The sequence below is a fragment of the Streptomyces sp. NPDC047108 genome, assembly GCF_040643575.1.
GTDB lineage: Bacteria > Actinomycetota > Actinomycetes > Streptomycetales > Streptomycetaceae > Streptomyces.
The window spans coordinates 57,672-112,130 of record NZ_JBEYUP010000015.1; the positions used below are offsets into that span (position 1 = coordinate 57,672).

Below are 54,459 nucleotides of genomic sequence, written 5' to 3' on the forward strand. Positions count from 1 at the left end.
ACGTGGCGTCGCGGCGGACTGGACCGCGGCCCCCGAGGTAGTCGTGACGCAGCACCAGCTCCTCGCCCTCGTCCGGGGCGGGGGTGGGGCCGAGGGCGTTGAGCATCGGGTGGAACTCTACGACGTAGAGGCGCCCGCCGGGACGCAGGAGGCGGGCGATCAGCGCGGCCCACGCGTCCAGGTCGGGGAGGTAGCACAGCGCGCCCTTGCCGGTGTAGACGAGGTCGAAGCGGCGGCCGCCGAGGGCCTCGGGCGCGTCGTACACATTGGCCCGGACGTACTCGACGGCGGCTCCGGCCGTCGCGGCGATCTCCCGGGCGGCCTCGACCGAGGCCCCGGAGATGTCGAGGCCGACCGTACGGGCGCCGCGTCCGGCGAACGCCAGTGTCTCGGTGCCCAGATGACACTGGAGGTGGAGCACGTCGAGCCCTGTGGGGTCGCCGATGTCCTCCCATTCGAAGCCCGCGAACCAGCGGGAGGGATCGGGCACCTCTCCCCCGGTCAGGCCGTAGAAGCCGCTGGCGAGGTGGATGGGGGTCCGCGCGTCCCAGTTGGCCTCGTTGGTCCGCATCCTCCGGCGGTCGGCGGGATCGAGTGGCCCCTGCTGCCCGGTCGTCTCGGTCATCGCTCCATCCAACCGGATCGCCCGCCGGACGTCAGGACAACGGCGGTCCGGCCCCGCCCGGGGGGCGGTTCTGGAACGGGCGGAGGAGCAGGAGGCGAAGGGGGCGGGCCGGACCGGAGACCTACGACCTGCCCGGCCCTCCCGGCCGTCCGGCCTACGCCCCGGCTGGTCCCGTCGGCCGATCCGCCGTACGCGGCACCGGAGTTAGCGTCGCCGCATGCGTATCGGACTACTGGGCACAGGACATGTGGCCCGCGCTCTCGGAGCTGCGTGGGCCACCGCCGGACACGACATCCTGCTGGGATCGCGATCACCGGAAGACCGTGCGGACCTCGGCCTTCCCGTCGCGAGCCCGGCGGAGGCAGCGGCACATGCCGAGGTGCTCGTCAACGCCACGCCGGGGACGGAGTCCCTGAACGTGCTCACCGGCATCGGGGCGGCGGCGCTGGACGAAACGGTGCTGATCGACGCCGCCATCGGCTTCACCCCCGAGGGGACGCTCTCCCACCCCGTGGAGAGCCTGGGCGAGGTGCTTCAGCGGACCTTCCCCGGGACGCGGGTCGTCAAGACGCTGTGCACCATGACCGCGTCCGTGATGGCGGACCCCGGCGGGCTGACGGAGCCCGGGACCGTGTTCCTGTCCGGCGACGACGCCGCGGCCAAGGACACCACCGAGCGGCTGCTCGGCGACCTCGGCTGGCCCGAGGCGTCCCGGCTGGACATCGGCGGCATCGAAACCGCCCGCGGGCAGGAGCACTTCGCCCTGCTCTTCCTCGGCATCGCGGGTGGCCTCGGCACCCACACGTTCAACGTCCGGGTCGTCCAGGGCGCGTAGCGCGCGGGAGGGGCGACGCGGCGGGGCACTCCGGGGAGCCATGGTGCGTACGGATCTCCAGCGGGGCATCCGTACGCACCTGCGGGCTGCCGTCCGCAGCGACGGAGATCTCCAGGGGCGCCCCCGCCACGTCCAGGCCTGTGACGTTCAACGGACTGTAGGCCGAGGCCAGTTGGGGACCGACCGTGAGCGTCCCGGCGGGGACGTCCGCACCGAGGCCGAGGACGGACTGCAGGACCAGCACCGACGAGGCCGCCGCCCAGGCCTGCGGTCGGCAGGCGGCGGGATACGGCGCGGGGCGGGCGTCGGCCGACGCAGCGTATCCGGCGAAGAGTTCTTCGTGCGTCGTTCCGGGGCTCGTGGAACGAGTTCACGCACTTCCTCGTGGCCACCCGGTCCGGCCAGCTCCGGTCTCACTCCGGTGCGAGGGCCGCCTGGCTGCGGCGCAGGAAGGCGCGTTCGGCCTCGTTCCTGGTGCGGTTGAGGGCCGCTTCGTAGGCGACCGCGGCTTCGGCATTCCGGCCGAGGCGGCGCAGGAGGTCGGCGCGCACGGCGTGGAGCAGGTGGTAGCCGTCGAGGTCGAGGGCGTCGACGAGAGCCAGGGCCGCCTCCGGCCCCTCCACCTCGGCGACGACGACGGCCCGGTGCAGCGACACCACCGGGCTCGGCGCCACCGCATGGAGCTGGTCGTAGAGCATGAGCAGCTGGAACCAGTCCGTGGCGGCCGCGGAGGGTGCGTCGCTGTGCACGGCCTGGATGGCCGCCTGGATCTGGTACGGGCCGGGGCGGTCGCGACGCAGGCAGCGCCGTACGAGGTCCTGGCCCTCGTCGATCAGGGCGCGGTCCCAGCGGCCGCGGTCCTGGTCGGCGAGGAGGACGAGATCGCCGTCCGGGGTGGTCCGGGCGGCGCGACGCGACTCGGTGAGCAGCATGAGGGCGAGGAGCCCCACGGCCTCGGGCTCGTCGGGCATCAGATCGGCGAGGAGACGACCGAGGCGGACGGCCTCGGCGCACAGGTCCTCGCGGACGAGCGCCGGGCCCGAACTCGCCGTGTATCCCTCGTTGAAGATGAGGTAGACGACGGCCAGCACGCCCCGCAGCCGCCCGGGGAGGTCGGCGTCCCGCGGCACCTGGTACGGAATGCCGGCGTCGCGGATCTTGCCCTTGGCCCTCACCAGCCGCTGGGCCATGGCCGGTTCGGACACCAGGAAGGCACGGGCGATCTCCGCGGTGGTGAGTCCGCCGAGGAGCCGCAGGGTCAGCGCGACCCGGGCGGCCGGGGCGAGCGCCGGGTGGCAGCAGGTGAAGACGAGGCGGAGCCGGTCGTCGCGCACGGGTCCCTCCTCGGCCGGTTCGTCGTGGGCGTACAGGACGGCGGCCTGGGCGTGCCGGTCCTCGCGCGTCGCCTCCCTGCGGAGCCGGTCGATCGCGCGGTTGCGGGCGGTGGTGATGATCCAGCCGGCGGGGCTCGCCGGGAGCCCGGCGTCGGGCCACCGCCGGACCGCCTCCGTGAAGGCGTCCTGGACCGCCTCCTCGGCGCTGTCGATGTCGCCGAAGACGCGGACCAGGACGGCGACGGCGCGCCCGTACTCCTCCCGGAAGACTCGCTCGATCACCGGGGCGGTCACCTCAGGCATGCCGGTCGTCCTTCATCGGAGGCCGTCCTTCACCGGACATCGCGCCGGGTCAGCAGGACCCGTGCTCCAGGGGCCGCACCTCGATGGGGAGGGTGATGGCCCGGGCGAGCTTGCGGCCCCACTCCAGGGCGGCGTCGAGGTCGGGTGCCTGGATGACCGTGAACCCGCCGATGTGTTCCTTGCCTTCGAGGTAGGGGCCGTCGGTGGTGAGGAGTTCCTCGTCCTTCAGCCGCACCACGGTCGCCGTGCTCGGCGGGTGCAGGCCGCCGGAGAAGACCCACGCCCCCGTCTCGCGCATCTCGGCGCTCACGGCCTCGACCTCCCGCATGATCGGATCCAGGACCTCGGGCGGCGGGGGATCTCCGTCGGGCTGGTAGATGCTCAGCAGATACTGCTTCATGACGGCCACTCCTTGACTTCACGGTACGGCGCCGGCGCCGTGCCGGCCTCTCACCCTCTACACGAACGGGGACCGGCCGGATCGACACCGGACCGGCGCACGAGACGACCGTGTCGGAATTGATCGGGGGAAATGCGGGAATGGGGCGCCGTTCGCAACCGGCCGGTCACGGACGGCACACGCGGTCGCGGCGCGTGCGCACCGGCACCCGGCCCGCCCGGTCAGTCGTCCTTCTCGTAGACCGTGACGGCGACCCCGCGGCGTATCAGCCGGTCCTCGATCAGCGGGCGGACGAGCTCCCAGCGCCCGCCGGCCAGCCCGCAGCCGATCTTCGGCATATGGACGGACGCCCCCAGCTCACGTGCCTTGGCGGCGACCGCGCCCAGGGCTGTGCCGATCGCCTCGTACCGCACGGGCACGCCCTTGCTGCCCGTGCGGGTGCCGCGCTGGCCGATCATGTTGGCCACCCACACGTACCGCTCGACCTGCACGAACTGGACGGCGCCCAGCGCGAAGTCGTTCCCCGCCCGCTCGCGGTGCCAGCGCCGGTACGCGGCTTCAGGCTCCGGCCAGCGGCGCGACACGGCGAGGACGAAGCCCTTCCCCCAGCCGCCCAGGTCGTTGCAGACATGCGCGATGATCTTGACGCCCTTGCCCTGCGGCGAGGTCGCGTCTCCTCGTACGATCTCCAGCTCCCCCATGCCTGCGACCGTAGCGCGGGGCACTGACAACGTCGCCCGGATTTCGTCCGGCGGGGCCGGAGCCGGGGTCGGGCCGGACCGCGCCTGGGAGGCGGCGCCCGGTCCGCTTCCGGTCAACGTCCGCTCACTCGCCCGCCGTTCAGCCGCTCTGCGCTCCCCGCGCGAGCAGCAGCAGGGCATCCACCAGTTCCTCGGCCGGTGCGCCCGTGGCCAGCCGGCGGAGCTGCTGGCCGAAGACGACGGCTACGGCGGTGCTCGCGAGGCGTTCGGGGTCGGGCACGTCGAGGCAGGTCAGGATCTGGGTGGCCAGCAGGTCGTACGCCGCGAAGCACTCCTTCGCGGCCGCCCGCAGCCGTACGTCCCGGCCCGCCTGGACGTACAGCTCGAACGGCGCGATGTGCGTGGTGTCGAACGGCGTGCCGCCCGCGACCTGGGCGACCAGGTCCGCGGCCCCGTCGATGTCGATTCCCTCGGCCTCGCAGTGGTCGGCGAGTTCGGTGAAGCGGCGCGTCTCCTCGGCGACGAAGTACAGCAGGCTCTCGCGCAGCAGCTCGTGCTGGGACTCGAAGTGGTACGTGACCGAGCCGAGGGAGACGCCCGCCTCCTTGGCGATCCGCCGGTTGGTGACCGCGGCGACGCCGTCCTGCCCGATGATGTGCAGGACGGCGTCGATGATCTTCTGACGGGTATCGGCGGGCTTGGACATGGGGATCATTGTTCCACCGGTGCGCCTCCGGCCGGAGCGGCGTCCTGCACGAGCCCCGGTGCGGCGTCCGTGAACCCGGCGAGGTCGGGTGTGCGCTCGTACCAGCGCTGGTCGTCCTCCAGTTGGGCGGCGAGCGAGATCAGCAGCTCCTCCGTGCCCGCGTTGCCGAGGAGCTGGGCGCCGACCGGCAGTCCGTCGCGGGTGAAGCCCGCGGGGACGTTCACTCCGGGCCAGCCGAGGACGTTCCAGGGCCAGGCGAACGGGCAGGCCGCGGCCATCGTCGTGTCGGTCTGCCAGGCCGTCATGCCGTCGAAGGCACCGATACGCGGCGGCGGGGCGGCGGCGGTCGGGGCGAGCACCACGTCGAAGCGGTCGAAGATCGCGCCGACCCTGGCGTGCTGACGGGCCTCCCGCGCGCGGGCGATGCGCAGCGCGCGGCCGTTGAGGCGTCCGCCCGTACGCATGGCGCTGCGGGTGCGGGGGTCGAGCAGCGACGGTTCGGGGTGGAACCCGGCGATCTCGGCGACGCCCGAGGTGGCGCGCGGCACGAAGCTCAGCCCGATGAGGCCGTAGCGAGGGCGCGCCTCCTCGACGTGGTGGCCGAGGCGGGCCAGCGCCTCGGCGATGCGGCTGACCGAGCGGCGCACATCGGGGTGGACGGTGGCGCGGGTGGTGGTGAACGGCGGGCGCCAGGCGAGCGCGATACGCAGGCGGCCCGGTTCGCGGCGGGCGGCTTCGACGGCCTGGATGGGCTGCGGCTGGTTGAGGTCCTCCGGGTGGGGACCGGCCGCCACGTCGAGCAGCAGCGCCGCGTCGGCGACCGTACGGGCCAGGGGGCCGTTGACGGCGAGCCCCTGGAAGGCGTCGATGTGCGGGTAGAGGGAGACGCGGCCGCGCTGCGGCTTGATGCCCACCAGATGCGTCCAGCCCGCCGGTATGCGGATGGAGCCCGCGCCGTCGGAGCCAAGGGCGGCCGGGACGAGCCCTCCGGCGACCGCCGCGGCCGAGCCGCCGGAGGAACCGCCCGGCGTGTGGCCGGTGTTCCACGGGTTGCGGGTCGCGCCGAAGGCCGGGCCCTCGGTGAAGGGCCACTGGCCCAGCTCGCACGCGTTGGTCTTTCCGACGATCACGGCGCCGGCCTCGCGCAGCTTCCGTACGGACTCGCCGTCCACCGTCTTGGGCGGTGCCTCTCCGCGGCAGCCGAAGAGCGTCGGCAGCCCGGCGACGTCGGTGTCGTCCTTGACGGCCACCGGGACGCCGAGCAGGGGAAGCCTCTCCCCCGCGGCGAGCCTCCGGTCGGCCTCCTCCGCCTCCAGCGTCGCCTCTTCGGCGCGGGTGAAGCGGAAGGCGTTGAGCGTGGACTGGGTCTGCGCGATGCGCTCGAGCGACTCGCGCACCAGTGCCACGGATGTCGTTCGCCCCTCCGCCAGCAATCGGACCTGCTCGGTAAGTCCTGTGAACTCGGCTGTGGACACGGCCGCCCCTCCTCCATATTGTTCGTTCGAACGAACAGCAATAACTGGGGAGGCTACTGGCATGCGCATCACAGGATCAACCGTTCTGCTCACCGGTGTGACCGGCGGCATCGGCAACGCCATCGCTCAGGAACTCGCACGAAAAGGGGCAAAGTTGGTCTTCACGGGCCGACGTCCCGATGCGCTGCAGAAGGTCTCGGACGAGTTCGGCGCCCGCGCCGTCGTCGCCGACCTCGCCGATCCCGACCAGGTCTCCCGCCTCGCCGAGGAGTGCGCGGACGTCGACATCGTGGTCGCCAACGCGGCCCTGCCCTCCAGCGGCGACCTCCTCGACTACACCCCCGAGCAGGTCCAGCGGGCGCTGTCCGTCAATCTGCACTCCCCCATCGCGCTGGCCCGCCTGATGGCGCCGACGATGATCGAGGCGGGGCGCGGGCACATCGCCTTCGTCGGCTCGATCTCCGGCAAGGCCGCCACGCGGTCCTCCTCGCTCTACAACGCGACCAAGTTCGGGCTGCGCGGCTTCACGCTCGGCCTCCGCCAGGACCTGCACGGCACAGGGGTCGGCGTCTCGCTCGTCCAGCCCGGATTCGTGCGCGACGCGGGCATGTTCGCCTCCACGGGCGCCAACCCGCCCGGCGGCGTCCGGACCGTGTCGCCCCGTCAGGTCGCGGCCGGCGTGATCCGGGCCGTCGAGCGCGATCTGTGCGAAGTCAACGTCGCGCCGATGGAGTTGAAGGTGCTGAGCGCCATCGCCGGGCAGTTCCCCGGACTGGCCGAGCGGGTGCAGCGCCGCATGGGCACCGAGCCGACGATCGCGAAGATCGTGGACGCCCAGCGCAACCTCCGCTGACCGGGCCGCGCCGCACGGCGCCGCACCGTTCGTCACACGCGACCAATCCGCCCCGTAAGCGGCTCCGAATGGGAGACAACGCCGCCCGCCCGGGCGGTCGTCGGTCCTCCCCGGGATCCCGACGGCCCCACGGGCGCCGGCCGATCCGACACGGAACCGCTCTGCGGCCCTGCCCTCCAGGGCCGTACGGAAGGGGATGCTCGACGTGATACCCAGCAAGGCCACCCGGCTCGCGGCCCTCGCCGCCCTGCCCGCCGTCCTCCTGCTCACGGCGGGATCCCCGTCCTTCGCCGACGACCACGGCTCCGGCTCTCGCCCCGGCGACGGCGGATCGGGGGGTACGAGTCCGGCGCGGACGGTGCGAACGGCGCCGACGGCGCTGCGGGCGAGGAGGGCGCCGGAGACGGCAAGGCGTTCCAGATCGAGCTGAAGCCGCTCAACGACTCCGGCGGCACGGGCATGGCGATGCTCCATCTCGAGGGCGACAAGCTCACGGTCAAGATCGAGTCCGAAGGGCTCACCCCGGGCCAGCCGCACGCCCAGCACATCCACGGCGCCACCGACGGCCACGACTTCCACTGCCCCGAGGGGAGCGACGACAAGGACGGCGACGGCATCGTCTCCACCGCCGAGGGCATCCCCGACTACGGCGACATCAACATCTCGCTGACGACCTCCGGCGACACCTCGAAGGACAGCGGGCTCGCCGTCGACCGCATGCCGGCCGCGGACGCGCGGGGCCACCTCACCTACGAACGCACCCTCACCGTCTCCCAGGACGTGGCCGAGCACCTCCAGGACCTGCACATCGTCCAGCACGGCATCGACCCCAACGGCAACAAGAAGTACGACTTCGGCAAGGGCAAGAGCGAACTCGACGCCAAGCTCCCCCAGGAGGCCACCGCACCGGCCGTCTGCGGCATCGTCGAAGGCGCGGCCATCGGCTCCGTCCCGGTGGGCGGCGTCGAGACCGGGACCGGCGCCGGTGACCCCGCGACGGGAACCCCGTCGGTCGTCGCCATGGCCGGCGGCATCGCGCTGCTGGGCGCTGCCGGTGTACTGACGGCCGCGCGTCACCGTGCCGTCAGGGTCCGCGTGTCCACGCGGCGGGACTCCGCATGAGCGGCCGCGGACGCCGTACGAGGACCGGTTCGCGCGCACCTCTCCTCCTCGCCGTCCTCACCGTCGTCGCCGTGACCGCCGCCGCGTTGCTGGTCCTCGGCCTGTCGCGGAAGGGCGACGCACCGGCCCGCGCCGTGCCCCCCGCGCCCGCCGCGGCCGACGGCACCGGTGCCGGAGGCGGCGACACGGCGCAGGGCGAGGCCGGGGAGGCGCAGGAGGCCGGAGGCGGGGAGCAGCAGGTGCGGAGCCTGCGGTCCTCCCCGCCGGAGCGGATCACCATCCCCTCTCTCAAGGTCTCCTCGACCCTGGAGCGGCTGGGCCGGGGCGCGGGTGGGGCGATGGAGACGCCGCGCGACCCGGCCAAGGCGGGCTGGTACACGCCGGGTCCGACGCCCGGCGCCACCGGGCCGTCCGTCATCGCCGGACACGTGACCTGGAACGGCGAGCCGTCGGTCTTCTTCCGCCTGTCCACCCTCAAGGCCGGCGACACCGTCGAAGTGGCCCGCCGCGACGGCCGGACCGCGGAGTTCACCGTCGACCGGATCGAGCAGTACAGCAAGGACCGCTTCCCCACCCTGTCCGTGTACAAGAACGTCGATCACGCGGCGCTGCGCCTCATCACCTGCGGCGGGAAGTTCTCCGCGGACGACCACCGGTACGCCGACAACATCGTCGTCTACGCCTCCATGACGGGCAGTCACACCTGACCGAACGGGCCCGGCTCCTCACTCGCGGAGGTGGGTGAGGAGCCGGGATCCGGGCGGTGGCGGAGAGACGCGCGGGGCCGTACGGGCAGGCCGTTCCGGGCGGTACGGCCAGCGGGTGCGGCCCTCCGGGCGCGGTGTCATGGTGGTGGCATGGACGTGACCACGCTCGATCACGAGCAGGAGATCGCGATGCGGACGCGGCGCCGGGACGGGTCCTGGTCGAGCCGTCCGGTCTGGGTGGTCGTCGTCGACCACGACGCGTACGTCCGCTCCTACCGCGGCACGCGCGGTGACTGGTACCGGAGCGCCCACGCGGACGGACGCGCGGAGATCCAGGTCGGGGACGACGTCGTGCCCGTGGGTCTCGAGGACGTGCACGACGACGCCCTCAACCGGCGGGTGTCGGAGGCGTACCGCGACAAGTACGCGGAGAGCGCTCCGGGGCCGACCGAGAGCATGGTCGGCATCGACGCGCGGGAGACCACGATGGTGCTGCGGCTGCCGTGATCAGTTACGGGCCGGAGTAGGAGGGCGCAGGCCGCGGGCGCTCAGCGTTCCGTCAACCGCTGTGCCAGCCAGCGCAGTTGAAGCTCCTCGTGGTGCGGGCCGCCGCCCTCGTGTTCGTTGAAGGGGTAGACCTCGATGTGCTTGTCCTCGCCCGCGTAGTGGTTGAACGCGGCGAACACCGTGGAGGGCGGGCAGGTCTGGTCCTCCAGGCCCGTGGAGAAGAGGGCGGGAGCCCGGCTCCGGGCGGCGAAGTGCACGCCGTCGAAGTAGGCGAGCGTACGGAAGACATCGGCGACCCTGCCCCTGTGCGTCTTCAGGTAGCCGGCGATCTCCTTGTACGGGAACGAGTCCGTGAGCGTCACGGCCCGCTCGACGTGGCACAGGAACGGCACGTCGGGCGCGATCGCCGCCAGATCCGGTACCAGTCCGCCCACGGCGAGCGTGATCGCGCCGCCCTGACTGGATCCGCGGACCGCGGTCCGCGCGGCGTCCGCGAGCGGATGCGTGCGGGCCGCCTCGACGGCGCGGACGGCGTCGGTGAACACCCGGCGGTAGTAGTAGTCGTGCGGGTCACCGACACCGCGGGTCAGGAACCCCGGGAAGGCCGGGCCGCCGCCGACCGGATCCGGGGTGTCCCCCGGGCTCCACCCGCTCCCCTGGCCGCGGGTGTCCATCACGAAGTGGGCGAACCCGGCTGAGGGCCAGAGGAGATGGGTGTGGGGTAGCCCGCGTCCGCCGCCGTACGAGACGAACTCGACGACGAGGGGCAGCGGCCGGCGCGCACCGGCCGGGTGCAGGAACCAGCCCTTGACGGGGTGGCCGCCGAATCCGGCGAAGGTGACGTCGTGGACCTCGACCGTGGTCAGCGGGGTGCGGACGGATTCGAACCGGACGGCCGGCGCACGGCTGCGGGTCTCGGCGAGTGTCTTCTCCCAGAAGAGATCGAAGTCCTCGGGTTCGTCCGGCTCGGGCCGGAAGTCGCGGAGCGCGTCGAGCGGCAGGTCGAACTGGGCCATGCGCACCCTTTCCCTCGCCGTGCGGGACGACGGTGTCGGTCCCCGAGGGTCTCACGGCGGACGGCCGCGGCTGAAGATCGCACATCCGTACGCGGGCGCACCGGCTCGTGCGCGGGGACACAGCCCGTACGCGCCCCCACCGGCCCGTACGCGTCCGCACGCCTGCGCGTCCAGTTCGGCCGGTCCTGTCGCCTACGGCTGCGGCGGAGCCCCCGGCGAGGGGGCCGGGGGCTCCGCAGGCGGCCGAACCACATCAAGCCAGAGCGGCCCGGGAGCCGGATCCGGGGCAGGCTGTGGCGCACACACCCGCGGCCGGCTGGGGCCGGGCGTGATCGTGTGCCTGCGGACCCGGGGGCTCCCGTCGTGCGGTCGGCAACGCCATCACCGGCGGCATGAGCGCTGAGGGACCCAGGGCGGACGGGTCGAAGGGCTGCTCCGGTTCGTCACGCGGCGGCGCGTTCCGGAACTGCGCGTCCGTGCCGGTGTCCCGCATCAGCTTCCGCACCTGTCGGCTGATACCGGAGACCTGGAAGCGCGCACCGACCGCGTCGGCGGCCTTTCGCGCCCCGATGAGCACGTTCAGTCCCGCGCAGTCACAGAAGACGACGCCGCCGAAGTCGACCGTGAGACTGCTGAGCGGCGGCTTCATGCATTGGGCCAGAGCCAGGCGGAGCTGGGGCGCGGTGGCGATGTCGAGTTCACCGTTCACCTTCACCACGGCGTTCTGACCAGCCGATTCCGTGCATACGTCGAACGAGTAGGGAAGCTTCATCGCCTCCTCCTCCGAAAGACCGCGTCGGGGACTGCTGACGTTGGGTGACCGATCCGTCATCACCTGCGCACTTCGGACACTGCACCCTTATCGGTGCGAGCATGACCGATCGTCCGTCCGTCGCATTTCTCATGTCAACCTCGAAAGCGACATCACTTCACAGACGCATCAGAGAAGCCGCCTCGGCACCCGGACATCGGCCTCGGCGAGGAGCGGCGTCGGCGTGTCGCGCGGCCCGCCTCGGCCGGGGCCTCCAGCCCGGCCGGCCGCTTCTTGGCGGCGGCCCGGGCCGGGACTCCGCCTAGTCGGCCCGGCTCGCGACGACGCGGCCACCCATCCACCGCTGGTCGTCCCGCCCGACGGCGGGGCGCAGGACGACCTCGCTTCCGGGGGATTCGTCCGTGGGCGTGATGGCGAAATCCAGGTCGATCCGCGGGCGGATGGCACCGGACCGGTCGATGAGGAAGATCAGGTTCTCGCCCTCGTCGCCCTCGACGTCCGAGCAGTCCCAGATGCCGACGCCGCGGTCGGTGTCACCGCGGGAGTCCAGACAGAAGTCCGAGTCGGCGTACGACCGGAACAGGCCGGTGTTCTCCGGACGCCACATCTGCGTCAGCGCGCCCGTGCAGGGTGCCGTGATGGCGTCCGTGCCGTCCTCCATGATCCCGTCCTCGATGTCCAGGCACTGGCCCGAACTCGCGTTGACCACCTGGAGATAGCCCTCCGGCGGCCTCGGGGCGGGCGAGGTCGGCGCGGTCTCGGACGGGGACGGCGTACGCGTGGGGCTCGGGCGCGCACTCGTCTTCGTCGGCGTCGGCTCGGGCGCCGGCTTCTTCGGCGGCCGTGTGGTGCTGCTCGCCGTGGGAGGCGGCGTGAGCGGACTCATGCTCGGCTTCCCGGGAGGCTTCGGCGCGGCATGGGACCCGCTGCCCGCCGGGGTGCCGTCGTCGTTGTCCGGCACCAGGAGCGCGGTCCCGAGCGCCGCGCAGACCACGACCGCCGCGGCGACCAGGACCAGCGGCCGGGAGTTCCACCACGGGCCGCGGCGGTCCGCCGTGCCGTCGCCGCCCGGCCCGTCGGGCGTCCCGGTGGCGGCTGGCGCGCCGGGCTCCGCTGCCGGAGGCTGCTCGCCCGCTGCCGCCGGCGCGAGCAGTCCCGTGACCGGCCCCGCGGCGATGTACTCCGCGCCGCCCCAGCCGAGCAGCCCCTCTGCGAGGACGGTCCGCGGGTGCTCGGTCATCCGGATCAGCTCGTCGAGGATGAGGGTGCAGCCGGGACACCCCTCCAGGTGCCGGGTCAGATCCTCGCTGTAGCGCCGGTCACCCGGCCGGGCCGCGGCCTCGATGATGCGCCGGTACCCCTGGCATTTCGGGTCGCCGCTCCGCTTCAGATACGCCTGCAGATAGGCCTGGCGCATGGCCTCCAGCGCCTTGCCCTTCTGCTCGGCCACGACCGGCGCGGGGACACCGAGACACCGCGCGGTCTCGGTGTCGCTCTCGTCCTCCACCACCCCGTACCAGAGGACTCCCCTGGTGCGCTCCGGCAGACCGTAGAAGGCGGCGAGCATGGCGGAGGAGTCCTCCAGGCGCAGACGCTGCCGCTCGCTCCGCTCCTGCCCGACTCCCGTGCGCTGTGCGGCCGTTCGGCCCTGTGCGGGATCTCCGTCCCGTGGATCGGCCGTCTCGTGCAGCCAGTCGGCGAAGCCGGAGTCCAGCCGTACGCGGCGGGCGCCCGACGCCCACGTGACCGCCACCCGCTGGACCAGCATCAGGAGATGGTGCCGCCAGGTCCCCTTGGGCTCGATGCCGCGGCATGCCTCCTGCGCGGCCAACCCGAAGGCCTGCGCGGCGAGTTGGTTGCCGGCGACCTGGTTCTCGCCGCAGAGGCGTGCATAGGCGAGGACCGCGGGCAGATGGCGGCCGCGGAGTTCCTGCGTGGCGGGGTAGGCGGTCGGGGCGCCGGCGCGGATGCGCTCGGTCAACTCCGCGTCCGGCACCCTGCCGTAACTGCGGATGTCGGCCTCGGAGCTGTGGTTGGCGCTGTGCAGCTCAGGCACCCTCTCGGTGACTCGTTCCTGTGCTCCGCACGGACGCCGTATCGGGCGCCGACGGTGTATCCGTACGTGACGGACGTGCCCATAGTGATGCGAGTTACACCGCCGAGGAAAGGGGTTTCCCCGGGTAAGTGGGGTTAATACAAGGGAACATGCCCCGATGGCCGTCCGGTCGGACCGCCGGCATCTGTGAGGCATGAGAGCGGCAGACGGTACGCCAGGTCGTCAGCCACGGGCTCCCGCGCCGCCGCCGGCCTCCGCCGACGGGCCTCTCCCGTACGACCTGCTCCGCCTGCCTGTCCACCCGCACGCCTTGCGCAGATACGCCTCACCCCGCCCGTTGGGGGGCGTGGCGAAACGCAGCTGGGAGGAGGAGGTGAACGCGACGAAGTCGCGGCCCGTCTGCTCGCGGGTTCGGCATGTACGCGGTTTCGCGGTCGCCCATCCCGGGCCGGCGTCGGCGCGGGACCGGCGTCCACGGTGGTTCGCAGCGCGACCGGCTCGAGGCGGCTGGGTCCTGAGCACGGCGGGACCGGCGCAGGGCGCGCGGCGAGAGGGCGCTGATGAAAGAGGCCCCAGCCAGGACGGGGGGACCTGGCCGGGGCCGACCGGGAGGTGCGGGTGCCGGGGCGGGACCGTATCCACCACCGACTGTCCGGCCTAGTTGAACGCTACACGACTTTGCGCCACACTGCGCCGATCCGGTGACCTTCGGCCATGCCCTGCGCCAGGAGCGATCGGCGCGGCGCGAGGATCGTCCGATGAACCCTCCATCCGGCCAGCCGGCACCCCACCTCGACCCCAGCGAGGCGAACAAGGGCCAGGGCAAGGAATCGGAACGCGCCGCGACCGAACGGCGCAGCCAGCGCCGGGCCGCCCGCAGGGTGGTCGCCGGTCACGCCAAGGACCCCGAGGATCTCGCCTTCCTGCTCGAAGCCCTCGAACTGCAGCCGGAGACGGACGGGCGGACACCCCGGCCGGGACGCGGGGACGGCACGCGCGGAGCCGACGGCACGCACGGCACGCATGGCACGCACGGCACCGACAGCGCGCACAGGGAGGGCATGCGCGGCGACGGCGTACACGAAGAGCGCGCGCCCGGGTGCGACGGCAGCGGGAGTTCGGGCGGCACAGGCACTACGGGCGACATGGGCGGCACGGACTCGACGCGATCCGGAACGTGAAACGAGACACATTGCCCGGTTTATCCGGACGAATGGGATCTGCATCACTTCCCGTCCCCTCGGGGCGAATTTACGATCGCGGGCAATTCATCACCTTTGCCGATCCGCCGACCCCTGCGCGGAAGCCGAAAGGACGCCCCCGTGACACACATGCCCGAGATGTCCAATTCATCCGAGAACCCTCATATATGCACCTGCGGTGAACTGGTGCCCGGCGACGTGCTCGTGGCCGACGGCGCCCGCCGCTTCGCCGTGCTCGACGCCTCGCCCGCGGACGAGGAGCACGTCCGGCTGACGCTGCGGGCCGTCCGCGGCGGCCCCGACTTCCACGCGGTTCACCCCCGCACCGGCCCGGTCGAAGTGGCGGGCGAGCGCGTCGATCCGGAGTCCGTCCCCCTCATCGTCCCGACCGGGCCAGGCGCGGACTTCCGTGACGGGGACCGCATGTCGGTCCTGGACGCGGCCCGGCCCGAGGGCACGGAACGCCACTTCGTCCGTCGCGACGGCGCTTGGCACGTCCGGCCCGGGGACTCCGACCGCCCGGACGCCGCCACCGAGAGACCGTTCGGCGGCACCGACACACCCCTCACCGACGAAGAGATGCGGGCCCTCATGGCCCGCGACCCGCACGCCGTCGTGTGCCGGCACGACCCGGTCTCGCGCCCTCCGCGCGGCGGCCGGCGCGTCGTCGTCACCGGCGTCGGCGCGATCACCCCGCTCGGCGGTGACGCCGCGGCCACCTGGCAGGGCCTGCTGGACGGCCGGAGCGGCATACGGCGCCTGGACGGCGAGGAGTTCGAGGACCTGGGCGTCCGGATCGCCGCGCCCGCCGCCGTGGACCCGGCCGAGCGCCTGCCCCGCGCCCGGGCCCGAACCATGAGCCGGAGCGCCCAGTTCGCGGTGCTGGCCGCCCGCGAGGCGTGGGGCGACGCCGGTTTCGCACAGGACGAGGTGGCCGAAGGCCTGCTCGACGCCCGACGCGTCGGGGTCTCCATCGGCACCATCATCGGCGGCGCGCCCGTGATGGTCGACGCCGACCGCACCCTGGCCGAACGCGGACAGCGCCATGTCTCCCCGCACACCACGCCGATGATCGTGCCCAGCGGTGCCGCGGCACAGGTGGCCATCGACACGGGGGCACGAGCCGAGGCTCGTACGGTCTCGAGCGCCTGCGCCTCGGGGACGGAAGCCATCGGCATCGCCATCGACCGCATACGGGACGGGCACGCCGACGTCATGGTCGCGGGCGGCACGGAGGCTGTGATCGTTCCGGCCATCATGGCGGGCTTCGCCTCCATGCGGGCCCTCTCCCCCGGGACCCACGGACCTGAGAAGGCGTCACGGCCCTTCGACACCGCACGGGACGGATTCGTGGTCGGCGAAGGTGCGGGCCTGCTGATCCTGGAGTCGGAGGACCACGCCCGCGCGCGGGGCGCGCGTATCTACTGCGAAGCGGCGGGCTGGGGTGTCTCGGCCGACGCGTTCCACATGGCCGCGCCGCGTCCCGACGGCGAAGGAGTGGTCGACGCGCTGCACAAGGCACTCGACGACGCCGGGGCCAAGCCGGACGACGTCCTGCACGTCAACGCGCACGCCACCGCCACGGGCACCGGCGACGCGGCCGAAGCGCTCGCGCTCCGCGCGGTGTTCGGCGAACGGCCCGCGATGCCCGTCACGGCGCCGAAGGGCGCGATGGGGCACCTGCAGGGAGCGGCGGGCGCGGTGGAGGCGGTGGCCGCGGTCCTGACGCTGTATCACGGCCTCGTACCGCCGACCGCAGGATGTGACGAACCGGACGAGACGCTGGGCCTCGATGTCGTCACGGGTGCTCCCCGCCCGTTGCCGGAGCCGGGTGACATCGCACTGAGCAACTCCTTCGGGTTCGGCGGACACAACGCCGTACTCGCGCTGCGCCGCATCCGGACGGCCTGACGGCTCTCCGCCCGGTGGAGGGAAGGCCGCCGGGACACCGAAGAGACGACGGACACGGCAGAGCACGGACGGGCCCGGGACGGACCGGGCGTCGCGTCCTCGAAGGTCACGTCCCCGCACGCGAACACCGCGTCCCCGCACGCGAAAACCTGCCGCGCAACCGCTCCCCGTCCCGGAGCGTCGTTCCAGGCACTGCCTTCCGTCCCAGGTCAGGGCCCTGGAACCGTCCCGGCGTCCCGGATCGTGCCGGCAGCGTTGCCCGGCGCCCCGCCCCGCGCCGATGCTGGTGTCGCTGCGCCGCAACAGGGGAGCGGCGCAGCGCCATCAGCCATCGCAACGGGGGGATCCGTCATGCCCATTCGCACACATAGCGGCCGTGCCCGCGCCGCGGCTCTCGCCACCCTCGCCGTCGCCGCGGGCGTCCTCGCGGCCGCACCGGCCGCCGCGTCGGCGGCCACCGGGCCGGCCGCGCTATCCGCACCGCCCGCCCGCGCCGTCGCCGCGTCAGGACCGGCCTTCCTCGCGCCCGGCCAACTCCCGCCGCACCCCTCCTCGCCCTGGTACGCGGGTCCGGTCACGAACGGAACTCCGGACCCGCTGCCGTTCTGCGTGGGCCAGGCCCTGCCGGGTGCCACCTCGCAGTACCGGGAGTTCTGGACGGAGTTGGACACCGGCGCCACGCAAGTGACCGTCGTGGAACGCGACACGGCGCGGGCCAGGAGCCTGGCCGCGCTCTGGAACAAGGCCATACGGGAGTGCGCCGACCGGACCGAGCAGGAGGACCCGGACGTCACGGCCGAGTGGCGTGGCTACGGGAAGCTCGCCGTCGAGGAGGGTGCCCGGGTGCAGGGCGTCCACCTCGAGCGGACCGGGGGCGCCTCCGACGTCCATCTGTTCGCGGTCGGGCGCGACGGCCGGACCGTCACGGTCGTCCGCTGGGGACAGATGGGCACGTTCGACGACGCCCCCGTGCGGGCGTTCAAGAACACGACGCGCACGGCGGTGAACAAGCTCTGGTGACCGGCTCTCCCGCAGCACGCGGGAGGGACGTCAGATGCTGATGCCCCTGGCGCGCAGGTAGGCCAGCGGGTTGATGTCCGATCCGTAGCCGGGACCGGTCCGCACCTCGAAGTGCAGGTGCGGGCCGGTGACATTGCCGGTCGAGCCCGACCTGCCGATGCGCTGCCCGCCGTTCACGGGCTGGCCCGCGCGGACGGAGAGCGCCGAAAGGTGCGCGTACTGGCTGTACTTGCCGTCCGCGTGCCGGATGACGACCTGGTAGCCGTAGGAGCCGCCCCAGCCGGCTTCGACCACCTTCCCGCCCGCGACGGCTCGTACGGACGTGCCGGTGGGGACGGGGAAGTCGACGCCGGTGTGGTAGCCGCTGGACCAGGCGGAGCCGGACTGGTGGTACGGGGTGCCGATGGCGGTGCTGGCGACGGGGCTCACGACCCCGGAGGCCCGGGACCCGCCCGACGTCTTCTGCCGTTCGGCCCGCTCCTTCCGCTCTTCGCGTTCCCTGCGCTCCTGGCGTTCCTTACGCTCCTGGCGCTCCTGGCGCTCCTGGCGTTCCTTCCGCTCCGCCTGCCTCCGGGATTCCTCCCGGTCCGCACCGGAGCGCTTCTTCGCCTGCTGTCCCTGCCGCTCCGCGCTCCCGGGCTTCGCGGACGTCTCCGTCCGGCCGGGCTGGTCGGTCCGTTGCGCGGGGCCGGCCTTCCGGCCGATGACGAGCTTCTGCCCGGGGATGATGAGGTCCGGATCGTCGCCGATGACACGGCGGTTGTCCTCGTAGATCCGCTCCCAGCCGCCGTCCACGTCGCGCACTCGCGCGATGGCGAAGAGAGTGTCGCCGCTGGCCACGGTGTACGACTCGGGTCTGATGCGGTCCGGGCGGGGGTCGGTGGGCGCCTTCCGCGAGACCTGCGGTTCGGTGTGCGCGGTGGTGCGCGGTGCCTCGCTCCCGCGCGTCAGTCCGGCCTTGCCCGAGCACGTGGGCCAGGCTCCGGGCCCCTGTCCGGAGAGGACCTTCTCGGCTATCGCGATCTGCTGGTCCTTCGTGGCGAGGTCGGCGCGCGGCGCATACGCCGTACCGCCGTACTCCTCCCACGTGGACTGGGTGAACTGCAGCCCGCCGTAGAAGCCGTTGCCGGTGTTGATGCTCCAGTCGCCGGTGGCCTCGCACTCCGCGACCTTGTCCCAGGTGTCGACGGGCGCGGCGTCGGCACCTGAGACGCCGACTAACGGCAGGGCTATCCCCGCCCCGCCCGCGGTGACCGTGAGAGATGCCTGGGAGATCCTGTTCGGCTGATACCTGCGGTGGCGGCCGTGTGCGGGCATGGGTGTTTTTCCTCTCCTGCTGCGGGGCGCGCCAAGATTAAGGCCGGTTTTCGCGGTCCACAAGAGAGCCTCGTTTACTGGAAGATCGGAATCCGGAACGCTGGCCGGAAGGCCGGGGAATCACTGTCATGCCACGGCCATGAATAATCACTTCCGTTTCTCCGACACCACACGCGACAACACCGCGGAGGCCCTCATGCCGAATCCCGTCCCGTCGGTCGCCGAACTCGCCGCGCTCTACGGCCTGGAGCCGCTGCCCCTCGAAGGCGGTCTCTTCCGGCAGACCTGGGCCGGACCCGCAGGACCCGGCGGGCACCCCTCGGGCACGGCGATCCTGTTCCTGATGGCGGCCGCAGGTGACCTGTTCTCCGCGATGCACCGGCTGCCCCGCGACGAGGTCTGGCACTTCTATCTGGGCGACCCGGTGGAGTTGCTGCTCCTGGAGCCGGGCGGCACGTCGCGGGTGGAGGTGCTGGGCCAGGACGTGACGGCCGGGCAGCACGTGCAGTTCACCGTCCCGGGCGGTACGTGGATGGGGGCCCGGGTGCGCGACGGCGGCAGCCACGCCCTCATCGGATGCACGCTGGCGCCCGGATTCCTCCCCTCGGACTACGAGGGCGGCGACGCGGACGAACTGGCCGCGCGCTACCCGGAACACGGCGAGATGATCAGGGCCCTGTGCCGGGGCGCATGACGCCACGCTGCCGTCAGGCTGCGCGTCGGCGACCCCTGGCCCGCACCCCGGACGAAGCGAAGCGCCGGTTCCCCGTCGTCACGGGGAACCGGCGCCTCATCGAGTCAGGAGGGAAGACTCCGTAGCCGTTCGAGTCGTACGAGCGTCAGATCGTGACGCCGTGGTCGCGCAGGTAGGCGATCGGGTCGATGTCCGAGCCGTAGTCCGGGCCGGTGCGGACCTCGAAGTGGAGGTGCGGACCGGAGGAGTTGCCGGTGGAGCCGGACAGGCCGATCTGCTGGCCGCCGGTGACCGACTGACCCGCCGAGACGGACAGCGAGGACAGGTGGGCGTACTGGCTGTACTTGCCGTCCGCGTGGCGGATGACGACCTGGTTGCCGTAGCTGCCGCCCCAACCGGCAGAAACGACCTCACCCGCACCGATGGACTTGACCGCCGTACCCGTGGAGGCCGAGAAGTCCGCGCCGGTGTGGTAACCGCTGGACCATGCGCCGCCCGCCTGGTGGTACGGGGTGCTGAGGGTGGGGTTGTCGAGGGGAGCGGTGAAGCCGTCGGCGCTCTTGCCGGCTGCGGGCTTGGCGGCCGGCTTGGCCTCCTGCTTCGGAGCCTGGGCCTTGGGCGCGGCGTGCTTCGAGCCCTGCTTCTTCCAGCCGTCGTGGCCGGCCTCGCCCTTGCCTCCGCCGAGGCTGAGCTTCTGACCCGGGTGGATCAGGTTCGGGTTCTCACCGACGACCTGACGGTTGTCCTGGTACACGCGCTTCCAGCCGCCGTCGACGTCCTTGTCGGTGGCGATCTTGGAGAGCGAGTCGCCCTTGACGACGGTGTAGGACTCGCCCTTGCCGTGGCGCTTGTCGCCGCCACGGTCGGCACGGTCCTTGGCCGGAGCCGGAAGGGTCTCGGCCTTCTCGCCGGCGGCGGGGGCCTCAGGGGCCGGGCCGCCCTTGGCCAGGCCGGCCTTGGGGCCGCAGACCGGCCAGGCGCCCGGGCCCTGGCCCGCGAGCACCTTCTCGGCGACGGCTATCTGCTCGGCCTTGCTGGCGTGGTCGGCACGGTCGGCGTACTTGCTGCCGCCGAAGGCGTCCCAGGTGCTCTGCGTGAACTGCAGGCCACCGAAGAAACCGTTGCCGGTGTTGATGCTCCAGTTGCCGTTGCTCTCGCACTCCGCGACCTTGTCCCAGGTGCTGGTCGAGGCGGCGTTCGCGCTGCCGGCGCCCATGAAGGACAGACCGATACCGGCACCGCCCGCGGCGGCGACGAACGTGGCACGGGTAAGACGGTTGGGCTTGAAGCGGCGATGACGTCCGCGTACAGACATAGGGGCTTCCTCTCCTACGCCTGCGAGGTGAGCTGTCGGGTTCGGGCTGGAGTTGCCCGGCCGCGCCGTCCGGCAGCCATGAGGCTGCTTGCGGCACGTCTTCACCCCTAGCCGGACCACGCCGATCGCGCGGTACGGCACTTACCTTGGGTCCCCCGCTCCTGCCGTGGGTGCGTTGTCGTTTCTCCCCCCACCGGCGGCAGGACTCGGCGCTCCGGTAGATGGGCGCCCGCCCTTTCGATGGGCAGGCAGCGGAAAAATAAACACATCCATTTCTTCGCCACAAGTGCCCTGCAATTGTCTGAATCGCCGGACGGCAGATCGACTTCCTTTTGCGTCACGCTGCGCTGCCGATCTTTGCCCCACAGCAATAGCGATTACTACTGAACGGCTCTCACGAGGGGCAGCCGGTAACCAAGTTGAAGGAATTCGCCCCCTTCGAGTGTGCGAGGTCACATTCCCGGGAGCACCTATGTGAGATGGCTCACCGTGAATCCAATTGTCCGTTTTGGTGCTTGAATTCGATTTTGATGCATTGAGGGAGTGAAACACCCCTTTGATGGCGGACGGCTATCCGGCGAAACGGATGATTCTGGACCAACCACCCGAGGCGTTTCCCGGCACCTGCCCCATTCGCCCATATCGTGAGCAGCCCTCGGTCGCGGAACGTGCGGAGTCGCAGTGCAGAGAACGGACGAGCTGACGAGCACCCCCTCACCGGTGCCGCATCCAGCCGGTACGAGCGCCGCCCCCAGGGCCCCGGGCAGACGCCGGGACCTGCCCCGGTGGCCGGTACTCGCCGCCGCGGCGCTGACGCTCGCCGTCGCGGCGGCCGTCCTCACCGGAGCGGTCGACCGGCCGGATCCCGCGGCCGTGAGTGCCTGGCGTACGGTCTGCGTCGCCATCGTGGTGCAGGCGCTGCCGTTCCTGCTCCTGGGCACCGTCATCTCCGGGGCCATCAACGCCTTCGTGCCCGCCCGGGTCTTCGCCCGGGCCCTGCCCAAGCGGCCCGCGCTCGCCGTCCCGGTGGCCAGCGCCGCCGGAGTCGTCCTGCCGGGCTGCGAGTGCGCGTCCGTCCCCGTGGCGGGGAGCCTGATCCGCCGCGGGGTCGCGCCCGCGGCCGCGTTCGCGTTCCTGCTCTCGGCACCGGCGGTGAACCCGATCGTGCTGGCCTCAACCGCCGTCGCCTTCCCCGGCGCCCCCGAGATGGTGGCCGCCCGGCTGGTCGCGTCGCTCGTCACCTCGGCCGCGATGGGCTGGCTGTGGATCCGCCTCGGCCGGGACGAATGGCTGCGGCTGCCGGCGCACCGTACGGGACACACGCCCGGGCACAGCCGCTGGGAGGAGTTCCGGCTCGGCTTCCAGCACGACTTCCTGCACGCCGGGGGATTCCTGGTGGTCGGGGCGATGGCGGCGGCCACGTTCAACGTCGCGGTCCCGCGCTCCGTCCTGGACACCTTCGCCGGGTCGCCCTGGCTCTCGGTGCTCTTCCTCGCCGCGCTGGCGATCGTGCTCGCCGTCTGCTCGGAGGCGGACGCGTTCGTCGCCGCCTCCCTCACCGGCTTCTCCCCCACCGCGCGGCTGGCGTTCATGGTGGTCGGCCCGATGGTGGACGTGAAGCTCGTCGCCCTGCAGTCGGGCACCTTCGGGCGCGCCTTCGCCGTCCGGTTCTCCGCGGCGACCGCCGTGGTGGCCGTCGTCTCCAGCGCACTGATCGGGTGGTGGCTGCTATGAGGCGCAATGTCCAGATTCTTCTTCTCCTGCTGTCGGGCGCGGGCCTGTTGCACATCGCGCTCTTCAGCGAGGTCTATCTGCGCTTCGTGAAGGAGGGACTGCGGCCCCTGCTGATCGTCTCGGGCGTGCTGCTGGTCGCCCTGGGCACGGTGAGCGCTGCCCGCGACGGCTTCCCCTTCGCCAAGCCGTCCACCCGGCCCGCGAGGACGGATGAGGGGCATGCCGACGAGCACGGACACCCGGAAGGGCACGGGCAGACAGAGAGGCACGGGCACGCGGAGGGGCATGGGCACGACCACAGCCGCGGCCCGAGGGTGGCCTGGCTCCTGTTCTTCCCCGCGCTCAGCCTGCTCTTCTTCACACCGCCCGCCCTCGGCTCGTACACCGCGGCGCGCGACGGCGATCCGGCGGCGGACGCGAAGAACACGCGCTTCGCCCCGCTGCCCAGCGCCTCGCCCCTCGTCATGCCGCTGTCGGACTTCAGCTCGCGCGCACGGCGGGACGGCGCGCGGAGCCTTGAAGGCCGTACGGTCTCGATGACCGGCTTCGTCACCCCGGGCCAGGGCGGCGGCTGGTATCTGACCCGGCTGTCCCTGAGCTGCTGCGCCGCCGACTCGCAGGCGATCAAGGTCCGTGTGCACGGCGCCCCTCCCCCGGCCACCGACACCTGGGTCACCGTCACCGGCACCTGGCGCCCGGTGGGCACGGTCGGAACGCCCTCCGCCGCCGCGGCTCTCGACGCGAACGGAGTGCAACGCACCGCGCGGCCCGCGAACCCGTACGCCGACGCCCCGCCGCCCCGGGCCTGACGTCCTCACGCAGCCGCCCGCCGCCCGCCTTTCCGGGCGCGGGCGGCGGGCGGCGTTCGTGCCGGCGTACGGGCGCGGGGTCAGCGGATGGGCATCCCCGAGAGGGTGCGGGCGATGACCAGGCGCTGGATCTCGCTCGTCCCCTCGAAGATCGTGTAGATCGCGGCGTCCCGGTGCATCCGCTCCACCGGGTACTCGCGCGTGAAGCCGTTGCCGCCCAGGATCTGCACGGCCTGCGCCGTGACCTTCTTCGCGGTCTCGCTCGCGAACAGCTTCGACATCGAGCCCTCGGCCGCCGTGAAGGGCTGGCCGGTGGTCGCCATCCAGGAGGCGCGCCAGACGAGCAGGCGCGCGGCGTCCACCTGGGTGCGCATGTCGGCGAGCTGGAAGGCGACGCCCTGGTTGTCGATGATCGGGCGTCCGAACTGGGTGCGCGTCTTGGCGTATTCGAGTGCTTCCTCGTACGCGGCGCGGGCGGTGCCCACCGCCATCGCGCCCACCGCGGGGCGGGACGCCTCGAAGGTGGCCATGGCCGCGTTCTTGACACTCCCCCTGCCTCCGGCCGGGGGGACCCCCATCTCGCTTCGCTCGCCACCGGTCTTCGCCCGCTCGCGGGTCCGCGCGAGGCGCTCGTCCAGCTTCTCCTTACCACCGAGCAGGCAGTTCCCCGGGACGCGGACGTCTTCGAGGACCACCTCGGCCGTGTGCGAGGCGCGGATGCCGTGCTTCTTGAACTTCTGCCCCTGCGAGAGACCGGGGGTGTTCGGCGGGACGATGAACGAGGCGTGCCCCTTGGACCCGAGGTCCGGGTCGACGACCGCCACGACGACGTGGACGTTCGCGATGCCGCCATTGGTCGCCCACGTCTTGGTGCCGTTGAGGACCCATTCGTCCTTGGCCTCGTCGTAGACGGCGCGGGTGCGCATGGAGGCCACGTCGGATCCGGCGTCGGGCTCGGAGGAGCAGAAGGCCGCGACCTTGACGTCGTCCGGGTCTCCGTACATCTGCGGGATCCAGGTGCCGATCTGCTCCTCGGTGCCGTTGGCCATGACGCCGACGGCGGCGAGTCCGGTGCCCACGATGGACAGGCCGATGCCCGCGTCACCCCAGAACAGCTCCTCCATGGCCATGGGGATGCCGAGTCCGGTGGGGTCGAAGTACTGCTGCGCGTAGAAGTCGAGGGAGTACAGGCCGATCTTGGCGGCTTCCTGGATCACGGGCCACGGCGTCTCTTCGCGTTCGTCCCACTCGGCCGCGGCCGGGCGCATAACATCCGTGGCAAAGCCATGGATCCAGTCCTTGACCGCCTTCTGTTCATCGTCGAGTTCGAACCTGAACTCAGCCATTGCCCCTCCACCTGCCAGTTACTTGCGGTAACCACAGTCTGTTACCGGCCAGTAAGCACTGTCAACTCCCTGCTCCCCACCAGTTCGGGCACCTGGCCAGGTGTTACGTTGCGGGCACGAGCAAGCGCACGGGCGGGGAGTGACACCTCATGGAGACCAGTCAGCGGGAAGACCAGCAGCGCGCGGCAGCGCGGCGCCGCAAGGAACTGCTGGAGGCCGCGGACCGTGTGGTGCTGCGTGACGGTCCCGGCGCGTCCATGAACGCCATCGCCGCCGAGGCCGGAATCACCAAGCCGATCCTCTACCGCCACTTCGGGGACAAGGGCGGGCTCTACCGCGCCCTCGCCGTACGGCACACCGACGCCCTGCTCGCCGGACTCCGCGCCGCCCTCGACGCCCCGTCCGACCGCCGGGACCGGGTCGAGCGAACGCTGGACACCTACCTCTCCGCCATCGAGGCCCGTCCGCAGGTCTACCGCTTCCTGATGCACCCCTCGGACGACATCCAGACCGGCGACCAGGGCTTCGACGTCGGCCGCCACTCCGCGCCGCTGCTGCGCCGGATGGGAGAGGAACTGGCGCAGGTCATCGCCGAGCGGGTCGACCTCGGCCCCGGCAGCGACGAGCTGGCGCGGGTCTGGGGCCACGGCATCGTCGGCATGATGCACGCGGCGGGCGACTGGTGGCTGCGCGAACGCCCCTGCTCCCGCGCCCAGTTGGTGCGCCACCTGGCCGACCTGCTGTGGGGCCGGCTGGCCGCGGCGGGCGACCGCGTCGGCGGCCCCGGCTTCTGAGACGGGCGGTCCGGCTCCCGGGACGGCCCGCACGAAGCGAACCGCTCCGCGCCATGGGCTGCCGCCTCAGGCGAACCCTTGCGTGACGACGACGGAACGCCCCCGTCCCGTCCTACGACGCCCCCGTCCTACGGCAGGCCTCTGCCTACGACGGATCCCGGTCCTGCGACACCGGCGCCGGACCCGCCCACCGCGCGCGCCGTGCCGCCCGCAGCGCGCGGACGCGCCGCAGCCCGGTCAGCCGGTCGGTGTAGACCGTCCCGTCCAGGTGGTCCGTCTCGTGCTGCAGACAGCGTGCGAAGAAGCCGGTCCCCTCGACCCTGACCGGCTCACCCGTACGGTCGAAGCCCTCGACCACCGCGCGGTCGAAGCGACGCGTCCCCGCCTCGAGGCCGGGGAGGGACAGGCATCCCTCAGGGCCCCTGACGCTCACACCGCCGGTCTCGACGAGCCGGGGGTTCACCACGTGCCCGAGGTGGCGGCGGTCCTCGTCGTCGGGGCAGTCGTAGACGAACACGCGCAGCGGAAGCCCGACCTGGTTCGCCGCGAGCCCGACCCCCTGGGCGGCGTACATCGTCGCGAAGAGATCCTCGACGAGCTGGGCGAGCGCCCCGTCGAAGGCGGTGATCTCCTCGCAGGGGGCGTGCAGCACCGGATCCCCGAGCAGCCGCATGGGCCGCACGAGTCCGGAACTGCCGGGAATGGCACTGTGTCGCACGGGCCAAGCGTACGGTCCGGGCCGGGACCGGCTGGTAAGCCGGGGGTTGCGGTTCGGGCCGGAGGCCGGATCTCGATAGGCTGATCCCCGAACGGAGCCTCCCGGTCGGCGAGTCGGCGTGGCGGGGCGTTCCACCGACGGACCGGGGGCGGGCGCGGCACCGGATGCAAGGAGGAACCAGGACGATGACGGACAATTCGGAGCCGCTGTCCCCGCGGGCCAAGCTGGCCGTGACGGCGGGCAGAGCCGCGGCGGCGGTCTCGCGTGCGGCGGGACGCGGCAGCGGATCGGTGATCGGCGGAAAGGTGGCGCTCAGGCTCGACCCCGATCTGCTGGCCCGGCTGGCCCGGCACCTCGACGTCGTCCTGGTCTCGGCGACCAACGGCAAGACCACCACCACCCGGCTGATCGCCGAGGCGCTGCGGGCGAGCGGCCCGGTCGTCTCCAACGCGCTGGGCGCCAACATGCCCGCGGGCATCACCTCCGCCCTCGCCGGCGGCTCCGACGCCCGGTACGGCGTGATCGAGGTCGACGAGAAGTACCTGGCCGGGGTCGCATCGGACGTCACGCCGAAGGCCATCGCCCTGCTCAACCTCTCCCGCGACCAGCTCGACCGCGCGGCCGAGACCCGCATGCTCGCCGAGAAGTGGCGCGAGGGGCTGTCCGGCAACAAGGCCACGGTGATCGCCAACTGCGACGACCCGCTCGTGGTCTGGGCCGCCTCCTCCTCGCCCAACGTGGTCTGGGTCGCCGCCGGCCAGGAGTGGAAGGACGACGCCTGGTCCTGCCCTTCCTGCGGCGGCGTGCTGCAGCGCCCCGGCGAGGACTGGATGTGCGGCGACTGCGGCTTCCGCCGCCCGGTCCCCACCTGGGCCCTCAACGGTGACCACGTACTGGACCCGCACGGTTCGGCATGGCCGATCCATCTCCAGCTCCCGGGCCGGGCCAACAAGGCCAACGCCACGACCTCCGCCGCCGTGGCCGCCCACTTCGGGGTGCCGCCCCAGGTCGCGCTGGAGCGCATGTACCAGGTGCAGGCGGTGGCCGGGCGCTACGACGTCGTCACCTTCGACGGCCGCGAGCTGCGGCTGCTGCTGGCGAAGAACCCGGCCGGCTGGCTCGAGACGTTCTCGCTGATCGACCCGCCGCCCACGCCCGTGATCCTCTCGGTGAACGCGCGCGGCGCGGACGGGACCGACACCTCCTGGCTGTGGGACGTGGACTACACCCGGCTCGCCGGGCACCCGATCTGCGTCATCGGCGACCGCAGGCTGGACCTCGCGGTCCGGCTGGAGGTCGCTGGCCTGGACTTCCGCGTCTGCGACACCCTCGACGAGGCCGTACGGCTCTGCCCGCCCGGCCGGATCGAGACGATCGCGAACTACACCGCGTTCCAGGACCTGCGCCGCCGCGTCGGCAACTGACCGGACCCGAACGAGACTTGGACAAGGACGAGCGAGCATGAGCGAGACCAGTCTGCGCCTGGTGTGGGTCTACCCGGACCTGCTGAGCACCTACGGCGACCAGGGCAACGCCCTGGTCGTGGAACGGCGGGCCCAGCAGCGGGGCCTGTCGGTGTCCCGTGTCGACGTACGGTCCGACCAGCCGCTGCCCACCTCGGGCGACATCTACCTGATCGGCGGGGGCGAGGACCGGCCGCAGCGGCTCGCGGCCGAGCGGCTGCGCCGCGACGGCGGGCTGAACCGCGCGGTGGCCAACGGCGCGATCGTCTTCTCCGTCTGCGCGGGCTACCAGATCCTGGGCCACGAGTTCATCAACGACCTCGGCGAGCGCGAGCCCGGCCTCGGCCTGCTGGACGTGGTGAGCACCCGCGGCGAGGGCGCCCGCTGCGTCGGTGACGTACTGGCGGACATCGACCCGCAGCTCAATCTGGCACCGCTGACCGGCTTCGAGAACCACCAGGGCATCACGCACCTGGGCCCGACCGCGCGGCCCTTCGCCAAGGTCCGGTTCGGCAACGGCAACGGCACCGGGGACGGCTACGAGGGCGCCTTCCACGACACCGTCTTCGGCACGTACATGCACGGCCCCGTGCTGGCCCGCAATCCGCAGATCGCGGACCTGCTGCTGAAGCTGGCCCTCGACGTGAACGCCCTGCCGCCGGTCGACGACCACTGGTACGAGGCGCTGCGCGAGGAGCGGATCGCCGCCGCCACCCAGCCCGCCTGACGGCACGGCATCGAGCAGTCCGGCGCGCCAGGATTCTCCGCCTGGCGCGCCGGAGTCGTTTCCTCTGGCGTGCGGCTCTTCTGGCGTGCGGCTTCGTCGGGCGGGGCTCCCCAGGGCGCGTACGAGCACCCGTCGGCGCACAGGCCGCCTACGCGCCGCCCGTCGCGCGGACGGTCTGTCCCGCGCCGTCCCATCTGGTGGTCTTCCGTCCCGCCTGGTGGACAGAGCGGGCATGCGTCGCCGTGCGTCGATAGGGTGGCCGCCGCTTGTAGAGTTGAGCGAGTCCAGCCGGACGAGGGGGTCCGGCCGCCGGCCCAGACGTTCCCAGAGGTATTTCGAGCAATGCGCATTGGTGTGCTCACATCCGGCGGCGACTGCCCCGGTCTGAATGCCGTCATCCGCTCCGTGGTGCACCGCGCCGTGGCGGACCACGGTGACGACGTCATCGGCTTCCAGGACGGCTGGAAGGGCCTCCTGGAGTGCGACTACCGAAAGCTCGACCTCGACGCCGTGGGCGGAATCCTGGCGCGGGGCGGCACCATCCTCGGCTCGTCCCGGGTCCAGCCCGCGCATCTGCGGGACGGTGTGGAGCGGGCCAAGGGGCACGTCGCCGAGCTGGGGCTCGACGCGATCATCCCGATCGGCGGCGAGGGCACCCTCAAGGCGGCGCGGATGCTCTCCGACGCCGGCCTGCCGATCGTCGGCGTTCCGAAGACGATCGACAACGACATCGCCTCGACCGACGTGACCTTCGGCTTCGACACCGCCGTGGGCGTCGCGACGGAGGCCCTGGACCGGCTGAAGACCACCGCCGAGTCCCACCAGCGCGTCCTGATCGTCGAGGTCATGGGCCGCCACACCGGCTGGATCGCGCTGCACTCGGGCATGGCGGCCGGCGCGCACGCCATCGTCGTCCCCGAGCGGCCCTTCGACATCGACGAGTTGACCGAGCTCGTCGGCAAACGCTTCTCCGCGGGCAAGAAGTTCGCGATCGTCGTGGTCGCCGAGGGCGCCAAGCCGCGCGAGGGCTCGATGCGGTTCGACGAGGGCGGCAAGGACATCTACGGTCACGAGCGCTTCGCCGGCGTGGCCCAGCAGCTCTCCATCGAACTCGAGGAGCGCCTGGGCAAGGAGGCCCGCGCCGTCATCCTCGGCCATGTCCAGCGCGGTGGAACCCCCACCGCGTACGACAGGGTGCTCGCCACGCGCTTCGGCTGGCACGCCGTGGAGGCTGCGCACCGGGGCGACTTCGGGATGATGACGGCCCTGCGCGGCACCGAGATCACGCTCGTGCCGCTGGCCGAGGCCGTGGAGACCCTCAAGACCGTCCCGGCCGAGCGCTACATCGAGGCCGAGTGCGTGCTGTGACAACGGCGCTCACGACCTGACGCCGCGCCGCGCACCGGGTCGTACGACGCAAGCCGCCCCCGGCCGGAGTCCCGGCCGGGGGCGGTTCTAGTCTGGGGCGGACGCATCGGTGCGAAACAGGAGCGAGTGGATGGATCACGGCGGGCACGGCGGGCACGGCATGACGATGGACCTGCCGCCGTTCACGCTCGGGAGGGGCCTCGCGTTCACCGGAGAGCCGTTCTTCCTGGTCGGCTGTCTGCTCGCGCTCGGGCTCTACGCATGGGCGGTCGTCAGGCTGCGGCGGCGCGGAGACGCCTGGCCGGTGGGCCGTACGGTCTCGTTCGTCGTCGGTGTGCTCACCATCGCGCTCGTGATGTGCACCGCGCTGAACGACTACGGCATGGTCATGTTCAGCGTGCACATGGTGCAGCACATGGTGATCAGCATGCTGTCCCCGATCCTGCTGCTGCTCGGCGCACCGATCACGCTGGCGCTCCGCGCGCTGCCGTCGGCCCCGCGCGGGCGGAAGGGGCCGCGCGAGCTGCTGGTGGCCCTGCTGCACAGCCGGTACGTCCGGATCGTCTCCCATCCGGCCTTCACCATCCCGCTGTTCATCGCCAGCCTGTACGCGCTCTACTTCACCCCGCTCTTCGACACCCTCATGGGCAGCAAACCCGGGCACATCGCGATGATGGTGCACTTCCTCGCCGTGGGGCTCGTGTTCTTCTGGCCGATCATGGGCGTGGACCCCGGCCCGCACCGCCCGGGCTATGTGATGCGGATGCTGGAGCTCTTCTCCGGGATGCCCTTCCACGCCTTCTTCGGGATCGCGCTGATGATGGCGACCTCGCCGATGGTCGGCACGTACGAGAACCCGCCGGCCTCGCTGGGCATCGACGCGCTGGAGGACCAGCAGTGGGCGGGCGGTATCGCGTGGGCCTTCAGCGAGATCCCGTCCGTGGTCGTGCTCGTGGCGCTGGTCTACCAGTGGTACCGGTCCGAGCAGCGGCAGGCGCGGCGGACGGACCGGGCCGCGGACCGGGACGGGGACAAGGAGCTCGAGGCGTACAACGCCTATCTCGCGTCCTTGCAGGCCCGCGGGCGCTGACCCCGCGCCACGGCAGCACTGCGGCCGGAGACGCCCTCCGGCTGCTGTCGGAGGGCGTCTCCGGCCGCTGTCGGAGGGCGTCTCCGGCCGCTGATCGCCCATGCTTGCCGACCGGACAGTAGCGGTACGGGCCCTGGTGGGGGGACCATGGTCTTCTGGCCGCGCCCGGAGCATCCGGTGCTCGGGGCTGCCGGGAGGAGGATGCGGGATGCCCGGATCTGCGAAGACCATGACAGTTCTGACGCTGGCGGCCCTGGTCCTGGTGACCGCCTACACCGTGGCCCTCGGAAGCAGCGGCTGGCTCTGGTTCGGCTGGGTCGTGCTGGGCCTGATCACCATCGGTGTGGTGGCGACGGAGCACACGCACACGACGTAGCGCGCGGCGAGCGCTCCCCCTGCCCGCTGAGCCGGGCCGGTGACGCAGCCCTCAGGGCTGCCCGGCGTGACGGGCCAAGGCCAAGGCCCACGAAGCGGCGGCCTGATCGAGTGGCGCGACCGGCAGGGGCCGGCCCCGCCGGTCGCCTACGGCGCGCGGGAACGGCCGAGCCGCGTCAGCCACGCGGGAGAGCGGCGCCGTTGCACCAAGGCCGCCGCCCCGACCGCGACGCCCAGCAGCAGATGCCCGTACGGGATACGCACCAGCAGCAGGCCGAACCCCGTGAGGAACACCATCAACACGCCCAGTACCACCAGGAATCCGGGCCATGGAGACCGGGCCGCTCCCTGCTCCGGCGGGAATGGAGACCGGGCCGCACTCTGCTCCGGCGGGATCGGTCCGCGCGGCTCGGGCGGGGGCGGGAGGCCCAGCAGGCTCCGTCCGCGCCGGCTGAACTCACCCGTCAGTACGACGACCGTCAGCGCTCCAGGTGGAGCATCGGCACCAGATCGGGGGTGGCCGTGGCCAGGAACGGACACAGGGCCGAGACCGCCGCATACCACGGAGGCGGGCGCTGGGTGGCGGTCGGCTGACTGCGCCGCCGCTCGAACTCCTCGACGGCGAAAGCTGCTTGCTCGGATTCGGGGTCACAGGACACAGGCACCTCCGGTCAGTCGGCGATGCCGCGGATCGCCAGGACCTTCTCGATGGACACCCGTACGAGCAGGATCTCGGCGGTGCTGTTGCGGGCCCCGTACGCCGGTGCCTGCGCCTCGCCCACGTAACGGGCGGCGATCCGCGTGGCCCAGTGACTCACCTCCGGCCGGTCCTCGCTCACCTTCGCGACGCCGTGGACGACGACGAAGGAGAACGGGGGCCGGTCGTCGTCCACGCAGAGCGCGAGCCGTCCGTCGCGGAGGAGGCTCCGCCCCTTCACGGACGTCCTGCTGGTGTTGAAGACGAGATCACCGCCGTCCAGCAGGAACCAGACGGGTGCGACATGCGGGCTGCCGTCGGCGCGGGTGGTGGCGACCTTCGCGGTGCGGGTGCCCTCGCCGAGAAAGGCGCGCCATTCTTCGTCGGTCATGGGTGCGGCCATGATGCGGTGCTTCCTCACGGGCGGTACGGGTGCCGGGCGTGCGACGGCACGTGTGCACACAGGACGGTTCAGAACAGGCCGTTGTCGTGCGGGAGTTCGGCGGGGATCGGCGGGATCGCGTCCCAGTGCTCGACGATCTTTCCGTCGGCGAGGCGGAAGAGGTCGTAGTAGGCGACCGGGACGCCGAACTCGCCCTCGCCGACGACGAGCACGAAGTCGCCCTCCGCGAGAACCTTGTGGATCGCCGAGTAGACGACCTTCTTGCCCCGTTCGGCCCACCGCGCCGCCGCGGCGCCGAATCCCTCCAGACCGTCACCTGCCTCGGGGTTGTGCTGCAGATAGGTCTCGCTGGAGGTGAAGTGGGTGGACAGCGTGTAGTCGGCGCCCTTCAGCACCTTCTCGGCGTACTCGGTGACCAGCGCGCGGTTCGCCTCCGTGGCCTCCGGGTCGCCGACGCGGTCCGGGCCGTCGGTCTGGGAGCGGCCGCTGACGGTGTGCTCGACGTAGGGCACCAGCGCGTCCCAGTGCTCGGCGAGCCTGCCGTCCTCCACACGGAAGATGTCGAAGGCGACGAGCGGCTCCGGGCCGAAGCCGTGGTAGACGCCGTGCAGCACGACCAGGTCGCCGTCGGCGACGACCCGGGCCCGCTCGTAGCGGAAGTCGTCGCCGAGCGAGGCGACGAGATCGCGCAGCGCCTCGGGGCCGTCGCCGGCGAGGGCACTGTGCTGGCGGTACGTCGGTGCGACCCAACGATCCACCGCTGAGGGGTCCTTGTCGCCGAACAGCTCGCCCACGGCTTTGAGGACCAGGTCCTTGTTGTTCATGACGGGCGCTTCCCAGGAGTGCGGAGGGCGGACCGGTTGTCCGCCCGATGGCTCCTCAAGCCTCATCCGCCCTGTGCGTCCCGACGAGGTGCATTCCCGAGCGACGATGGTCAGAATCGGACAGCTCGCCCGCGGCAAGCGCGAGCTCAGCGCCATGCGGCCACGCCTGGCGGTCGACGCCCCACCGGCCCGGCAGTCGACGCCTCACCGGTCGCCGGACACCCGTCACACGGCGGCCGTAGGCCGGCGCTGGTTGCGGAACTGGCGCATCAGCTCGGCCCACACCAGCAGGCTGGTCGCGGGAGCGGCGGCCGCGAAGAGCATGTGCACTCCGTCCTCGCCCTCGCTGTGCGAGGCCCAGAGGCTCCAGGCGAGAGCCGCGGCCACCCCCGCCGTCGTCAGGAACCAGCTCGGCAGTTCGCGGCGCGCATCGACGATGGCGGCCGCCGTACCCAGTCCGCCGCCGATGACCAGTCCCATGACCAGGACCGCACGAGCCCAGTCCGGGGCCCCGATGACGCCCTCCAGCACCGGCCTCGCCTGCAGCTGCCGGTAGGTGATCAGCAGACTTCCGCTGTAGACGACCGTCAGGGTCGTCAGACTGAGCACTCTGACCAGTGTTCCCAGCGCACCGCGTTCCTCGCCACCCATGACGCACTCCCCCCCATGGCCGGACCCGACCGGTCCGGAACGCGTTCCAGAATGCCCGCTCGTATCCGAATGTGACGGTGAATCACGGAAATCTCATGACAGCAGCCACGGGAGGGACCGCGGCACCGGTGGCGACGCGCCCACCCGCGCCTCACGCACCACCCCTCGTACGCACCCCTCCCTCCGTCGTCCGCTCGGCGCCCCATCACCCGCTTCCTGATGACTTGTCAGCAATGAACGGCATCAGGACAGGATCGAGACAAGGAGAGGTGCTTACACCCGGCGGGGCCTGCAATTAGACTGACCCCCCGAAAAGCGCCGTTGACCTGGAAGGACCCAGGTCTGAGACGATCCGGAAGGCTGAGGAACGCCCGCGTGTTCTACTACGTGCTCAAGTACGTGCTGATCGGGCCACTGCTGCGACTGGTGTTCCGCCCCAGGATCGAGGGTCTGGAGCATGTGCCGGAGGAGGGCCCTGCGATCATCGCGGGCAACCATCTGTCGTTCTCCGACCACTTCTTGATGCCGACGATGCTCAAGCGCCGGATCACCTTCCTCGCGAAGGCGGAGTACTTCACCGGTCCCGGCATCAAGGGCCGGCTCACCGCGTTCTTCTTCCGCAGCGCGGGCCAGATCCCCGTCGACCGATCGGGCAGGAACGCCGCCCAGGCAGCGATCACCGAAGGTCTCGGCGTGCTCTCCAAGGACGAGTTGCTGGGCATCTACCCCGAGGGCACCCGCTCCCACGACGGACGCCTCTACAAGGGCCGAGTGGGCGTGGCGGCGATGGCACTCAAGGGCGGCGTCAAGGTCGTGCCCTGCGCGATGGTCGGCACCTTCGAACTCCAGCCGCCCGGCCGCGTCATCCCCCGCTTCGGCATCGGCCGGGTCACCATCCGGTTCGGCGAGCCCCTGGACTTCTCGCGCTACGACGGCATGGCCGACGAGCGGACGGCGCTGCGCGCGGTCACGGACGAGATCATGTACGAGATCATGGAGCTCTCCGGACAGGAGTACGTCGACCGTTACGCCCCGGAGGTCAAGGCCGAGCAGGAGGCCGAAGCCGCGGCGCAGGCGCAGCAGCGGCGCAAGGCGCGGCTCCGCCGCTAGGAGCCACGAGGACACGCGACTCCGCTCGGACGCCCAGGCGTCCGCCCGGACGCAACGGAGCGGGGACGGCCGGAAGCTTCCGGCCGTCCCCGCTTCGCTGTCGTGTCAGCCTCGCCGTAGGCGTCAGTGCACGGCGGGCAGGTCCGCCTTGGCGGCCTTCGCCTTCGCGGCGGACTCACCGGCCTCCGGCTTCGGCGTCTCGTGCGGCTTGCACGTGACGTCCTTGCTGTCGATCTTGCCCTTCAGCAGGTAGCCGTCGACCCGGTCGTTGATGCAGGGGTTGACCAGGCCGGTGACCCCGTGGGATCCGGCGTCCTTCTCGGTGATGAGGCGCGAGCCCTCCAGGCGCTTGTGCAGTTCGACGGCGCCCTCGTACGGGGTGGCGGCGTCACGCGTGGACTGCACGATGAGCACCGGCGGCAGACCCTTGCCGGTCTTGACGTTCAGCGGGGTCTGCTGACGGTCGGGCCAGGTGGCGCACGGCAGGTTCAGCCATGCGTTGGACCAGGTGAGGAAGGGGTAGTCCTTGTGGAGCCGGGTGTTGTCCCGGTCCCACCGCTTCCAGCTGGTCGGCCACTTGGCGTCGGCGCACTCGACGGCGGTGTAGACGGCGGTGCCGTTCTCCGACGAGATGTTGCCCGCGGTGTCGGACATGTCCGGACCTGCGGCCTCGACGAGCGCCTTCTCGTCACCGGCGAGGTACTTGCTCCACACGCCCGCGACCTCGGTCCACGCCGAGTCGTAGTACGGCGCGCTCTGGAAGAAACCGAGCAGCTCGGCCGGGCCGACGACCCCACCGATCGGGTTCTTCTTCGCGGCGGCCCGCAGCTTCTCCCACTGCTGCTGGACCTTCTCCGGGGTGTCGCCGATGTGGTAGGCGGCGTCGTTCTTCGCGACCCACGCCTTCCAGTCGTCCCACCGCATCTCGAACGCCACGTCCTGGTCCAGGTTGGCCTGGTACCAGATCTTCTCCCGCGACGGGTTGACCACGCTGTCCACCAACATGCGGCGGACGTGTCCCGGGAAGAGCGTGGCGTACACGCCGCCCAGGTAGGTGCCGTAGGAGACCCCGATGAAGTTGAGCTTCTTGTCACCGAGGGCGGCCCGGATGACGTCCAGGTCGCGTGCGGTGTTCGGGGTGGTCATGTGCCGGAGCATCGCACCGCTGCGCTCCTTGCAGCCGTCCGCGTACTCCTTGGCCAGCTTGCGCTGCGCCCGCTTGTCGGCCTCGCTGTCGGGCACCGGGTCGAGCTTCGGCGCCTTGGCGAACTCCTGCGGGTCCATGCAGGAGATGGGCGCGGAGTGGCCCACGCCGCGCGGATCGAAGCCCACGAAGTCGTACGCCTTCGCGGTCTTCTCCCACAGCGGGTTCTTGGTCGTGACCCGGAGCGGGAAGCGCAGGCCCGAACCGCCGGGGCCGCCGGGGTTGTAGAGGAGCGAGCCCTGGCGCTCACCGGCCTTGCCGGTCGAACGGGCCCGGTCGACGGCGATCTTGATGGTCTTGCCGTTGGGCTTGGCGTAGTCGAGCGGAACGGTGACCCAGCCGCACTGGACGGGCTTCTCCAGCCCCCAGTCCTTGGGACAGTCCTTCCAGTCGATGCCCTTCTTCGCGGCCCGGGCCGCCGCGAGCGATACGCCCCGGGCTTCGGCGTCACGGGACTTCTGCTGCCCGGCGCTGGCGTTCGGGGCGACCATGGCGCCCACGACCAGCGTTCCCGCTATCAAAGTGCCGGCAGAGCCGAGCACCGCACTGCGTCTCACGATGTTTCCCCCTGCTTGGTGCGCCGCGGTCAATGCGGCAATGATCACAGGTTTGCAGGGGGATCCTTTCGTCTTCTCGCCTCTGAGCGATAGATCGTACGCTTGTTCTTTACCAAGCCGACAACTTCATGGCCGCGTCGAGCAGTCGGCGCAGGCCGAGGGCGTCGGGGGCGACGGCGGTCACGAGCACGGCGGGTCCGGCCAGCGGCGCGAGGACGGCCTCGCCGGCTCCCTCCCCCTCCCCGAGGACCTGCGGCCCGGGCGGCCCGTCCTCGAACTCCGGTGCCACGACGAGCAGTTGACCCACGGCGCGCCGCCCCCCGAGGACGGCGGGACCGTCCCAGCCGGGCACGCCGGGACCGTACGCGGTCTCCTGATCGAGGAGCGTTTGGCCGCCCCTGCGGACCGTGATCCGGGTGTGGAGACGCCCCGGATCCTCCCCCGTGCGCCCCAGCACCTGTTCCTCGCGCAGGACCAGGCGGGCGGTGGGTGCGAGATCGATCTGCGTCGTCATCCGCAGATCGCTGCCCCGCGCGGAGATCAACGGCTCCGGCAACCACCGCAGTACCGCATCCTCCCCCACGGACAGCCCGACGTCGTAGGCCGCGGGGGCGGGGTCACGACCGGGGAGGGCGACGGTCGCCGCGGCCGCCGTCACCCGGAGCACCGCGCCTGGCTCGGCCGTCGCGTCGACCCGGAGCCGGTCGCCGCCGAGCGGGGCGCTCATGGCCCCGATGACGCAGACCGCCGCCTCCGGCGCGTGGGCGCGGACGCGGCGCAGCGCGAGCGGCGCCTCGCTCTCCAGGACGGGCAGGGCGGTGCCACCGCGTCCGTCGGGCACGGCGGTGATGCGCGCGGCGGCTCGTACGCTCGTGGCGCTCACGCGGGATCCGCGGCCGCCGTGACCGGGGCCATCGGGGCGGCGGTCCAGGCAGTGAGCTTCTCGCGCACCCAGTCGGCGACCGGCTTCACCCCGTCCTCGCCGGTCAGGGAGGTGAAGGCGACGGGCAGTTCGCCACGCTGGGCGCGCGCGTCACGCGCCATGCCGTCGAGGTCGGACCCCACGTACGGGGCGAGATCGGTCTTGTTGACGACGAGCAGGTCGGCGGTGGTCACGCCCGGGCCGCCCTTGCGCGGGATGTCGTCCCCGCCCGCGACATCGATGACGAAGATCTGGGCGTCGACCAGGCCGCGCGAGAAGGTGGCGGTCAGGTTGTCGCCGCCGGACTCGACGAGGACGAGGTCCAGCGGCCCGACCGCGTCCTCCAGGTCCTCGACGGCCTCCAGGTTCGCGGAGATGTCGTCGCGGATCGCGGTGTGCGGGCAGGCGCCGGTCTCGACGGCCGTGATGCGCTCGGCGGGGAGCACGGCATGGCGGAGCAGGAAGTCGGCGTCCTCGCGCGTGTAGATGTCGTTGGTGACGACGGCGACGGAGAACTCCTCGCGCAGGGTGCGGCACAGCGCCGCCACGGTCGCGGTCTTGCCGGAGCCGACGGGCCCGCCGAGGCCGATGCGCAGGGCCCGGCGGGTGCCGTCGGGGCGCGTGGCCGCCGGGGCGCTGTAGGTGTGCCGCTGGGGGAAGGTCTCCGCGTGGTCGAGGTGCATGACGGCTCCGGTGGGTGGGTGACGAGGTCGGCGGGCGGCAGGGGCAGCCCGTACGGGCTGCGGCTAGGAGGCGAAGAGGCGTACGGACCAGGCGGCGTGGCGTTCGGCGGCGATGTCGGCGAGCGGACCCGACGCGGCGGGCAGCGCGCCGATGCCTTCGGTGCGTGCGCGGCCCGCGGCCTCGGCGGCCTGCGCGGCGACGCGGTCCAGTTCCGGGACGAGCCCGGCCAGCACGGCTGTGGCCTGGAAGGGGTCGAGTCCCAGGAGCCGTACGGCGGCGGTTGCCGGCCCGCCGACGGACTCGTACGCCGCGATGTGTGCTGCGTCGTGCGGCGTGAGGCCGGCGGCGCGCGCGACGACGCCGAGGACGACGGGCTGGTGCGCACCGCGCGGCCGGGCCGCCGCCAGCGCGTCGAGTGCGGGGGACGGCCAGGCGGCCCGGGCGGCGCGCATCATCTGCCGTCCGAGGCGCCTGGCAGTCGTACGGAGCGCGGGTACGGGCGTACGGGCGTCGGCCGCCTCGTCCACCAGGAGCGGGTCCATGCCCGCGGCGGCGGCCGCCGCGAGCCCGGCCGCGGTGAGGCCGGCGGTGTGCAACCGGCCGCGGCAGTACGCCTCCAGGGTCGCGGCGTCCGTGATCCGCCCCGCCGCGACGGCGGCCTCGGCACCGCCGGAGTGCGCGTGGCCCCCGGCGGGGAACCGGCCGTCGGCGAGGACGAGGAGGGCGGCGCGCGCGGGGTGCGGGGCGGTGCTGTTCGCCGGGCCCGCGTCCCCGTCGGTGCCGGCGTCCCCGTACGCGCCCGCGCCCCCGCCCGTGCCGGCGGAGCTACGGGAGGCCGGCGCGTCCACCAGGGACGGAGTCGCCTCGTCAGCGCGACCGGAATCCGCACGCGGTGCGGCAGGAGGCGTGGTGGTGCTGTCCACGGTGCTGCTCATGGTCTCCGGCCCCCGGCTCAGAAGAGGAAGTACCGCTGGGCCATGGGCAGTTCGGTCGCGGGCTCCGGATCGACCGGCTCGCCGTCGACCGTGACCGTGAAGGTGTCGGGGTCGACCGAGACGCGCGGGCAGGCGTCGTTCTCGCGCATGTCAGCCTTGCCGACGCCCCGTGTGCTGCGGATCGGGGCGAACCGCTTGCCGAGCCCCAGCCGTTCGGGCAGGTCGTCCTCGATCGCCGCCGGAGCCACGAAGTTGAACGAGTTGGCGGCCGGGGCCCGGCCCGTCGCGCCGAACATCGGCCGGGGCATCACGGGTTGCGGCGTGGGAATCGACGCGTTGGCGTCGCCCATCTGCGCATACGCGATCTGGCCGCCCTTGATGACGAGTTGGGGCTTCACACCGAAGAACGCCGGATCCCAGAGCACCAGATCGGCGAGCTTGCCGGTCTCCACCGAGCCGATCTCGTGGTCGAGGCCCTGGGCTGTGGCGGGGTTGATCGTGTACTTGGCCACGTATCGCCGGGCGCGCCGGTTGTCCGCGTTCCCGTCGCCGGGCAGCGCGCCCCGGCGGCGCTTCATCACGTGCGCGGTCTGCCAGGTGCGCAGCACGACTTCGCCGACGCGCCCCATCGCCTGGGAGTCGGAGGAGATGATCGAGATGGCGCCGAGGTCGTGCAGCACGTCCTCGGCCGCGATGGTGGAGGGCCGGATCCGGGACTCGGCGAACGCGAGGTCCTCCGGCACGGCCGGGTTGAGGTGGTGACAGACCATCAGCATGTCGAGGTGTTCCTCGACGGTGTTGACGGTGTGCGGCCTGGTCGGATTCGTCGAACTGGGAAGGACGTTGGGCTCGGCGACGACGGTGATGATGTCCGGTGCGTGCCCGCCCCCGGCACCCTCGGTGTGGTACGCGTGGATGGAACGCCCGTCGATGGCCGCGAGGGTGTCGCCGACGAAGCCCGCCTCGTTCAGGGTGTCGGTGTGGATGGCGAGCTGAGCACCCGTCACCTCGCACACGTCCAGGCAGGCGGCGATGGCGGCCGGGGTGGCACCCCAGTCCTCATGGATCTTGAACCCCAGAGCTCCGCCGCGAAGTTGGCTGTGCATGGCGTCGGCCGAGACCGTGTTCCCCTTGCCCAGCAGCCCGATGTTGAGCGGGTAGGCCTCCAGCGCCTCGAACATCCGGGCCAGGTGCCACGGGCCGGGCGTGATGGTGGTCGCCTTGGTGCCCTCGGCCGGACCCGTACCGCCGCCGATGAGCGTGGTGATCCCGGCGGAGAGAGCCTCGTCGGCGATCTGCGGGCAGATGAAGTGCACATGAGCGTCGATGGCGCCCGCGGTGAGGATCTTGCCGTTGCCGGCGATGACTTCGGTCTCGGGCCCGATGACGAGACCGGGGTCCACACCGTCCATGGTGTCGGGGTTGCCGGCCTTGCCGATGCCGCTGATCCGGCCGTCGCGGATGCCGACGTCCGCCTTGATGACACCCCAGTGGTCGATGACCACGGCGCCGGTGACGACGGTGTCGGGCGCGCCCTCGGCCCGGGTCGTACGGGCCTGGCCCATCGACTCGCGGATCACCTTGCCGCCGCCGAACACCGCTTCGTCGCCCGCCGTCCCGGGCCCTCCGGCCAGGTCGCGTTCGATCTCCACGAGGAGGTCGGTGTCGGCGAGGCGGATGCGGTCGCCGGTGGTCGGCCCGAAGAGGTCGGCGTACGCGGCGCGGGAGAGTTCAGCCATCGAGCGGACCTCCGGTCTCGCCGCGCAGGCCCGCGACGATCCGCAGGCCCCCGATCGGCACGAGTTCGACCTCGGCGGGGATGCCGGGTTCGAAGCGGGCGGCGGTGCCAGCAGGGATGTTCAGCCGCAGGCCGCGGGCGGCGGCACGGTCGAACTCCAGGCCGGGGTTGGCCTCGGCGAAGTGGTAGTGGGAGCCGACCTGAACGGGCCGGTCGGCGGCGTTGAGGACGGTCAGCCGGATGACGGGGCGGCCCTCGCCCTGGACGACGGGGCCGTCCGCGTACAGCACTTCTCCCGGGATCATGCGCGCGCTCCCCTCAGGCGATCGGGTCGTGGACGGTGACGAGCTTGGTGCCGTCCGGGAAGGTCGCCTCCACCTGGACGTCGTGGATCATCTCGGGGATGCCGTCCATGACGTCGTCGCGCGTGAGCACCTTGCGTCCCGAGGACATCAGTTCGGCCACGGTCCGGCCGTCGCGGGCACCTTCGAGGATGTGCACGGTGATGAGGGCGACGGCCTCGGGGTGGTTCAGCTTCACTCCGCGGGCCCGGCGCTTCTCGGCCACGTCGGCGGCCACATGGATCAGCAGCCGTTCCTGCTCGTGCGGGGTCAGTTGCACGCTCGGCACCTCACAGTCCTCGACACTCCCGTACACCCGGGACTCCCGGACGCCCGGGACTCCCGGACGCCCGGGACTCCCGTACGCCCGGGCCGGCGCCCGGCCGGCCGCGGCACCGGTGCGGGTGATCAGCAGGTCTACCGCACACCGGCCCCGGGCCGGTGGCAACACGACCTGCGGCTCCGCCCGTCGTGCACCACCTCCGCCCGGTGTGCGCTCTCGTTGCGCAGGCTAGTTCCGTGGCGTTTCGGCGGCGTTAACTGCTGCGGTCACCGATGTCCATCGACATCAGGGCGCGCAGCCCTCGCTGCAGCACCTCGACGTCGACCTCGCCGAAGAGGGCCTGCTGGGCGATGAATCCCTGCACCGTGGCGATGAGGATGCGGGCGATGTCGTCGGCGGGGACGTCGGCGCGGACGAGTCCGGCCCGCTGATAGCTCTCGACCACCTCGATCCAGGTGGCGCGCAGCGTGGCATAGCCCTCGTCGAGGGTCGCGGAGAGGCGTTCGTTGCGGAGGGTCTCGGCCCAGACCTGGAGGATCAGGCGAGGGAAGGCGGGACGGCCGCCCTCCGGAGTGCCGCCGGGCCCCGCGTACACCTGCCGGACGACGCGGCCGATGATCGCGTCCGGGAGTGGGGGCGGGGACTCCCGCGCGGCCTCGGCGAAGGCGGTGCGGATCGTGTCGAACGCCTCGTCAGCGATGGCCTCGATCAGCTCCTCCTTGCTGCTGAAGTAGCGGTACACGGCGCCGGCCGACAGGCCGGCCTCCCGCAGGACGTCCTGCATGGAGGTGGCGTGGAAGCCGTTGCGGGCGAAGCAGCGCGCGGCGCCGTCGAGGATCTGCCGGCGGCGGGCGTCGAGGTGTGCCTGGGATACGCGGGCCATGGCTCCGAAACTAAAACGAACGTTCCTTCTTGACAAGCGCGGCACCCCGGACGGACAGTGGCCGCAGAGACAAAACGAACGATCATTCTTTTTGAAGGGGCCGCTCTCCATGTCAGCTGCCGCCACCGCCGGGCCGGCCGTCCCGCCGGCCCGGAAGATGCTCACGGTGATCCTCCTCGTCCCGGCCGTCGTCGCCCTGGCGCTGTGGGCGTTCGCCTGGCCCACTGCCCGCATCGCCCCGCGCGACCTCCCCGTCGGAGTAGCGGGGCCGGCCGCGGCGACCGCGCCGCTCCGGCACCAACTCGCCGAGCGCGAGGGTGCGTTCGACGTCCACCGCTATGCCGACGAGTCCGCCGCCCGCGCCGCCGTCGAGGATCGCGAGGTCTACGGCGCCGTGGTGGTCACCGCACGGGGCCCGAAGCTGCTGACCGCGACGGCTGCGAGCCCGGCCGTCGCCCAGCTCCTCCAGGAGGCCGTCTCCCACCAGGCACCGCCGGGCACGGAGCCGCGGACGGACGACGTGGTCGCCGCACCCGCGTCCGACCCGCGCGGGGCGGCCCTGGGATCCAGCCTGCTGCCGCTGTCACTCGCCGGGGTCGCCGCCGGGGCGGTCGTGACGCTGCTGGGTCTGCGCGGCCTACGCGCCGTAGCGGCACTGACCGGTGCGTCGTTCCTGGCCGGGCTGGTGGTGACGGCCATCGCTCACACCTGGCTCTCGGTCATCACCGGCCCCTGGTGGCTGGAGGCCGGGGCGCTCAGCCTGACGGTCCTCGCCGTGAGCGCGGCCGTCGCCGGATGCGCCGCACTCCTGGGGCGGGCGGGTATCGGCGTCGGCGCCCTGCTGATCGTCCTGCTCGGCAACCCCTGGTCGGGAGTCACGTCCGCCCCGCATCTGCTGCCGGAGCCCGCGGGTCTCGTCGGGCAGTGGCTGCCTCCGGGCGCGGGCGGCACCCTGCTTCGCTCGGTGGCGTTCTTCGACGGGCACGGGGCGGCCGCGGCGACCACAACTCTGGCGCTGTGGGCGGCAGTCGGGCTCTCAGCGGTCGCCCTGCGCAGGCACCGCGACCGGCGGGACGCCGGAGTGTCCGAGCTGCGCCGGCCGGCTCCGGCACCGGCCGCCTGAGGCCGCGGCCCCGACGGGCCGCAGGGAACGGGCCGTACGTCATCCGCTGTAGCGGACGGGTGGCGTACGGCGCCCTTCGCCGCCCGGCGGCCGGGAGCCAGATGACGTCCGTCAGTTCCAGATCCAGCGCTCCGTACGTCTCTGGCGCTCCGTACGTCTCTAGCGCTCCGTACGCCCCGGATCGCGCTCGCCGGCCGCCGGGTCGCGGTGCTCGGCCGCGATACCGAAGCGGCGCCGTTCGCCGGCAGCGGACGCGCCGGCCCTGACCGCCGAGACGGTGCTGATCACCTGCTCCTCGCCGGCCTCATCGGCACCGCGGTCGGCTTCCTCGAGTCGCTGCAGGTCAGCGGCGGACACCAGCGCGACGAGGGGCTTGCCGTGGCGCGTGACGACCACCCTTTCCCCGCCGTAGACGACGCGGTTGATCAGGTCGGCCAGCTCGGCGCGCGCTTGCGTCACCGGAATCTCGTACGCCATGCCCCCATCATAAGGGTCTGTACGTCCTGTACATTTTTACAGAGGCTGCGCAGCCGCCCGAGGGGATGAGGTGCCGACCATGGACCGTCCGACCGATCGCTCCGTCCTGCCGGAGTTCACGGAGCGCACCAGCTCCGGGACCCGCACGACGGATCCGTACTCCAGGCTCCTCCAGGAGCGCATCGTCCTGCTGGGAACACCGATCGACGACGCCGCGGCCAACGACGTGACGGCGCAGCTCATCCACCTCGAACACGCCGCCCCCGACCGGGACATCTCGCTCTACATCAACTCCCCCGGCGGCTCGACGACCGCGATGTGCGCCGTCCACGACACGATGCGGTACGTCAGCTGCGACATCGAGACCGTGTGCCTGGGGCAGGCCGCCTCGTCGGCCGCGGTGCTGCTGGCCGCCGGCACGCCCGGGAAACGCCTGATGCTGCCCGGCTCCCGTGCGCTCCTCCGCCAGCCGACCCTGCCGGATCCGGTCGAGGGCCAGGTGAGCGACCTGGAGGTCCAGGCCGCGGAGTTGCTGCGCCTGCGCGCGCTCCTGGAGGGACTGCTCGTACACCACACGGGGCAGCCGGCGGAGCGCATCGCCGCCGACCTCGAGCGCGACACCGTCCTGGACGCCGAAGCGGCCCTGGCGTACGGGCTCGCCGACCGCGTGGTGCCCCATCGCAAGGCGGCCCCCGGCCTCCCGGCCGGCGAGCGGTGAGCGGCGTGCTGCCGCCCGAACTGCCGCCGCTGCCCGCCCTGACGCGCGCTGAGGGCGATCTGGTGGACCGTTACCTCGATGTGCTCGACCTCGTGGGCCGCATCAACCCGGCCCGCTCCTCCGACACGTACGGCGGACTGCGCGCCGCCCAGGCTCTCGTCGGCAAGGCGGCCGCGCTGCGGGACGCGCTGGCTCTGATGCACGAGCGCGGGGAGAGTTCGATCCACGCCGCGACGCTGGCGCGCGCGTTGCGGGTCCTTGACGGCGACCGGCGTGCCACACGTGTCACCCTCCCCCCGGAGGGGCGGAGTTGACGAACCGTCGCCCGACGCGGCGTCACGGTACGGCCGAACGTGTTCGCCCGATCGACGTACCGTCAGGCCCAGAATTGACTTGATCGACTTGCGATCCGAGCGCGGGGAGCGGCCCCCGGCACACCGCTCCCGCGCTGGTACGGGGCATGACCGAGCGCTGGATCCCGTACCGGATCACCCCCAGGGCCGCCAAATGCCTCAAATGTGACTAAGGCCGTAAGTGCCCGTTTCGATCGGAAATCTGACGGTCGTTGCGTGACGATCCGTTAGACGACAAGCCCCCGCCATCGCGGTGGGGCGGTCCACGCGGACGCCGAGTCCTGCCGCCGCGCGGATGCCCGGTCGACACCAGTGGATCGGCAGGAGTGGAGGACCCGAGCAGTCCGGGGCACCGGTTCAACCGGCGCTCCTTGGGGTGAAGCCGCTGCGGCGGCCGGGCATTCTTCGCCTGCCCGAACCCGACAGGTCACCCTTCACAGGCGGCTGACGAAGGGGTGCGCATGACCGCGCATGCACAAGTCCCGTCCCTCCTCGGCCGGGCCGGCGCCGCTTCGGCGCTCACCCTGGCAGCTGTCGGCGGCGCGCTCCTGGCGCCGGGCTCCGCGTCGAAGGCGTACGCGGTGCCGCCGCCCGGCCCCGACTCGTCCCGGACCCAGAGCAGCACGGCCGGGGCGGGAGCGTCCGGGATCGAGCAGCAGATCTCAGGCGACGACCCGTTCGCCCTGATCGGGGACGAGCCGTCCGTGAACGGCCCGTCGGGCGGCAGACCACCGGGATCCCTGCCGGGCATGCCCGGCACCCGGCCCGACGGCGGACCCTCCTCCGCCGAGCCGGACAGCCGGCACAAACCGTCCCAGCCGCCCAGGAAGGAACCATCGAGGCAGGCCGGATCCGGCAAAGCGGCGAAGCAGCCCGCACATCGCCCCAAGGCACCGAAGGCCCGCAAGCAACTGCACCTCGGGACACGGGCGCTCAACGCCGCACACTCCAAGCGGGGCGCGCCCTACCGCTACGGCGCCTCCGGCCCGGGGAGCTTCGACTGCTCGGGCCTGACCGTCTACGCGTACAAGTCCGTGGGCAAGCAGCTCCCCCGGACCGCGTCGGCGCAGTACAACTCCACCCGGCGCGTCCCGGCCTCCGGCCGGCGCCCCGGTGACCTCGTCTTCTTCGGCGCCGGACGCGGGGTCTACCACGTGGGCATCTACGCGGGCGACGGGAAGGTCGTGCACTCCCCCAAGGCCGGTTCGGTCGTGAGGGTCGATCCGATCTGGTCGAACGACGTCGCCTACGGCCGGGTCGACTGAGGCTCCTCTCACCACCCTCGGAACGGGCGGCCCGGCGCGCGGATCCCCTGCGCGCCGGGCGCCGCCCCGGAAAGGCCCCTCGTCAACGACCGCCGTACGCCGGGGGCTTCATGTGGTCGGGACCGGCCAGGGCAGGGTGATCCATACGGTCTTTCCGCCCTCCGCCGTCGGCGTGACGGAGAGCTTGCCGCCGGCCTCGGCCGTGAGGCTGCGGATGATCACCATGCCCCGGCCGTTGTCCTGCTGTACCGCGGCGGGCAGCCGCCTCGGTCTTCGCGGATGGCTGTCGGTGACACCGATACGCAGACGCTCGTCGCGGTCGAGCCGGATGTCCACGGTGAAGGTGGGCGACCGGCCGAGCGTGTGCACCACGGCGTTGGTGGCGAGTTCGGACACGATGAGCCGCACGGTGTCGGCGCACTCCGCGCTCTCCGGCAGACCCCACTCCGCGAGCACGGCACTGACGTACCGGCGGGCCGCCGTGACGGAGGCAGGGTCGCTCGGATAGGTGATGGATGCTTCATGATGGTCTGCCATCGCGGACGCGGTCCCTTTCCCGCCGAGGCCCGGGGTCCGACGCGTTGTACGCATACGGAGACGACGTCGGAGCCACCCTCCGGCGACTCCTTCGGCCAGACTGCCACCGATGCGTCCGGTGCGGGGGGCGATCCACCGGGATGTGCATATATCTGTCCCTCGATGCAGTGAACTCTTCGCCGGAAACCGGTATTTGGGCTCACACTGACGCACGGGCGGGCGCGCGGTGCCGCCCGGCAGCGGCACCGGGAGGAGCGGGAGGATCCCATGCAGCACGGTCCCGCGGTACGCCGCCGCAAGCTCGGCGATGAGCTGCGGCGCCAGCGCGACATGGCAGGTCTGACCAGCGGCGAGGCCGCCCGCCTGGCCGGCTGGCACCAGTCGAAGGTGAGCCGGATCGAGACGGGACGCAGCGGTGTCAAGGCGGCGGACGTGACCCGGCTGCTGGATGTGTACGGGGTGACGGATCCCGAACTCCGCTCGCTGCTCGCGGCGCTCGCCAACTCCGACGCCAACGGCGGTCAGCGCGCGTGGTGGCACGCCTACCGCGAGCTTCTGCCCTCCGCCTACCGGGACTTCATCAGTCTGGAGGCGGAGGCCGTGCGCGCCAGGACGCTGGAGACGCTGGTCGTGCCCGGGCTGCTCCAGACCTGCCGCTACGCCCGCGCCGTGACGCGCGCCGCGCTCGCCGCGCTTCCCGCCTCGCGCATCGACGAGCTGGTGGACGTACGGATCGCGCGCCAGGACGTCCTGCGGGCGCACCCTCCGCTGGAGCTCCACGCGGTGCTGGACGAGGCGGTGTTGCGGCGCGAGGTCGAGTCCCCCGAGGTGATGGCGGAGCAGCTCGAGCACCTCGTCGAGGTCGGTTCGCTGCCCCATGTCCGGCTCCAGGTCATGCCGTTCGCGCACGGCATGCACATCGGAGTCACCGGCCCTTTCGTTATTTTTTCATTTCCGCTCAGTGCTGATCTGGACGTGGTCGTTCTTGACCACTTGACGAGTAGTCTCTACCTCGAACGGAAAGAGGATCTCAGGGCGTACAGCGAGGCATTCGACACGCTGCGGGGGCGCGCCCTCCCGTGTGACGACTCGTTGGCCTTCATCGCCGGCATCGGCGATGCCCTGAGGAGGCGCAGTGCCCACCCCCCACGAACACCCCGTCCCCCACCCCCCGTACATACGCTCCAGTGACCGTCTGCAGGGCCTGAGCTGGCGGCGCAGCAGCCGCAGCACCGGCATGAACAACTGCGTGGAGACGGCCCTCATCGGCCCCGCAACCGTCGTGGGAACCGCTGACGGCCCCGGGCGCTCCGGGCTCCGCGTGGCCGTACGCGACTCCAAGGACACGGCAGGACCCGCGCTCCTCTTCTCCCCCGCCGCTTGGGAGTTGTTCGTGCGGGAGGTCCGGGCGGGGAGGTTCGAGCGCCGGAGCTGATGTGCTCGTCAGGCGCCGTGTGCGGCCGGGAGCATCCGTCAGGCCGCCGGTGCCGCTCCGGTGATCACCGCGACGGCGTCCTCGATCTGACCGTCCGTGAGATCGGCACGGGCGGTCAGCCGCAGCCGGGAGATGCCGTCGGGCACGGAGGGCGGGCGGAAGCAGCCCACCACCAGCCCGGCGGCACGGCAGTCGGCGGCCCAGCGGACCGCCGCGTCCGGGGACGGCGCCCGGACGGAGACCACGGACGCGTCCGGCCGCACCGTGGCGAGACCGGCCTCGGTGAGCCGGCGGTGCAGTTCGGAGGCGACCGTACGGGCCCGTGCCGCGCGCTCCGGCTCACGGGCCAGCATCCGCAGGCTCGCCAGCGCCGCACCCGCGGCGGCCGGGGCGAGCCCGGTATCGAAGATGAAGGTCCTGGCCGTGTTCACCAGATGCTCGATGACCCGCGCCGGCCCGAGGACGGCGCCGCCCTGACTGCCCAGGGACTTCGACAGCGTGACCGTGGTGACGACGTCGGGCGCACCCGCGAGACCGGCGGCATGCAGCGCGCCCCGCCCGCCGTCGCCGAGTACACCGAGACCGTGCGCGTCGTCGACGAGCAGCGCGGCGCCGTGCGCGCGGCACGCGGCGGCGAGTTCCGCCAGCGGTGCCGCGTCGCCGTCCACCGAGAAGATCGAGTCGGTGACGGCGAGGGCCCGTCCCTCGTGCCCGTCCAGCGACTTGGCGACCGCGCCCGGGTCGGCGTGCGGGACGACGGCGGTCTCGGCGCGCGAGAGACGGCAGCCGTCGATCAGCGAGGCGTGGTTGGCCGCGTCGGAGACGACGAGCGTGTCACGCCCGCTGAGCGCGGTGACGGCGGCGAGGTTGGCGGCGTACCCCGAGGACAGCACGAGCGCGGCCTCGAATCCGCAGAAGGCCGCCAGCTCGCTCTCCAGCTCGGCGTGCAGCTCGGTGGTGCCGGTGACCAGTCGCGACCCGGTGGAGCCCGCGCCCCATCTCCGCGCGGCATGGGCCGCCGCGCTGGTGACCTCGGGGTGCCGGGACAGACCCAGGTAGTCGTTGCTCGCCAGGTCGAGAAGGGCTGAGTCGGCGGCGCGCGGACGCAGGGCGCGTACGAGCCCGGCGCGGCGGCGCGCCTGCGCCTGCTCGTCGATCCAGTCGAACGGGTCGTGGGGCATCGGGCCGTCCCTCGCGTCGGTCACGTAAAGCCCGGGCGGTCCCGGGATGAGGCTGCGCCCCAAACCGTAATGGGCGGGCGGACCGGTCATGGTGTGGCAATACACACACCTCATTCGGGCCCTGTTGTGCGGTCCCTCCTTGGCCGGGGGCCGTGCTGTAGGCGAGGATCAGCGCCATGGAGCTGCTGAACACGCTGGTGGAGAAGGGGCTGCGACGCGAGCTGCCCACCCGGGACGAGGCCCTCGCCGTGCTGGCCACGTCCGACGACGACCTGCTCGATGTGGTGGCGGCCGCCGGGAAGGTGCGCCGTCAGTGGTTCGGGCGACGGGTGAAGCTCAACTATCTCGTCAACCTCAAGTCCGGGCTGTGCCCGGAGGACTGCTCGTACTGTTCCCAGCGGCTGGGCTCGAAGGCCGAGATCCTCAAGTACACCTGGCTGAAGCCGGACGAGGCCGCGGCCGCGGCCGGCGCGGGTGTCGCCGGCGGCGCCAAGCGCGTCTGCCTGGTCGCGAGCGGGCGCGGTCCGACCGACCGTGACGTGGACCGGGTGTCGAAGACGATCGAGGCCATCAAGGAGCAGAACGAGGGCGTCGAGGTGTGCGCCTGCCTGGGGCTGCTCTCCGACGGGCAGGCCGGCCGGCTGCGCGATGCGGGTGCGGATGCGTACAACCACAACCTGAACACCTCGGAAGCCACGTACGGGGACATCACGACCACCCACACCTACGCGGACCGCGTCTCGACTGTGCAGCAGGCGCAGGCCGCCGGGCTGTCCGCCTGCTCCGGGCTGATCGCCGGGATGGGCGAGACGGACGAGGACCTCGTGGACGTCGTCTACTCGCTGCGCGAGCTGGACCCGGACTCGGTGCCGGTCAACTTCCTCATCCCGTTCGAGGGCACCCCGCTGGCCGAGGAGTGGAACCTCACCCCGCAGCGGGCGCTGCGCATCCTGGCGATGGTCCGTTTCGTCTGCCCGGACGTCGAGGTACGGCTCGCGGGGGGACGCGAGGTGCATCTGCGCTCGCTGCAGCCGCTGGCGCTGCACCTGGTCAACTCGATCTTCCTGGGCGACTACCTGACGAGTGAGGGCCAGGCGGGCAAGGCCGATCTGGAGATGATCGCGGACGCCGGCTTCGAGGTGGAGGGCGCGGGCACGACGACGCTCCCCCAGCACCGGGTGGACGCCCTGGCCCAGTCCCTGTCGGAGGCCGGTGGCGGCTGCGGTTCGCACGGCGGAGGCGGCTGCGGGCCGTGCGGCGACGGCGGCGCGGCCACGTCGCCCGAGCAGGAGCCCGTGCTCGCGCCCGAGCAGGAGCCGGCCGCTGCCGGTGCGGCCCGTACGGATCTGGTGACGGTGCGCCGCCGCGGCGCGGGCACGGACGTCGCGCCCAATGCGTGAGCATCACGGGCAGGGGACGCCGGCGGGATCCGCGGGCGGTGCGCCCGCGGAGGTGCCGGCGCCCCGTCCGCTGACCACCGGCGAACTGCTCGCCCTGGACCGGCAGCACGTCTGGCACCCGTACGGCCCGATGCCGGGGCGGCAGGATCCGCTCGTCGTCGCGTCCGCCTCGGGCGTACGGCTGCGGCTCGCCGAACCGGCGGAGGGCCGGACCGAACTGGTCGACGGCATGGCGTCGTGGTGGTCCGCGATCCACGGCTACAACCACCCCGTCCTCAACGAGGCGGCGCACGCACAGCTCGAGCGCATGAGCCATGTGATGTTCGGCGGGCTCACGCACGAGCCGGCCGTCCGGCTCGCCGCGCGGCTCGTGGAGATCACGCCCGAGGCGCTGCAGCACGTCTTCCTCGCCGACTCCGGCTCGGTGTCCGTCGAGGTCGCCGTCAAGATGTGCCTGCAGTACTGGCGATCGGTGGGACGGCCCGCCAAGCAGCGGCTGCTGACCTGGCGCGGCGGTTACCACGGCGACACCTGGCAACCGATGGCCGTGTGCGACCCGGACGGCGGGATGCACCGGCTCTGGTCGGGGGTCCTGCCCGAGCAGATCTTCGCCGACGCACCGCCCGCGGGCTTCGAGGCCGAGCCGGACGAGGGGTACGCGGCGCATCTGCGGGAGCTGATCGGGCGTCACGCCGACGAGCTGGCCGCGGTCATCGTCGAGCCGGTGGTCCAGGGCGCGGGCGGTATGCGCTTCCACTCCCCGGGCTTTCTGCGGGTGTTGCGGGAGGCGTGCGACGAACACGACGTCCTGCTGGTCCTGGATGAGATCGCCACCGGCTTCGGGCGTACGGGCGCGCTGTTCGCGGCCGAGCACGCCGGGATCACACCGGATGTGATGTGCCTCGGCAAGGCCCTCACCGGCGGCTATCTGACGATGGCAGCGACCCTGTGCACGTCACGGGTGGCCGACGGGATCTCGCGCGGCGAGGTCCCGGTCCTGGCTCACGGCCCGACGTTCATGGGCAACCCGCTGGCGGCGGCCGTCGCCGAGGCGTCGATCGACCTGCTGCTGGCGCACGACTGGCGGCAGGAGATCAAGCGCATCGAAACGGGCCTGCGGGACGGCCTGACGGAGGCGCTGGAGCTGCCGGGCGTCCGGGACGTCCGCGTGCTGGGGGCGATCGGCGTCGTCCAGCTCGACCACGAGGCGGACATGGCGGCGGCGACGCGGGCAGCGGTGCGCGAAGGGGTGTGGCTGCGGCCGTTCCGCAACCTGCTCTACACCATGCCGCCGTACATCACCGGTGACGACGACGTGGCCCGCATCTGCGCGGCGGTACGGGCGGCCGCGGCGGCGGGCTGAACCCGGCGCCCGGGACAGGGGCACGCCCCCGACCCTGCACCCGGGGCGAGGCACGCCCCCGCCCCGCACGGGGACGCGGCACCACGGCAACGACGAAAGGCACACGAACGGCATGACGGTTCTCGTCGTCACGGGGACGGGCACGGAGATCGGCAAGACGGTCACCACCGCGGCGGTGGCGGCCCTCGCGGCGCGCCAGGGCCAGTCGGTGGCCGTACTCAAACCCGCGCAGACAGGCGTGGACGAGCACGAGCCGGGGGACGCGGCCGAGGTCGCCCGGCTCGCCGGACCGGTGACGACGGCCGAACTCGCCCGGTTCCCCGAGCCGTTGGCGCCCGACACGGCGGCCCGGCGAGCGGGGCTCGCCCCCGTGGGCCCGCGGGCCGTGGCCGAGGCGGCGGAGAAACTGGAGGCCGACCACGACCTGGTTCTGGTCGAGGGCGCGGGCGGACTGCTCGTACGGTTCGACGACCAGGGCGGCACGCTGGCCGACGCGGCCCGGCTGCTGAACGCCCCCGTCCTGGTCGTCGTCCAGGCCGGGCTCGGCACCCTCAACGTCACGACACTGACGGCCGAGGCGCTGCGGGCGCGGCAGGTGGAGTGCGCCGGCGTGGTGATCGGGAGCTGGCCCGCGGCGCCGGGCGTGGCGGAGCGCTGCAACCTCGCCGACCTTCCGGCCGCGGCGGGTGCGCCCCTGCTCGGGGCGGTCCCGGAGGGCGCGGGGACGCTGTCCCCGGCCGACTTCCGCGCATCCGCGGGGTCATGGCTGGCACCGCGGCTCGGGGGCGCGTGGGACGCCGTGGCGTTCGCGGCGCGGGCGGCTGAGCCTTGGTAGCCCGGCACGGCCCTGGGTCAGGGACCCTCACGGGGCAGACCGCGCCCTAGCCGTGGTGCGGTGGGTGCGGCGGCGGGGGCGGGATCGTGTCGACTCCGGGGGCGGGCTCCGGCCAGACCAGCAGGACCGGGCACGGCGCGTGGTCCACGATGAACCGGCTCGCCGGGCCGAGGCTGTGCGGTCCCAGATGCGACCGGTCGCCGTCACGCGCCAGGATGAGCAACTCGGCGTCCTCGGCGGCCGCGACGACCTCGCGCTCGACCCGCCCGGTGCGTTCGAGCCGGGTGCAGGGGCGGCCGACCCGGTCCGCCGCCGCGGTCAGCAGATCGTCGGCGGACGCGGCCGCGAGGTGTTCCAGCCGGGTGCCGGGGTCGCGTTCGGGATGGCCCCGGCCGAGCAGCCCCGCGTACGCACCGTGCCCGGCGCCCGCGACGTCCGGGTCGGTCACGTGCAGCAGGACGAGGTCGGCTCCTTCGGGCGCGTGCGTGCGCGCGGCGTCCACGCAGGCGGGCCAGGTGCCCTCGACGATCCAGGCGATGACGTTCACGGCGATCAGCCTCCGATGACGTGCAGCGATGCCCACAGTGCCACGACCGCGGCGACCAGGGCAGCGGGTACGGCACACAGACCGAGCCGGGTGAACTCGCCCAGGCCCACATCGGTCTCGTGCTCGCGGACGATCCGGCGCCAGAGGAGCGTGGCCAGGGAGCCGGTGTAGGTGAGGTTGGGCCCGATGTTCACCCCGAGGAGGACGGCGAGCACCGCGCCGGGCCCCGAGGGCACGGCCAGCGGCACCAGCACCAGGACGGCCGGCAGGTTGTTGATGACGTTCGCGAGGACGGCGGCGAGTGCGGCGATACCGAGGAGCGCCAGGAGTCCGGTCCCCTCGGGGATCAGATGCCCGAGCGCGTCCGCGAGCCCGTTGTCGACGACGGCCCGCACCACGATCCCCAGCGCCAGGACGAACGCGAGGAACGGCACGGCGGCGGACCGCAGCAGCGCGAGCGGAGTGCTGCGGCGCCGGACCAGGGCGCGTACGGCGAGAACGCCCGCCCCGGCCGCCGCCGCCCAGGCCGGGTCGACCGCGAGGGCCGAGGCCAGGACGAACCCGGCCAGGGTGCACACGACGGTGACGAGCGCGAACACCGGGACATCGGGCTCGTCCGCGAGGGCCGCGGCTTGCGCTCCCGCGTACAGGTCGGTCGCGAAGAACCGTCGCAGGACCACGTACTCGACCCCGATCGC

57 protein-coding genes, 2 pseudogenes and 2 riboswitches (2 of these 61 running past the window's edge) are annotated in these 54,459 nt (G+C 72.3%); of the genes and pseudogenes, 28 read left to right on the plus strand and 31 right to left on the minus strand.

Translation table 11 applies throughout. The features are described from left to right. Window positions 1–625, minus strand: partial view of a class I SAM-dependent methyltransferase gene (locus ABZ822_RS24600; protein WP_360858161.1) — the 5' portion only. It extends 257 nt beyond the left edge of the window; 625 of the gene's 882 nt are visible here — the first part of the coding sequence; its start codon is at window positions 623–625; the stop codon falls past the left edge of the window. A 217-nt stretch (window positions 626–842) separates the two neighbouring features. Here ABZ822_RS24600 and ABZ822_RS24605 point away from each other — a divergent pair, with 217 nt between their 5' ends. After that, window positions 843–1,460, plus strand: coding sequence for an NAD(P)-binding domain-containing protein (locus tag ABZ822_RS24605; RefSeq protein ID WP_360858164.1), 618 nt, complete (start codon window positions 843–845; stop codon window positions 1,458–1,460). 413 nt (window positions 1,461–1,873) lie between these two features. Here ABZ822_RS24605 and ABZ822_RS24610 read toward each other — a convergent pair whose 3' ends face one another. The 5 genes from ABZ822_RS24610 to ABZ822_RS24630 all read right to left on the minus strand — a co-directional run bounded on the left by ABZ822_RS24610 (window position 1,874) and on the right by ABZ822_RS24630 (window position 6,379). Continuing rightward, window positions 1,874–3,097, minus strand: coding sequence for an RNA polymerase sigma factor (locus ABZ822_RS24610; protein WP_360858167.1), 1,224 nt, complete (start codon window positions 3,095–3,097; stop codon window positions 1,874–1,876). 49 nt (window positions 3,098–3,146) lie between these two features. Next, a complete protein-coding gene (locus ABZ822_RS24615) occupies window positions 3,147–3,497 on the minus strand; it encodes a YciI family protein (protein ID WP_360858170.1) in 351 nt (116 codons plus the stop codon). Window positions 3,498–3,718: 221 nt separating this feature from the next. Continuing rightward, window positions 3,719–4,198 carry a macro domain-containing protein gene (locus ABZ822_RS24620; protein WP_360858173.1) on the minus strand — a complete coding sequence of 160 codons (480 nt, stop codon included), beginning with the start codon at window positions 4,196–4,198 and terminating at the stop codon, window positions 3,719–3,721. Between the two features lie 139 nt (window positions 4,199–4,337). Beyond that, a complete protein-coding gene (locus tag ABZ822_RS24625) occupies window positions 4,338–4,904 on the minus strand; it encodes a TetR family transcriptional regulator (RefSeq protein WP_360858176.1) in 567 nt (188 codons plus the stop codon). Between the two features lie 5 nt (window positions 4,905–4,909). Continuing rightward, complete coding sequence (locus ABZ822_RS24630) at window positions 4,910–6,379, minus strand: amidase (RefSeq protein WP_360858179.1); 1,470 nt, start codon at window positions 6,377–6,379, stop codon at window positions 4,910–4,912. A gap of 61 nt (window positions 6,380–6,440) precedes the next feature. Between ABZ822_RS24630 and ABZ822_RS24635 the strand changes: the two genes are divergently transcribed. The 4 genes from ABZ822_RS24635 (at window position 6,441) to ABZ822_RS24650 (ending at window position 9,568) form a co-directional block, all read left to right on the plus strand. Continuing rightward, complete coding sequence (locus tag ABZ822_RS24635) at window positions 6,441–7,232, plus strand: SDR family NAD(P)-dependent oxidoreductase (RefSeq protein ID WP_360858181.1); 792 nt, start codon at window positions 6,441–6,443, stop codon at window positions 7,230–7,232. A gap of 420 nt (window positions 7,233–7,652) precedes the next feature. Continuing rightward, on the plus strand, window positions 7,653–8,354 hold the full coding sequence (locus ABZ822_RS24640) for a hypothetical protein (RefSeq protein WP_360858428.1): 702 nt from the start codon (window positions 7,653–7,655) through the stop codon (window positions 8,352–8,354). Then, window positions 8,351–9,061 carry a class F sortase gene (locus ABZ822_RS24645; RefSeq protein ID WP_360858184.1) on the plus strand — a complete coding sequence of 237 codons (711 nt, stop codon included), beginning with the start codon at window positions 8,351–8,353 and terminating at the stop codon, window positions 9,059–9,061. Before ABZ822_RS24640 ends, ABZ822_RS24645 begins: the two co-directional genes overlap by 4 nt. A 150-nt stretch (window positions 9,062–9,211) precedes the next feature. After that, complete coding sequence (locus ABZ822_RS24650; RefSeq protein ID WP_360858187.1) at window positions 9,212–9,568, plus strand: DUF2255 family protein; 357 nt, start codon at window positions 9,212–9,214, stop codon at window positions 9,566–9,568. A gap of 41 nt (window positions 9,569–9,609) precedes the next feature. Here ABZ822_RS24650 and ABZ822_RS24655 read toward each other — a convergent pair whose 3' ends face one another. The 3 genes from ABZ822_RS24655 to ABZ822_RS24665 form a co-directional block, all read right to left on the minus strand. Continuing rightward, window positions 9,610–10,584 carry an acetylxylan esterase gene (locus ABZ822_RS24655; RefSeq protein WP_360858190.1) on the minus strand — a complete coding sequence of 325 codons (975 nt, stop codon included), beginning with the start codon at window positions 10,582–10,584 and terminating at the stop codon, window positions 9,610–9,612. Window positions 10,585–10,837: 253 nt separating this feature from the next. Further along, window positions 10,838–11,356: an STAS domain-containing protein gene (locus ABZ822_RS24660; protein WP_360858193.1), complete on the minus strand. Its 519-nt coding sequence runs from the start codon at window positions 11,354–11,356 to the stop codon at window positions 10,838–10,840. 301 nt (window positions 11,357–11,657) lie between these two features. Next, window positions 11,658–13,412, minus strand: coding sequence for a ricin-type beta-trefoil lectin domain protein (locus tag ABZ822_RS24665; RefSeq protein WP_360858196.1), 1,755 nt, complete (start codon window positions 13,410–13,412; stop codon window positions 11,658–11,660). A gap of 758 nt (window positions 13,413–14,170) precedes the next feature. On the opposite strand from ABZ822_RS24665, the gene ABZ822_RS24670 reads away from it, so the two are divergent. The 3 genes from ABZ822_RS24670 to ABZ822_RS24680 all read left to right on the plus strand — a co-directional run bounded on the left by ABZ822_RS24670 (window position 14,171) and on the right by ABZ822_RS24680 (window position 17,545). Next, window positions 14,171–14,593: a hypothetical protein gene (locus tag ABZ822_RS24670; RefSeq protein WP_360858200.1), complete on the plus strand. Its 423-nt coding sequence runs from the start codon at window positions 14,171–14,173 to the stop codon at window positions 14,591–14,593. A gap of 150 nt (window positions 14,594–14,743) precedes the next feature. Then, window positions 14,744–16,525 (plus strand): beta-ketoacyl-[acyl-carrier-protein] synthase family protein, encoded by a 1,782-nt coding sequence (locus ABZ822_RS24675; protein WP_360858431.1) that lies wholly within the window; start codon window positions 14,744–14,746, stop codon window positions 16,523–16,525. Between the two features lie 351 nt (window positions 16,526–16,876). Next, window positions 16,877–17,545 (plus strand): hypothetical protein, encoded by a 669-nt coding sequence (locus ABZ822_RS24680; protein WP_360858203.1) that lies wholly within the window; start codon window positions 16,877–16,879, stop codon window positions 17,543–17,545. A gap of 30 nt (window positions 17,546–17,575) precedes the next feature. Here the strand turns inward: ABZ822_RS24680 and ABZ822_RS24685 are convergent, their stop codons facing one another. Further along, window positions 17,576–18,862, minus strand: a complete 1,287-nt coding sequence (locus tag ABZ822_RS24685) for a transglycosylase family protein (protein ID WP_360858206.1) — start codon at window positions 18,860–18,862, stop codon at window positions 17,576–17,578. A 196-nt stretch (window positions 18,863–19,058) separates the two neighbouring features. Here ABZ822_RS24685 and ABZ822_RS24690 point away from each other — a divergent pair, with 196 nt between their 5' ends. Next, window positions 19,059–19,556 (plus strand): cupin domain-containing protein, encoded by a 498-nt coding sequence (locus ABZ822_RS24690; protein ID WP_360858434.1) that lies wholly within the window; start codon window positions 19,059–19,061, stop codon window positions 19,554–19,556. Between the two features lie 145 nt (window positions 19,557–19,701). Here the strand turns inward: ABZ822_RS24690 and ABZ822_RS24695 are convergent, their stop codons facing one another. Next, on the minus strand, window positions 19,702–20,871 hold the full coding sequence (locus tag ABZ822_RS24695) for a transglycosylase family protein (RefSeq protein ID WP_360858209.1): 1,170 nt from the start codon (window positions 20,869–20,871) through the stop codon (window positions 19,702–19,704). A gap of 4 nt (window positions 20,872–20,875) precedes the next feature. After that, window positions 20,876–21,093: riboswitch (cyclic di-AMP (ydaO/yuaA leader) on the minus strand. Window positions 21,094–21,648: 555 nt separating this feature from the next. Between ABZ822_RS24695 and ABZ822_RS24700 the strand changes: the two genes are divergently transcribed. Further along, a complete protein-coding gene (locus tag ABZ822_RS24700; RefSeq protein ID WP_360858437.1) occupies window positions 21,649–22,605 on the plus strand; it encodes a permease in 957 nt (318 codons plus the stop codon). Beyond that, window positions 22,602–23,414 (plus strand): TIGR03943 family protein, encoded by an 813-nt coding sequence (locus tag ABZ822_RS24705; RefSeq protein ID WP_360858212.1) that lies wholly within the window; start codon window positions 22,602–22,604, stop codon window positions 23,412–23,414. The genes ABZ822_RS24700 and ABZ822_RS24705 overlap by 4 nt, the downstream gene beginning before the upstream one ends. 80 nt (window positions 23,415–23,494) lie before the next feature. Here ABZ822_RS24705 and ABZ822_RS24710 read toward each other — a convergent pair whose 3' ends face one another. After that, complete coding sequence (locus ABZ822_RS24710; RefSeq protein WP_360858215.1) at window positions 23,495–24,760, minus strand: acyl-CoA dehydrogenase family protein; 1,266 nt, start codon at window positions 24,758–24,760, stop codon at window positions 23,495–23,497. A 149-nt stretch (window positions 24,761–24,909) separates the two neighbouring features. Here ABZ822_RS24710 and ABZ822_RS24715 point away from each other — a divergent pair, with 149 nt between their 5' ends. After that, window positions 24,910–25,554 (plus strand): TetR family transcriptional regulator, encoded by a 645-nt coding sequence (locus tag ABZ822_RS24715; protein ID WP_360858219.1) that lies wholly within the window; start codon window positions 24,910–24,912, stop codon window positions 25,552–25,554. A 145-nt stretch (window positions 25,555–25,699) separates the two neighbouring features. On the opposite strand, the gene def is transcribed toward ABZ822_RS24715, so the two are convergent. Continuing rightward, complete coding sequence (def, locus tag ABZ822_RS24720) at window positions 25,700–26,272, minus strand: peptide deformylase (protein ID WP_360858222.1); 573 nt, start codon at window positions 26,270–26,272, stop codon at window positions 25,700–25,702. Between the two features lie 185 nt (window positions 26,273–26,457). On the opposite strand from def, the gene ABZ822_RS24725 reads away from it, so the two are divergent. The 5 genes from ABZ822_RS24725 (at window position 26,458) to ABZ822_RS24745 (ending at window position 31,296) form a co-directional block, all read left to right on the plus strand. Beyond that, the gene (locus ABZ822_RS24725) at window positions 26,458–27,696 is read left to right on the plus strand and encodes a MurT ligase domain-containing protein (RefSeq protein WP_360858225.1); all 1,239 of its coding nucleotides are present in this window, start codon (window positions 26,458–26,460) and stop codon (window positions 27,694–27,696) included. A 37-nt stretch (window positions 27,697–27,733) separates the two neighbouring features. After that, complete coding sequence (locus ABZ822_RS24730; RefSeq protein ID WP_360858228.1) at window positions 27,734–28,462, plus strand: glutamine amidotransferase; 729 nt, start codon at window positions 27,734–27,736, stop codon at window positions 28,460–28,462. A gap of 342 nt (window positions 28,463–28,804) precedes the next feature. Further along, the gene (locus ABZ822_RS24735) at window positions 28,805–29,830 is read left to right on the plus strand and encodes a 6-phosphofructokinase (RefSeq protein ID WP_360858231.1); all 1,026 of its coding nucleotides are present in this window, start codon (window positions 28,805–28,807) and stop codon (window positions 29,828–29,830) included. A gap of 130 nt (window positions 29,831–29,960) precedes the next feature. Beyond that, entirely contained in the window at window positions 29,961–30,920 is a 960-nt protein-coding gene (locus ABZ822_RS24740) for a cytochrome c oxidase assembly protein (RefSeq protein WP_360858234.1), read from the plus strand. Between the two features lie 208 nt (window positions 30,921–31,128). Further along, window positions 31,129–31,296, plus strand: coding sequence for a hypothetical protein (locus ABZ822_RS24745; protein WP_360858237.1), 168 nt, complete (start codon window positions 31,129–31,131; stop codon window positions 31,294–31,296). Between the two features lie 146 nt (window positions 31,297–31,442). On the opposite strand, the gene ABZ822_RS24750 is transcribed toward ABZ822_RS24745, so the two are convergent. From ABZ822_RS24750 to ABZ822_RS24770, 5 genes are all read right to left on the minus strand, one after another. Next, the gene (locus ABZ822_RS24750) at window positions 31,443–31,598 is read right to left on the minus strand and encodes a hypothetical protein (protein WP_360858240.1); all 156 of its coding nucleotides are present in this window, start codon (window positions 31,596–31,598) and stop codon (window positions 31,443–31,445) included. A 176-nt stretch (window positions 31,599–31,774) separates the two neighbouring features. After that, window positions 31,775–31,954, minus strand: a complete 180-nt coding sequence (locus ABZ822_RS24755) for a hypothetical protein (RefSeq protein WP_360858243.1) — start codon at window positions 31,952–31,954, stop codon at window positions 31,775–31,777. Between the two features lie 12 nt (window positions 31,955–31,966). Continuing rightward, window positions 31,967–32,395: a PPOX class F420-dependent oxidoreductase gene (locus tag ABZ822_RS24760; protein ID WP_360858247.1), complete on the minus strand. Its 429-nt coding sequence runs from the start codon at window positions 32,393–32,395 to the stop codon at window positions 31,967–31,969. A 68-nt stretch (window positions 32,396–32,463) separates the two neighbouring features. Further along, window positions 32,464–33,219 (minus strand): nuclear transport factor 2 family protein, encoded by a 756-nt coding sequence (locus tag ABZ822_RS24765; protein ID WP_360858249.1) that lies wholly within the window; start codon window positions 33,217–33,219, stop codon window positions 32,464–32,466. Between the two features lie 225 nt (window positions 33,220–33,444). Further along, window positions 33,445–33,828, minus strand: a complete 384-nt coding sequence (locus tag ABZ822_RS24770; protein WP_360858252.1) for a hypothetical protein — start codon at window positions 33,826–33,828, stop codon at window positions 33,445–33,447. A gap of 417 nt (window positions 33,829–34,245) precedes the next feature. Between ABZ822_RS24770 and ABZ822_RS24775 the strand changes: the two genes are divergently transcribed. Beyond that, window positions 34,246–34,980 (plus strand): lysophospholipid acyltransferase family protein, encoded by a 735-nt coding sequence (locus tag ABZ822_RS24775; protein ID WP_360858255.1) that lies wholly within the window; start codon window positions 34,246–34,248, stop codon window positions 34,978–34,980. A gap of 123 nt (window positions 34,981–35,103) precedes the next feature. Here ABZ822_RS24775 and ABZ822_RS24780 read toward each other — a convergent pair whose 3' ends face one another. From ABZ822_RS24780 to ABZ822_RS24815, 8 genes are all read right to left on the minus strand, one after another. Further along, window positions 35,104–36,741 (minus strand): alpha/beta hydrolase, encoded by a 1,638-nt coding sequence (locus ABZ822_RS24780; protein ID WP_360858258.1) that lies wholly within the window; start codon window positions 36,739–36,741, stop codon window positions 35,104–35,106. A 109-nt stretch (window positions 36,742–36,850) separates the two neighbouring features. Further along, window positions 36,851–37,624: an urease accessory protein UreD gene (locus ABZ822_RS24785; protein ID WP_360858261.1), complete on the minus strand. Its 774-nt coding sequence runs from the start codon at window positions 37,622–37,624 to the stop codon at window positions 36,851–36,853. Next, entirely contained in the window at window positions 37,621–38,346 is a 726-nt protein-coding gene (gene ureG, locus ABZ822_RS24790; protein ID WP_360858264.1) for an urease accessory protein UreG, read from the minus strand. The genes ABZ822_RS24785 and ureG overlap by 4 nt, the downstream gene beginning before the upstream one ends. A gap of 63 nt (window positions 38,347–38,409) precedes the next feature. After that, a complete protein-coding gene (locus tag ABZ822_RS24795) occupies window positions 38,410–39,282 on the minus strand; it encodes an urease accessory UreF family protein (RefSeq protein WP_360858268.1) in 873 nt (290 codons plus the stop codon). A 17-nt stretch (window positions 39,283–39,299) separates the two neighbouring features. After that, window positions 39,300–41,021: an urease subunit alpha gene (locus ABZ822_RS24800; protein WP_360858270.1), complete on the minus strand. Its 1,722-nt coding sequence runs from the start codon at window positions 41,019–41,021 to the stop codon at window positions 39,300–39,302. Further along, window positions 41,014–41,325: an urease subunit beta gene (locus ABZ822_RS24805; protein ID WP_360858273.1), complete on the minus strand. Its 312-nt coding sequence runs from the start codon at window positions 41,323–41,325 to the stop codon at window positions 41,014–41,016. The genes ABZ822_RS24800 and ABZ822_RS24805 overlap by 8 nt, the downstream gene beginning before the upstream one ends. Window positions 41,326–41,338: 13 nt before the next feature. Continuing rightward, window positions 41,339–41,641 carry an urease subunit gamma gene (locus ABZ822_RS24810; RefSeq protein WP_360858440.1) on the minus strand — a complete coding sequence of 101 codons (303 nt, stop codon included), beginning with the start codon at window positions 41,639–41,641 and terminating at the stop codon, window positions 41,339–41,341. 256 nt (window positions 41,642–41,897) lie between these two features. Continuing rightward, the gene (locus tag ABZ822_RS24815; RefSeq protein WP_360858276.1) at window positions 41,898–42,527 is read right to left on the minus strand and encodes a TetR/AcrR family transcriptional regulator; all 630 of its coding nucleotides are present in this window, start codon (window positions 42,525–42,527) and stop codon (window positions 41,898–41,900) included. A 109-nt stretch (window positions 42,528–42,636) separates the two neighbouring features. Between ABZ822_RS24815 and ABZ822_RS24820 the strand changes: the two genes are divergently transcribed. Then, window positions 42,637–43,650 (plus strand): ABC transporter permease, encoded by a 1,014-nt coding sequence (locus ABZ822_RS24820; RefSeq protein WP_360858279.1) that lies wholly within the window; start codon window positions 42,637–42,639, stop codon window positions 43,648–43,650. 159 nt (window positions 43,651–43,809) lie between these two features. Here ABZ822_RS24820 and ABZ822_RS24825 read toward each other — a convergent pair whose 3' ends face one another. Further along, window positions 43,810–44,127 carry a type II toxin-antitoxin system prevent-host-death family antitoxin gene (locus tag ABZ822_RS24825; RefSeq protein ID WP_360858282.1) on the minus strand — a complete coding sequence of 106 codons (318 nt, stop codon included), beginning with the start codon at window positions 44,125–44,127 and terminating at the stop codon, window positions 43,810–43,812. 79 nt (window positions 44,128–44,206) lie between these two features. Here ABZ822_RS24825 and ABZ822_RS24830 point away from each other — a divergent pair, with 79 nt between their 5' ends. The 4 genes and pseudogenes from ABZ822_RS24830 to ABZ822_RS24845 form a co-directional block, all read left to right on the plus strand. Then, a complete protein-coding gene (locus ABZ822_RS24830; RefSeq protein ID WP_360858285.1) occupies window positions 44,207–44,845 on the plus strand; it encodes an ATP-dependent Clp protease proteolytic subunit in 639 nt (212 codons plus the stop codon). 5 nt (window positions 44,846–44,850) lie between these two features. Then, entirely contained in the window at window positions 44,851–45,159 is a 309-nt protein-coding gene (locus ABZ822_RS24835) for a hypothetical protein (protein ID WP_360858443.1), read from the plus strand. A 330-nt stretch (window positions 45,160–45,489) separates the two neighbouring features. Further along, window positions 45,490–45,657: riboswitch (cyclic di-AMP (ydaO/yuaA leader) on the plus strand. A 2-nt stretch (window positions 45,658–45,659) separates the two neighbouring features. Next, a pseudogene (locus ABZ822_RS24840) lies at window positions 45,660–45,773 on the plus strand (NlpC/P60 family protein); the annotation flags it as partial. A gap of 351 nt (window positions 45,774–46,124) precedes the next feature. Beyond that, window positions 46,125–46,463: pseudogene (locus tag ABZ822_RS24845) on the plus strand (C40 family peptidase); the annotation flags it as partial. A 108-nt stretch (window positions 46,464–46,571) separates the two neighbouring features. Here ABZ822_RS24845 and ABZ822_RS24850 read toward each other — a convergent pair. Then, entirely contained in the window at window positions 46,572–47,000 is a 429-nt protein-coding gene (locus ABZ822_RS24850; RefSeq protein WP_360858288.1) for an ATP-binding protein, read from the minus strand. Between the two features lie 267 nt (window positions 47,001–47,267). Between ABZ822_RS24850 and ABZ822_RS24855 the strand changes: the two genes are divergently transcribed. After that, on the plus strand, window positions 47,268–48,191 hold the full coding sequence (locus ABZ822_RS24855) for a helix-turn-helix transcriptional regulator (RefSeq protein ID WP_360858291.1): 924 nt from the start codon (window positions 47,268–47,270) through the stop codon (window positions 48,189–48,191). Continuing rightward, on the plus strand, window positions 48,178–48,435 hold the full coding sequence (locus ABZ822_RS24860) for a DUF397 domain-containing protein (RefSeq protein ID WP_360858446.1): 258 nt from the start codon (window positions 48,178–48,180) through the stop codon (window positions 48,433–48,435). The genes ABZ822_RS24855 and ABZ822_RS24860 overlap by 14 nt, the downstream gene beginning before the upstream one ends. Window positions 48,436–48,473: 38 nt before the next feature. Here ABZ822_RS24860 and ABZ822_RS24865 read toward each other — a convergent pair whose 3' ends face one another. Continuing rightward, window positions 48,474–49,616, minus strand: a complete 1,143-nt coding sequence (locus tag ABZ822_RS24865; RefSeq protein WP_360858294.1) for an 8-amino-7-oxononanoate synthase — start codon at window positions 49,614–49,616, stop codon at window positions 48,474–48,476. A gap of 176 nt (window positions 49,617–49,792) precedes the next feature. On the opposite strand from ABZ822_RS24865, the gene bioB reads away from it, so the two are divergent. The 3 genes from bioB to bioD all read left to right on the plus strand — a co-directional run bounded on the left by bioB (window position 49,793) and on the right by bioD (window position 53,214). Further along, window positions 49,793–51,016: a biotin synthase BioB gene (gene bioB / locus ABZ822_RS24870; protein ID WP_360858297.1), complete on the plus strand. Its 1,224-nt coding sequence runs from the start codon at window positions 49,793–49,795 to the stop codon at window positions 51,014–51,016. Continuing rightward, complete coding sequence (locus tag ABZ822_RS24875) at window positions 51,009–52,379, plus strand: adenosylmethionine--8-amino-7-oxononanoate transaminase (RefSeq protein WP_360858300.1); 1,371 nt, start codon at window positions 51,009–51,011, stop codon at window positions 52,377–52,379. The genes bioB and ABZ822_RS24875 overlap by 8 nt, the downstream gene beginning before the upstream one ends. Before the next feature lie 112 nt (window positions 52,380–52,491). Further along, the gene (gene bioD, locus ABZ822_RS24880) at window positions 52,492–53,214 is read left to right on the plus strand and encodes a dethiobiotin synthase (protein ID WP_360858303.1); all 723 of its coding nucleotides are present in this window, start codon (window positions 52,492–52,494) and stop codon (window positions 53,212–53,214) included. A gap of 46 nt (window positions 53,215–53,260) precedes the next feature. On the opposite strand, the gene ABZ822_RS24885 is transcribed toward bioD, so the two are convergent. Together ABZ822_RS24885 and ABZ822_RS24890 are read right to left on the minus strand one after the other, a co-directional pair. Further along, entirely contained in the window at window positions 53,261–53,761 is a 501-nt protein-coding gene (locus tag ABZ822_RS24885) for a universal stress protein (protein ID WP_360858306.1), read from the minus strand. A gap of 5 nt (window positions 53,762–53,766) precedes the next feature. After that, window positions 53,767–54,459, minus strand: the 3' portion of a protein-coding gene (locus tag ABZ822_RS24890; protein ID WP_360858449.1) for an SLC13 family permease. Its footprint extends 564 nt past the window's final position; only the last 693 of its 1,257 coding nucleotides appear in the window; the start codon falls outside the window, past its right edge; its stop codon occupies window positions 53,767–53,769.

Coding starts and splice junctions, on each gene's coding strand:
- ABZ822_RS24605 (WP_360858164.1), top strand. CDS start 843: ATGCGTATCGGACTACTGGGCACAGGACATGTGGCCCGCGCTCTCGGA.
- ABZ822_RS24610 (WP_360858167.1), bottom strand. CDS start 3,097: ATGCCTGAGGTGACCGCCCCGGTGATCGAGCGAGTCTTCCGGGAGGAG.
- ABZ822_RS24615 (WP_360858170.1), bottom strand. CDS start 3,497: ATGAAGCAGTATCTGCTGAGCATCTACCAGCCCGACGGAGATCCCCCG.
- ABZ822_RS24620 (WP_360858173.1), bottom strand. CDS start 4,198: ATGGGGGAGCTGGAGATCGTACGAGGAGACGCGACCTCGCCGCAGGGC.
- ABZ822_RS24625 (WP_360858176.1), bottom strand. CDS start 4,904: ATGTCCAAGCCCGCCGATACCCGTCAGAAGATCATCGACGCCGTCCTG.
- ABZ822_RS24635 (WP_360858181.1), top strand. CDS start 6,441: ATGCGCATCACAGGATCAACCGTTCTGCTCACCGGTGTGACCGGCGGC.
- ABZ822_RS24645 (WP_360858184.1), top strand. CDS start 8,351: ATGAGCGGCCGCGGACGCCGTACGAGGACCGGTTCGCGCGCACCTCTC.
- ABZ822_RS24650 (WP_360858187.1), top strand. CDS start 9,212: ATGGACGTGACCACGCTCGATCACGAGCAGGAGATCGCGATGCGGACG.
- ABZ822_RS24655 (WP_360858190.1), bottom strand. CDS start 10,584: ATGGCCCAGTTCGACCTGCCGCTCGACGCGCTCCGCGACTTCCGGCCC.
- ABZ822_RS24660 (WP_360858193.1), bottom strand. CDS start 11,356: ATGAAGCTTCCCTACTCGTTCGACGTATGCACGGAATCGGCTGGTCAG.
- ABZ822_RS24670 (WP_360858200.1), top strand. CDS start 14,171: ATGAACCCTCCATCCGGCCAGCCGGCACCCCACCTCGACCCCAGCGAG.
- ABZ822_RS24675 (WP_360858431.1), top strand. CDS start 14,744: ATGCCCGAGATGTCCAATTCATCCGAGAACCCTCATATATGCACCTGC.
- ABZ822_RS24680 (WP_360858203.1), top strand. CDS start 16,877: ATGCCCATTCGCACACATAGCGGCCGTGCCCGCGCCGCGGCTCTCGCC.
- ABZ822_RS24685 (WP_360858206.1), bottom strand. CDS start 18,862: ATGCCCGCACACGGCCGCCACCGCAGGTATCAGCCGAACAGGATCTCC.
- ABZ822_RS24690 (WP_360858434.1), top strand. CDS start 19,059: ATGCCGAATCCCGTCCCGTCGGTCGCCGAACTCGCCGCGCTCTACGGC.
- ABZ822_RS24695 (WP_360858209.1), bottom strand. CDS start 20,871: ATGTCTGTACGCGGACGTCATCGCCGCTTCAAGCCCAACCGTCTTACC.
- ABZ822_RS24705 (WP_360858212.1), top strand. CDS start 22,602: ATGAGGCGCAATGTCCAGATTCTTCTTCTCCTGCTGTCGGGCGCGGGC.
- ABZ822_RS24710 (WP_360858215.1), bottom strand. CDS start 24,760: ATGGCTGAGTTCAGGTTCGAACTCGACGATGAACAGAAGGCGGTCAAG.
- ABZ822_RS24715 (WP_360858219.1), top strand. CDS start 24,910: ATGGAGACCAGTCAGCGGGAAGACCAGCAGCGCGCGGCAGCGCGGCGC.
- ABZ822_RS24725 (WP_360858225.1), top strand. CDS start 26,458: ATGACGGACAATTCGGAGCCGCTGTCCCCGCGGGCCAAGCTGGCCGTG.
- ABZ822_RS24730 (WP_360858228.1), top strand. CDS start 27,734: ATGAGCGAGACCAGTCTGCGCCTGGTGTGGGTCTACCCGGACCTGCTG.
- ABZ822_RS24735 (WP_360858231.1), top strand. CDS start 28,805: ATGCGCATTGGTGTGCTCACATCCGGCGGCGACTGCCCCGGTCTGAAT.
- ABZ822_RS24740 (WP_360858234.1), top strand. CDS start 29,961: ATGGATCACGGCGGGCACGGCGGGCACGGCATGACGATGGACCTGCCG.
- ABZ822_RS24745 (WP_360858237.1), top strand. CDS start 31,129: ATGCCCGGATCTGCGAAGACCATGACAGTTCTGACGCTGGCGGCCCTG.
- ABZ822_RS24760 (WP_360858247.1), bottom strand. CDS start 32,395: ATGGCCGCACCCATGACCGACGAAGAATGGCGCGCCTTTCTCGGCGAG.
- ABZ822_RS24765 (WP_360858249.1), bottom strand. CDS start 33,219: ATGAACAACAAGGACCTGGTCCTCAAAGCCGTGGGCGAGCTGTTCGGC.
- ureG (WP_360858264.1), bottom strand. CDS start 38,346: ATGCACCTCGACCACGCGGAGACCTTCCCCCAGCGGCACACCTACAGC.
- ABZ822_RS24795 (WP_360858268.1), bottom strand. CDS start 39,282: ATGAGCAGCACCGTGGACAGCACCACCACGCCTCCTGCCGCACCGCGT.
- ABZ822_RS24800 (WP_360858270.1), bottom strand. CDS start 41,021: ATGGCTGAACTCTCCCGCGCCGCGTACGCCGACCTCTTCGGGCCGACC.
- ABZ822_RS24805 (WP_360858273.1), bottom strand. CDS start 41,325: ATGATCCCGGGAGAAGTGCTGTACGCGGACGGCCCCGTCGTCCAGGGC.
- ABZ822_RS24815 (WP_360858276.1), bottom strand. CDS start 42,527: ATGGCCCGCGTATCCCAGGCACACCTCGACGCCCGCCGCCGGCAGATC.
- ABZ822_RS24820 (WP_360858279.1), top strand. CDS start 42,637: ATGTCAGCTGCCGCCACCGCCGGGCCGGCCGTCCCGCCGGCCCGGAAG.
- ABZ822_RS24825 (WP_360858282.1), bottom strand. CDS start 44,127: ATGGCGTACGAGATTCCGGTGACGCAAGCGCGCGCCGAGCTGGCCGAC.
- ABZ822_RS24830 (WP_360858285.1), top strand. CDS start 44,207: ATGGACCGTCCGACCGATCGCTCCGTCCTGCCGGAGTTCACGGAGCGC.
- ABZ822_RS24850 (WP_360858288.1), bottom strand. CDS start 47,000: ATGGCAGACCATCATGAAGCATCCATCACCTATCCGAGCGACCCTGCC.
- ABZ822_RS24855 (WP_360858291.1), top strand. CDS start 47,268: ATGCAGCACGGTCCCGCGGTACGCCGCCGCAAGCTCGGCGATGAGCTG.
- ABZ822_RS24865 (WP_360858294.1), bottom strand. CDS start 49,616: ATGCCCCACGACCCGTTCGACTGGATCGACGAGCAGGCGCAGGCGCGC.
- bioB (WP_360858297.1), top strand. CDS start 49,793: ATGGAGCTGCTGAACACGCTGGTGGAGAAGGGGCTGCGACGCGAGCTG.
- ABZ822_RS24875 (WP_360858300.1), top strand. CDS start 51,009: ATGCGTGAGCATCACGGGCAGGGGACGCCGGCGGGATCCGCGGGCGGT.
- bioD (WP_360858303.1), top strand. CDS start 52,492: ATGACGGTTCTCGTCGTCACGGGGACGGGCACGGAGATCGGCAAGACG.